Origin of the sequence: Pseudomonas yamanorum, assembly GCF_900105735.1 — a bacterium.
GTDB lineage: Bacteria > Pseudomonadota > Gammaproteobacteria > Pseudomonadales > Pseudomonadaceae > Aquipseudomonas > Aquipseudomonas yamanorum.
In genome coordinates this window covers 2,545,222-2,602,892 of the sequence record NZ_LT629793.1, presented here as the reverse complement: position 1 = coordinate 2,602,892, position 57,671 = coordinate 2,545,222, and the positions used below count along the sequence as shown (strand labels likewise).

Sequence of the window (57,671 nt, the reverse complement as noted above, 5' to 3'; positions counted from 1 at the left end):
GCTGAACGTGGTGTACCCGGAAAGCTCATTCACCTTGATGATGGCGATCTCGATGTTTGGCGCGATCTTCACCTGGTTCATGATCTTCCTTACGCACCTGTTTTTCCGCCGCTACCGCAAGCGTCACGGCGGGCCGAAGCTGTCGTTCCAACTGGCGCTGTTTCCCTACAGCACGTTGCTGGGCCTGGTGCTGATGGGCGCGGTGATGGTCACCACGTTCTTCACCGATGCGTTCAAGATGACGCTGGTGTTCGGGGTGCCATTCCTGCTGATTCTGTCGCTGGTGTACTACGTATTTTTCCGCAAGGGCGCGGCCAAGGCGTCGAACAAGGCTTTGGCATAACCCGGTAATTGCTCGAACTCGCGCGCGCATAACAGCAGTTTGCGACAGGCCCAATCCTCGGTCAGGGGTTGGGCCTTGAAGCGCCGTTCCAACGGCCAGCGCTCCAGCGCGGCCAGGGGCACTATGCCCAGCCCGGCGCCCCGGGCAACCATGCGAATCAGCCCGTCAAACCCATCTGCACGGATACGTGTCTGCAAGCGAAAGCCTGCGTGCAATGCCTGTTCTTCCAGGTACACCGCCAGCGCGCTGTCGGCGGCCAGGCCTACGTAGTCGTGCTGCAAGCTGTCGATAAAACTCACGGTGCGCCCGGCCAGCGGGTGATCCAGCGGCATGATCAGCACCAGCGGGTCGTCACGAAAGGGCAGGGTTTGCAGGCCGTGGGTGTCCACCGCATCGGAAATGATCCCCAGGTCTGCCGCGCCCTGGCGCAAGGCGTGGGTGATGCGCAGGCTCGGCAGTTCCTGCAGGTCGATGTCGAGGTTGGGGTGCTCGTGCAGAAAGTCCGCCAACAGTTCCGGCAGGTATTCGCTCAGGGCGGTGGTGTTGCACAGCAGGCGCACCTGGCCTTTGACGCCGTTGGCGTATTCCGCGAGGTCTTGTTGCAGGTGCTCGGCTTGCTGCAGCAGCAGGCGGGCGTGACGGGCCAGGGCTTTGCCCGCCGCTGTCGGGGTGACGCCACGGCGGCCACGTTCAAGAAACTCGATGCCCAGGGAGGCTTCCATCGCCCGGATCCGTGCACTCGCCGCCGCCAGGGACAAATGGCTGCGGCTGGCGCCGGCGGTGATGTTGCCGGTGTCGAGGATGTGCAGGTACAGGCGCAGGTCGATCAGGTCAAAGTGCATGGGCTGGGATTTCCGAGTGGATGGACCGGCCTCCTCGCAGGCAAGCCAGCTCCCACAGTTGGAATGCGATCAACTGTGGGCGCTGGCTTGCCTGCGATGACGTCATCAGCCTCATGCAAAACAAGAGGCTGCCTCAGTATATGGCGAATTTTCAGACATCACCCAAACCTGCAAAATCGACCCATGAATACCTTACTCGCGTTCTACCAAAACCTCGGTCCAGCCCTGACATTGCTGGTGATCGGCACCTTCCTGCTGGCCGGTACGGTCAAGGGCGTCATCGGTCTGGGCTTGCCCACTGTCGCGATGGGCATGCTCGGCCTGGCTATGCTTCCGGCGCAGGCTGCGGCCTTGCTGATCATCCCGTCGACGGTTACCAACCTCTGGCAACTGGCGTTCGGCGGTCATTTGAGTGCCTTGATCAAACGCCTGTGGCCGATGCTCCTGCTGATTTTTCTCGGCACCGGGCTGGGCTCGTTGTGGCTGGGCATGGACGGCGGGCATTGGGTGGTGCGGGCGTTGGGCGGGGCATTGCTGATGTATGCCCTAAGCGGGTTGTTTCTGCCGACCTTCAAGGTGAGCCCGGCCACCGAGCGTTGGCTGGGACCGTTGTGCGGCGTGCTGACCGGTATTATCACCTCGGCCACCGGCGTGTTCGTGATTCCGGCGGTGCCGTATCTGCAAGCGTTGGGTTTGAATCGCGATCAACTGGTGCAGGCGTTGGGGCTGTCGTTCACCGTGTCGACCCTGGCGCTGGCGGCCGGCCTATTCTGGCGTGGCAGCCTGGGCGGCGGCGAATTGAACGCCTCGTTGCTGGCGCTGCTTCCCGCGCTGCTCGGGATGTGGCTGGGCCAGGCCCTGCGCCAGCGCATCAGTGCCGTGCTGTTCAAGCGGGTGTTCTTTGTCGGCATGGCCGCGCTGGGAGGTCATCTGCTGATCAGTGGTTAAGAATCAACTGTTGATTCGTGCTTTTTAATCAAATGTATTTTGCCTTTCCGACGCTTATTCCAAAGCATCGGCCCCGTTACCCTGCCTTCAGACATTTTTAATCTTTAGGCACACCCCATGAAGAAAGTTCTCTTGCTCAACGGCGGTAAAAAATTTGCCCACTCTGACGGCCGCTACAACAGCACCCTGCATGAAGCGGCGCTGGCGGTGCTCGACCGTGGTGGCATCGATGTCAAGGAAACCCACATCGACGCCGGCTACGACGTGGCCGAAGAAGTCGCCAAATTCCTCTGGGCCGACGTGATCATCTACCAGATGCCCGGCTGGTGGATGGGCGCCCCGTGGATCGTCAAGAAATACATCGATGAAGTCTTCACCGAAGGCCACGGCAGCCTCTACGCCAGCGACGGCCGCACCCGCTCCGATGCATCGCAGAAATACGGCAGCGGCGGCCTGATCCAGGGCAAGCAATACATGCTGTCCCTGACTTGGAACGCACCGCAACAAGCCTTTGACGACCCTACCGACTTCTTCGAAGCCAAGGGCGTGGACGCGGTGTATTTCCCGTTCCACAAAGCCAACGAATTCCTCGGCATGACCGGCCTGCCGACCTTCCTGTGCGTGGACGTGATGAAGCGCCCAGCCATCGAAGCCGACGTGGCGCGGTATGAGCAGCATCTGGCACAGGTGTTTAACCTGAGTCTGTAATGCAGCTAGTATCCGTGCAGCCGCTATAAAGAGGATTCACGTTGAAAGCCCGATCCGATGAGCTACAGATCTTTGTCTGCGTGATTGAATGCGGGTCGATTTCCGCCGCAGCCGAGCAGGTCGGGCAGACGCCGTCAGCGGTCAGCCGCACTTTGTCGCGCCTGGAAGCCAAGCTCGACACCACCCTGATCAACCGCACCACCCGGCGCATGGACCTGACCGAAGAGGGCAAGTATTTCTTCGAGCGGGCCAAAGTGATCCTCGAGCAAATGGACGACCTGGAGGAGCGCCTGTCGTCGCGCCAGCAAACACCGTCGGGGCGCCTGCGGATCAACGCGGCGTCGCCGTTCATGTTGCATGCGATCGTGCCGTACGTCGCCGAGTTTCGTGGCCTGTACCCGGATATCCAGCTGGAACTGAACAGTAACGACCTGATCATCGACCTGCTGGAGCAGAGCACCGACATCGCGATCCGCATCGGTGCCCTGGCCGACTCGACCCTTCACGCCCGCTCACTGGGTTGCAGCCCGCTGCATATCCTCGCCAGCCCGGCTTACCTGAAACAGCACGGTACGCCCGCCACCGTTGCCGAACTGGCCGAACACACTTTGCTCGGTTTCACCCAGACCGAAACCCTGAACCATTGGCCACTGCGCCATGTGCACGGGGATCGCTGGCAGATCCAGCCGGGCGTTGCCGCCTCCAGCGGCGAAACCTTGCGCCAGCTGGCACTGGAAGGGCAGGGCATCACCTGTCTGTCGGACTTCATGACCGCCCAGGACATCAAGACCGGACGCCTGATACCGGTGCTGGCCGAGTTCAACAGCGGCTATCGCCAGCCGATCAACGCCGTGTACTACCGCAACTCGCAATTGGCCTTGCGCATCCAGTGTTTCCTGGACTTTATCCAGGGCAAGCTGGCCAGTTACGCCAGCTGATTCGTGACCCCTGCGCAAGATTGAATTGGGCAATACGGACTTATTCCGCATGGATAGGTCCGCAATACTGACGCCATCAATTACTCACGCAGGGAGACACCTCCATGAACGTATTCATTACCGGCGCTGCCGGTTTTATCGGCGGCTCCATCGCCACTGGCCTGGTCAAGGCCGGCCATAACGTCACCGGCCTGGTGCGCAGCGCCGAACAAGCCGAAGAAATGACTGCACTGGGCATCACGCCGGTGATCGGCACGCTGGATGACAGTGCGCTGTTGACCGAGCAAGCGAAGAGAGCAGACGCCGTCATCAACGCCGCCAGCAGCGACCATCGCGGTGCCGTGGAAACGTTGCTGGCCGCACTGCGCGGCTCCAACAAAACCTTCCTGCACACCAGCGGTTCGAGCATCGTCGGCGATGCGTCGGGCGGTAAGTCCAGCGATGTCATCTACTACGAAGACAACTTGCCGGAGCCGACTGTCGACAAGGCCGCTCGCGTGGCCATCGACAACCTGATTCTCGCTGCCGCCCAAGACGGCGTGAACTCGGCGGTGATCTGCAACACCCTGATCTACGGCCACAGCCTGGGCGTTAAGCGCGACAGCGTGCAGTTGCCGCGCTTGCTCAAACAGGCGCGCAAAAGCGGTGTAGTGCGGCATGTGGGCACCGGGCAGAACATCTGGTCCAACGTGCACATTGAAGACGTGGTCGCGCTGTACCTGCTGGCGCTGGAGAAGAATGTGCCGGGCACGTTCTACTTTGTGGAAAGTGGCGAAGCGGCGTTTGTCGACATGACCACCGCGATTGCCGAAGCGTTGAAGCTGGGTAAACCGCAGGATTGGCCATTGGCCGACGCCGAGGCCGAGTGGGGTTATGAAATGGCCAACTATGGCCTGGGCTCCAACAGCCGTGTGCGCGGCAAGCATGCGCGGGAATTGCTGGGGTGGGCGCCGAAGCGGACTTCTGTAGTCGAGTGGATTCGCAACGAGATGGTTTGATGTTCGCTTGAGACCGAGGCGAGCCCTTCGCGAGCAAGCCCGCTCCCACATTTGACCGAGTTCCAAAGTTGGAACTCGATTAAGTGTGGGAGCGGGCTTGCTCGCGAAAGGGGCGACTCGGTCCAACGGTCTTACCCAACACTAGCCCCACCCCGCCCAATTCCGTACCATCCCCCGCCTTATCCCCGCAACTCCCCGGTACTTCAATGAACCTCACCCGTCTGCGCGCCGATGCCCTGGCCGGACTCACCACGTCTTTCGCCTTGCTGCCCGAATGCATCGCCTTTGCCCTGGTGGCTCACCTCAACCCGCTGATGGGCCTCTATGGCGCGTTCATCATCTGCACCCTCACCGCGCTGTTCGGCGGCCGGCCCGGTATGGTCTCCGGTGCCGCCGGTTCGATGGCCGTGGTGATCGTTGCACTGGTGGTGCAGCACGGCGTGCAGTACCTGGTGGCCACGGTGTTGCTGGGCGGCTTGATCATGGTCGCTTTCGGCCTGTTGCGCCTGGGCAAGCTGGTGCGCATGGTGCCGCACCCGGTGATGCTCGGGTTCGTCAACGGACTGGCGATCATCATTGCCCTGGCGCAGTTGGAGCATTTCAAGAGCGGTGACACCTGGCTCAGCGGCACGCCGTTGTACGTGATGACCGGGCTGGTCGCGGCAACCATGACCATTGTCTACCTGCTGCCGCGCCTGACCCGCGCGGTGCCACCGGCCCTGGTGGCGATCCTCGGTGTGGGCCTGGCGGTGTACCTGCTCGGCCTGCCGACCCGCACCCTGGGCGACATGGCCCACATTGCCGGTGGCCTGCCGACCTTCGCGTTGCCACAGATTCCCTGGACCCTCGAAACCCTGCACATCATCGCGCCCTACGCGATCCTGATGGCCATGGTCGGGCTGCTGGAAACCCTGCTGACCCTCAACCTCACCGACGAAATCACCGAAACCCGTGGTTACCCCGACCGCGAAAGCGTGGCCCTGGGCGCGGCCAATATGGTCTCTGGCCTGTTCGGCGGCATGGGCGGCTGTGCGATGATCGGGCAAACCGTGATCAACCTCAGTTCCGGCGGGCGTGGGCGCTTCTCCGGGGTGTTTGCCGGGGTGATGATCCTGTTGTTCATTCTGTTTCTGTCACCGCTGATCGAGCGCATTCCGCTGGCGGCGCTGGTAGGGGTGATGTTCGTGGTGTCCCAGCAGACGTTTGCCTGGGCGTCCCTGCGGGTGATCAACAAGGTGCCACTCAACGACGTGCTGGTGATCATGGCGGTGACGGTGATTACCGTGTTCACCGACCTGGCGACGGCGGTGCTGTGCGGGATTGTGATTGCGGCGCTGAACTTTGCCTGGCTGCAAGCGCGTGAGCTGTACGCGGATGAGCATATGGAAGCGGATGGCAGCAAGCTCTATCGGGTGCACGGCACGCTGTTTTTTGCCTCGACCACGCCGTTCCTGAACCGGTTCGATCCGGCCAACGACCCGGCCCAGGTAACGCTGGATTGCCGTCACTTGAGCTTCGTCGACTATTCAGCGATTGCCGCGTTGATGACCCTGCGCGAGCGCTACACCAAGGCCGGCAAGCATTTGCGGGTGCTGCACCTGTCCGAGCGCTGCCGCAAACTGCTCAAGCGCGCCCGGGTGCAGCACGACTGACAGTTGTTGAAGCGCAATGATCGTTCCCATGCTCTGCGTGGGAACGCCGCTTTGGACGCTCCGCGTCCGCTCTTAAAGTCGTGACGCGGGGCGTCACAGGATGCATTCCCACGCAGAGCGTGGGAGTGATCATGGGCCGACCAGGTTTTCCAGTTCCTGGGCGCGGGTCTGGGTCATGTCCAGCACGCAGCCGGAGCCGTTGACCTGATCAATGGTGCCGCCGGTTGCCGAGCCGATGAAGCCGCAGTTCGCATCGCGAAACTTGAGCCACTGGCGCTGTACGTCTTGCAGCTGCTGCTTGCGGTTGCCTTCCATCGCCGTCATGGCGGCTTTGTAGGCGGTGTTCAGGCGTGCGTCCTGCACCTTGGTTTCCTTGGCGTTGCAATCGACCATGTCGGCGGTGGTGTTGGCGCCGTCCATGCATTTTTTCAGCGCCGCGTTCTCATCGGCCGAAGCCGTGCCGCCCAAGGCCAGCAGCAGCGCGCCGGCGGCGAAAGGAACAAGCAGGTGTTTACGATTCATTCTGGGTTTTCCTGGTCATGAGTCGGTGTGCAGTCTAAGACTAGGCCTGCGCAGTTGAGTTTCCAGCCCCGCCAATCTTCATGTAAGAACGCCCCCCGGATTTTCATCCGCTGACCCCGGGCATATCCCTGTGCGACATGGCTTGTCTGTGGGCGAAAATTACTTTCATAAAAATTGAAAATCCACCTCGGTAATGATTTATGACTTTCACAACCTATTCGACGTGACCCTTTCCGAGGAGTACCGCATGGCCGCATCACCGGGGTATTGGCTGTTGATCTACGCCGCCATCGCCATCATTGCATTGATCGTATTGATCGCGCGTTACCGGCTCAACCCGTTTATCGTCATCACCCTGGTGTCTATCGGCCTGGCGCTGTTGGCCGGGATGCCGGCGGATACGATCATGGGCTCCTACGAGGCGGGTGTCGGCAAGACGCTGGGGCATATTGCGCTGGTGGTCGCGCTGGGCACCATGCTCGGCAAGATGATGGCCGAGTCCGGCGGCGCCGAGCAGGTGGCGCGCACGCTGATCAACCGGTTTGGCGAGCGGAATGCGCACTGGGCAATGGTGTGTATTGCGTTCCTGGTGGGGCTTCCGCTGTTTTTCGAGGTCGGTTTTGTGTTGCTGGTGCCGATCGCGTTTACGGTGGCGCGGCGGGTAGGCGTATCGATCCTGATGGTCGGACTGCCGATGGTGGCCGGCTTGTCGGTGGTGCATGCGCTGGTGCCGCCGCATCCGGCAGCGATGATGGCGGTGTTGGCCTATAACGCGTCTGTCGGGCAAACGGTGTTGTACGCGATTTTGATCGGTATTCCGACCGCGATCATTGCCGGTCCGCTGTACGCCAAGTTCATCGTGCCGCACATTCACCTGCCAGCGGAAAACCCGCTGGAACGCCAGTTCATCGACCGCGAACCGCGTACCCGTTTGCCGAGTTTCGCCCTGACCATGGGCACCATCCTGTTGCCGGTGGTGCTGATGATGATCGGCGGTTGGGCTAACCTGATTTCCACACCGGGCACCGCGTTCAACCAGTTCCTGTTGTTTATCGGCAACTCGGTCATCGCGCTGCTGGTGGCGACCCTGGTGAGTTTCTGGACGCTGGGCCTGGCCCAGGGTTTCAACCGCGAATCGATCCTCAAGTTCACCAACGAATGCCTGGCACCAACGGCCAGCATCACCTTGCTGGTGGGCGCGGGCGGTGGTTTGAACCGGATTCTGGTAGACGCTGGTGTCACCAATGAAATCCTCGGCCTGGCCCATGCCTTCAACCTGTCGCCCTTGGTAATGGGTTGGCTGTTCGCCGCGTTGATGCGTATCGCCACGGGCTCGGCCACGGTAGCCATGACCACTGCCTCGGGCGTGGTAGCGCCGGTTGCCATGGGCCTGGGTTATCCCCACCCGGAATTGCTGGTGTTGGCCACCGGTGCGGGTTCGGTGATCTTTTCCCACGTGAACGACGGCGGCTTCTGGCTGATCAAGGAATACTTCAATATGACGGTGATCCAGACCTTCAAGACCTGGACCGTGCTGGAGACCCTGATTTCGGTGGTCGCCTTCGGTCTGACTTATGGTTTGTCCTGCATCTTGTAACCCGGAGCCCAACCGATGGACATCCTCTACCAGATCCGCGCCCGCCAGGATTCCTTCAGCGCCGGCGAAGGGCGTATCGCCAAGCTGATGCTCGATGATGTCGGCTTTGCAGCGTCCGCCAGCCTGGAAGCGTTGTCCCAACGGGCCGAGGTCAGCACCGCCACCTTGTCGCGTTTTGCCCGCAGCGTCGGTTGCCGCGACCTGCGTGACCTGCGCCTGCAACTGGCCCAGGCCAGCGGTGTCGGCAGCCGCTTTCTCGACCCGGCGGGCCTGCCTGAGCAGTCGGCCTTTCACCGGCAGATTCTCAGCGATATCGAATCGACGTTGCGCCGGCATTTGTCCGGTTTCAACCAGCGCAGTTTTATCGACGCCGTGAGCCTGCTGGGCAAAGCGCGGATGATCCACGCGTTCGGCATGGGCGGGCCATCGAGCCTGTGCAGCGATGAGTTGCAAGTGCGCCTGGTGCGCCTGGGCTACTCGATTGCCGCCTGCCACGACCCGGTGATGATGCGCGTGACCGCCGCCACCCTGGGCCAGGAGCATGCGCTGATCGTCTGCTCGCTGACCGGTATCACCCCGGAAGTGTTGGGAGTGGTGGCGCTGGCGCGTAACTACGGCGCAAAAATCATCGCGATCACCTTGCCGGATTCTCCGCTGGCGCAGTTGGCCGATGTGCTGCTGCCGCTGCAACCGGCGGAAACCAGTTTTATCTACAAGCCAACGGCGGCGCGCTACGGAATGCTGTTGGCCATCGACGTGCTCGCTACCGAGCTGGCCTTGGCCATGCCCGACGACAATCAGGAACGCCTGCGACGGATCAAGCTGGCCCTGGACGATTATCGCGGCGGCCCCGACAGCCTGCCGCTTGGAGATTGAAATGAAGTACCACACGTTGATCCGCCAGGCGCTGATCATTGATGGCAGCAACACCCCCGGCTATATCGCCGATGTGGCAGTGCACGAGGGGCGTATCGAGAAGATCGGCGACCTGTCCCGGGACAGCGCCGAGCATGAAATCGACGCTACCGGGCGCGTATTGGCGCCGGGGTTTATCGACGTGCACACCCACGATGACACGGTAGTGATCCGTCACCCGCAGATGCTGCCCAAGCTCAGCCAGGGCGTGACTACGGTGATCGTCGGCAACTGCGGCATCAGCGCTTCGCCGGTCAGCCTGCGGGCCGATCCGCCGGACCCGATGAACCTGTTGGGCAAGCGCGACGCCTTCGCCTATCCGCGTTTTGCCGATTACCGCGCGGCGGTGGAAAGTGCCCACCCGGCAGTCAACGTGGCGGCGCTGATCGGTCACACGGCACTGCGCAGCAACCATATGGACGATCTGCACCGTACTGCCACGCCCGGTGAAATTGCCGCCATGCGCGTGCAGTTGCAGGAGAGTCTGGCGCACGGTGCCCTTGGGTTATCCACCGGGCTTGCGTACGCCAGCGCCTTCAACGCCGAGACTGATGAAGTGCTGCAGTTGAGCGAAGAACTGACGGCTTATGGCGCGGTGTACACCACCCATTTGCGCAGCGAATTCGAACCGGTGCTGGAAGCCATGGACGAGGCGTTTATGATCGGCCGTCATGCCAAGGCGCCGGTGATCATTTCCCACCTCAAATGCGCGGGCGCCGGTAACTGGGGGCGCAGCCCGCAACTGTTGGCTTCTCTGGAACACGCGGCGAAGACTCACCCGGTGGGCTGCGATTGCTATCCCTATGCGGCCAGCTCTTCGACCCTGGACCTCAAGCAAGTCACCGATGCGTTTCGCATCACCATCACCTGGTCCACGCCGCACCCTGAAATGGGCGGGCGGGATTTGCAGGACATCGCTACCGAGTGGGCGATGCCGTTGATAGACGCGGCCCGTCGCCTGCAACCCGCCGGGGCGGTGTATTACGGGATGGATGAGACCGACGTGCAGCGCATCCTGGCGCATCCACTGTCGATGATTGGTTCGGATGGTTTGCCGGAAGATCCGTTTCCTCATCCGCGTTTGTGGGGCGCGTTTCCCCGGGTACTGGGGCACTTCAGCCGGGACCTTGGCTTGTTCCCGCTGCACACCGCCGTGCACAAGATGACTGGCTTGTCGGCAGCGCGCTTTGGCTTGGCTGAACGCGGTGAAATCCGTGAAGGGCATTGGGCCGACCTGGTCCTGTTCGATCCGTTGCGGGTGCGGGATGTGGCGGACTTCAAGGCGCCGCAGCGCGCGGCGGAAGGGATTGACGGTGTGTGGGTCAATGGCGTGCTGAGCTACAGCGACGGGCAGGCCAATGGGCAGCGGTCCGGACGATTCCTGGCGCGCAGCGGGGATTTGCGAAAGGGGTTTGCGGCCGTATAGTGGCCGCTCTCAAACACGGAGCAATCGCCATGCACTTAGGAAAAGTCACTCCCATTTTGCGCAGTTTTGACGAGGCCAAAACGTTGGAGTTCTACGTCGATTTCCTGGGGTTCAAGGTCGATTGGCAGCACCGGTTTGAAGACAACTTTCCGCTGTACTTGCAGGTGTCGCTTGGGGAATGTGTGCTGCACCTGTCCGAGCACCATGGCGATTGCACGCCGGGTGCAGCGGTGCGGATTCAGGCTCAAGGGCTGGAAGCGTACCAGCAACAGTTGCTGGCCAAGCATTACCGCAACGCCAAGCCGGGGATTGAAGACACGCCATGGGGCAGCCGCGAAATGAGCATCAGCGACCCGTCGGGAAACCGGTTGGTGTTTGTTGAAGAAGTCAGCGGCTGAGGCTGCGCGCATAAATCGCAGGCAATAAAAAACCGCCTTAGTAGGGCGGTTTTTTTGCAAACCCAGTTTAGTGGCTGGGGTTGCGCCTCACCGGAAGCATTGACCTGCTGACCGGATACTACTGTCGGTTCAGGCATCACGCAAGGCGAAGCATTGACCTGCGTCCGAAGGCTCACGTGTTCCGGTAAGTGCGCTGGAGGTAGGCCCAACTGATGGAGGGCCGAGTATGTCCAAGTTTGCACGACGTACGTGGGACCTCGTAGTGAACTCCCTGCGTGTTTATCACGTGTGGAAATTCCTGCGGGATAGCTTCGATGACCGTTAAGGTCTGAGAAGTGGGCCGCCCTGGTTTCGACCGGGGCGGCTTTTTTATGCCTGGGATTTACACCCGGAAATGGCTGACCATCTGCTGCAACTGCCCGCCCAAGCGCGCCAGTTCCACACTCGACTTGGCCGTCTCGTCACTGGCCGCTGCGGTCTGCTCCGACACGTCCCGCACATTCACGATGCTGCGGCTGATCTCTTCAGCCACGGCACTTTGCTGCTCGGCGGCCGCGGCGATCTGCTGGTTCATCGACTGGATATTCGACACCGTACGGGTGATGTTTTCCAGTGATACACCGGCCTTGCGCGTCAGTTCGACGCTGCTGTCGGTGAGGCTGCGGCTGTTGTTCATCACGGCAGCCACTTGCTGGGTGCCGTTCTGCAAACCGGCCACCAGGCCTTCGATTTCTTCGGTGGATTTCTGGGTGCGCTGGGCCAGGCCACGGACTTCGTCGGCGACCACCGCAAAACCCCGACCGGCTTCACCGGCACGGGCCGCTTCGATGGCGGCGTTGAGTGCCAGCAGGTTGGTCTGTTCGGCCACGGCCTTGATCACGTCCATCACGCTGCCGATCTTGTTGCTCTCTTGTTGCAGGTGCGTCATGGCGTCGGTGGAGCGCGCCACTTCGGCTGCCAAACGCTCGATCTGGGCGATGGCTTCGGCCACCACCTTGTCACCGGCACGGGCTTCACCGTCGGCGGCCGAGGCAGCCTGAGACGCTTGTTCGGCGTTGCGTGCGACTTCCTGCACTGTGGCGGTCATTTCGTGCATGGCGGTGGCCACTTGATCGGTCTCGATCTTCTGGCTGTTAACCCCGGCGCTGGTCTGTTCGGTCACGGCCGACAGCTCTTCGGCGGCAGCGGCGATCTGGGTCACGCCGTCGCGGATGCCGCTGATCAGTTCACGCAGGGTGGTGCCCATGCGCTGGATGCCTTGTTGCAATACGCCGAGTTCGTCGCGGCGCGTCACCTGGATGTTGTGGCTAAGGTCGCCGGAAGCGATGCGCTCTACCACGGCGAGGGTCTCGCGCAATGGGCGGGTGATCTGGCGAGTGATGATCACGGCTGCCACGATGCCCACCAGCAACGCCAGCAGCGTGCTGATCAGTTGCAGGCTGCGGGCCTGGGCGCTTTCCGCGTCACGACGTTGCAGCTGAATGTCGTACAGCTTGTCGCTGATGGTGACGATGTCGGTACCCTGGGTGGTCATTTCTGCCCGGGCCGAGACGATGTTGGCGTTGGCCGCCTTGTAGTTCTGCACCGCGCTGCGATAAGCACCGAGGGCGGTTTCCAGGGCAGTCAGTGCGGACTGTTGGCTGGCGCCAAACGCGACATGCAGGCCTTTCAAACCGTCGATGGCTTTCTCGATTTGCGCGGCGGCACGGGCTTCAGTCTCGGCGTTGACGTTGCCGGTGTAGCCGCGCACTTCGTAGCGGGCCAACTGGAACTGTTCCTTGGCGGTGGTCACGGCCTCGAACTGGGCAAAGCGCTCGGCGCTATCGGGCATCTGGCGCACGCTGGAATCCAGGGCGTCGATCTGTGTGTTGGCGATGTCTGCCTTGTCGCCCATGACCTGGCGCGCGGCGTTACCGTTGCGGTAGGCCTCGCGCATTTTGTTCAAGGACTGCTGGTAAGCGGTGATGATCGCTTTTTGATCGTTGAGCAGCTTGAGGTTGTCCGGGCTCTTGAAGCTGTCCAGCAGCTTCTGTTGTTGGGCGACAAAACCGTCGAGGTTGGTCTGTACGTTTTGCGCCACGGCTTCGTCGCCGTTGGCCAACATGTATTGCAGGCGCACGATCCGCAGTTTGGTCAGCGAAGCGTTGAGCTGGGTGATGTCGCTCATCCAGTTACTGCGGTCGATCAGGCCGCCCAGGCTGGTCCAGCCGGTGAGCGCGAGGATCGAGGTGAGGACCAGTACCAGGCCGAAGCCCAGGCCCAGTTTCATATTGACGCTGATGTTGCCGAACCAACTATTCATCGCATTCCTCCAGGAACAGATTTGCGGGTACATCCGGTTGCTGGAAGTAGCGACCAGCCGATGGGTAGTCAGGAGGTATCGGCAGCCCTGGCGAGAGCTGAAACGGTTTTTTCGTGAGGGGAAGATTTATGGACCGTGAGCGACGAGCGGTCGCACCGCCCTCATGCAGAGGGCGGTGCGAGGGTCAATGGACTTGGCGCATTCTTTTGCTGGTGGTGATGATGTCGATCAACGCTTCCCTGCTGCTGAAACGGCGGTCATCCAGGTTCCAGCGATTGACGAAGTGACCCCTGGCATCCTGCTGCAACGAGGTGTGGACCAGTACACCTTCGCGGTTTTTATGGACCATCTCCAACCCGTCGTCCAAGGTGCGCTGAAGCAGGTAATCGCCTTTGCGCCGCAGGCGTTGTTCGAGGCTGAGGGATGGCGCGGGCGCGACCGGTGGCGGCAATGGCGCACCGGCGACTTTGACGTTTTTCTTGAAGTCGTAGCGCACCAATGGCCATTGCTGCTCGCGCGGTAGCGCCTGGACGCTGGCGGGCTCACGCACAAAGCCGCTGGCCGACCCCGGAGGCACATCGTCCAACAGTAAACTGATGCCGTTGTTGAGCTCGGCAATGCCCGGCACGCCGCGATGGGTATTGGCGTGCGTTTCGCCCACCAGCGCGACCCACTTGTGTGGCCCCTGTTGAAGCTGATCGGCGCGGATCACCTGGGTCGCAAAGTAGTTGAACATTGATGTCCTGGAGGCGGTCATGCCGTCCACCCGCAAGCTGGCGACACAGTCGAGTGCGCGGATCCGCACGTTATGCTTCATCGCCACCTGCACCAGGCTGACAAAGCTGTAGGGGCTGTCGGCCGGTACGCCGTGGCCTTTGTCCAATGCGTTGAGGTAACTCCACAGCTCATCGGGCATAAAGCCCAGGCTGTGGACGATATCCAGGTCGGCCTGATGCAGCTCGGTGGTGAGTTGCTCCATGTACAGGGTTTTTACTTCGCGCTGGCCCTTCAGGTATTCCATGTGCCGGCTGAGGAAGCCTTTGCTCGACGTACCGGCGTGGGATTCGCCGACTACCAGGCCATCGGCGGTGTCCAGCAGTTGATCGATAAACTTCACCTCATCCACGGCCGGGTCGACCGCAAGCAGTGCTCCCCGCGCAGGCGGCGTGTGTTCGGTAAAAAATGCCTGGGCCTGGGTCTGAAGTTTTTTGCGGGTCTGGTCGAACGTGGTTTGTGCCGCGCGACGGCTACTGGCGGTCTCCCTGTAGGCGGTGGCGAAGAGCGCTTCACGCGTGCCTATCGGCAGGGTGATTTCATCGCTGATCAGGTTCAGGTGTTCATGCGGCAGGTCAAAGGTGCTGAAGTGATGCGGCGCTTCCGCAGGCAGGGGGCGCGTTGGCCGTAGCGAGTATGAGCGCTCCACCGAGGAGCCCGGACGCGGTGCCGGTTGGCTTGCCGTGTACAACGACAGCTTCAGGTCGCCCTTGGCCAGGGCATCGCCGGGAATGCCGCCGGCCACATCGGCGATGACTCGGGTGGGTTGGTCGAAGGCGTCGTCGACCCGCAGGGCAATGCTCTTTTGCAGGTCGGCCAGGCCCGGCGTGCCGCGATAGGTACTCATGCGTTTTTGATCAACCAACGCTATCCAGCGTTCGCCCGGTTTTTTGGCCTGGTCGTCGTTGATGAGGGTGTGGGAGTAAAAGTTGGTCAGCCGGTTGGAGCGAATCGGTGCCGGGCGTGAATCAAGCAGGCACAGGGTGTTTTCCAGATCGTAGGAGCTTGAGGCGTTCAACGGCCGAACCTCTATCCCGTGCTGTTGTGCGGTTTTTACCAGCATCCAGTGGCCATGCAACCCTTCGGGGTCGCGGTAATTTTCCTTGTCGAGGGATTTGAGCTGGCCCTCGGCCCGTTTGGAGAAACCACTGGAAAACCGTGAATGGGTTTTCAGGTGATGAATGTCGCGCCACAGCGGCTCGATATAGAGAACCGTCACGTTCAGTTCGCGCAGGTACTGCATGTTTTCGATCAGCACCTGTTTAGCCACGGTGGAAAACGGAGCCTCGCCCACCACCAGGTTGTGCGCGTCATCGATCAGCAGCTTGAGCAAGTCACGCACGGCAATGTCTGGCGCTGGGTTCAGGGTTTCGGCCCGGGGAACCACGGCGGGCAACCGTGCAAAAAATGCGTCGGCGTCATCCGTCAGTGCCCTGACGTTGTCCAGGTGTTGCCTGAGTGCCGGGTCGAGTTGCCGGCGCGAGATCCAGATGGTGTGAGTATTGAGATCTCGATCCAGATAGGCGATCTGCTGGAAAAGCGCCGACCTGTCCTCGGGGGCGATGATGGCCGCTACGTCCCTGCGATATTTTTTCGACAACTCATAGGGCTGCCCGAGCCTTTCAGGGTCTGGCATGCCACCGATGACACCGGAGCGCTGCCACTGGCCGTCCACCGTCTGGTTCACCAGCTTGCCGGTGGAGCGCAATTGCCCGCTGGTGTTGTCATAGCGAAATAACAGGAATCGTCCCAGGCTGTCCGGGGTATGCGAGGCCCACAGGTTGTCGCCAGCAAACAGCACGGGCTGCATGCCCTGAGGCAATGGGGGTTGCGGTTGCAGTTGCTTGATCAAGGTCATGGCCTGCTGATCCTTGGCCACCCGCGCAACATGGCGCAATGGCGGACGGGCGAGCTTGACGGGGGCGAAGAGCAGGGGCCGCAGGTCGGTCAACAACGCCCCGCCGGCATTGAGCAGCGCGCCCAGATAGTGTCCCAGCGCGGCGGCGGTGTCGTTGCGGCTGTAGGCATGCAGGGCGAGCATCGAATCCTTGAACACCAGCAAGCCGCCCAAGGCCAGGCTCAGTGTCGGGAAGGGCGCGGTCAGCACGGCAATGGTGATTTCGCCGATCACGCTGACCAGCTCCATGATCATCTGCAAGCGCCCGGTGGTGGTGCTTTTGACTTCGTCGATACGGTGACGCAGCTTTTTGTCGTAGGTGTGGTAATGCAGGTTCTTGAGCGACAGTGCGGTGCGAGGCACTTCGTCGAACACCGGCTTGGAATACACCCCCTTGAGCTGTGCCGGCAGGCCGGCCACCAAAGCATGCAACCTCGGCTCGAACGCCGTGCGCTCAACGCTGGCGACCCGGCTGATGTAGTAGGTGTCCATGCCTTCAAGGTTTTTCAGGCGTTCGTTGAATTCCTGTTGCGGCCTGAAGGCGATGCCATCCGGTGCGTGCGGGGTGTAGAGCAGGGGCAGGTCGTCGGCATGGTGGAACAGGTAGCAGCCATCGATCACTTGCCCGCTGATTTGCAGGGGATAGAGCCGATGCCGATTGCGCACGGCATCGCTGTTATCGGCCAGGCTGTCGATGCTTTTTTCCAGCCAGGCCAGGTCGCTTGTTGCCAGACAGCCTTGCAGGCAGCACTCAAGCGCGGCGACGTGCATGTGCAGTTGGGTAACCTCCAGGGCCATATTGCGGCGCCATGCATAGTGGGGGGCTTGTGGGTCCAGCAGGGTTTTCTCGACCTCGGCGACATAGCGATCACCGATCCAGGTGCCTCTGACCGAGTTGCTCACCGTTTGCGCGGTGAGTCGATTCAGGTCGACGCCGGGCGGTCCCTTGAACTGCGCGGTGGTGCTGGCGTCGGGGTTGATAAAGCCCAGGCTGGCGTCGTAGCCGTTGCGGTACAGCGTGGTGTAGCTGACGCGTTCGCGCGGGGTGATCACGCCCACGAGGTTTGGGTCTACCGTCGGGATCGGGTTGCCGAGCAGTTGGTTGAGGGCAGTTTTTGCCGCCTTGTGCAAGTAACTGTCGAAGTCGGGAAACTGTTGTGGGCTACCCGGGCTTGCGGCGTAGGCCTGTGCAGCGCCCTGTGCCTGTTCCTTGAGGTCGGCGAGTTTCTGTCGGTCGGCTGCCGATGCCTGGCTCAGCCACTTGGGCATCTGATGCAGGTATTCATCGGCCTGCATGGCCAGCGTCGTGGTGCTCATTTCCACCAGGCAGGCCTCATAGGTGGAGGGCGCGCCGAAACTGATCATCAAATACTCAAGGCTGGCCGGGGTAAAACCCAGGGCGGAAAGCATCGCGCTGTATTTGGGCCGGATCCGGCTGACCAGTTGTTCAAGCAGGTAGTCTTTCATGCTGCGCGAACCGGGGACGGACGCTACCTCCTGGCTCCAGCCGAGGATGTGCGCCTGCAATTCCCGCTCGCTGCCAAAGGCCTGGAACTGTTCGGCGCGCGGCGCGTGAGGCGTGCACAGCAGCAAGCGTTTGACCGCACCCATTGCATCGGTCTGGCGCAGCACCCACAGGTCTTTGAGCGGAGCCTTGTGCAGGAACAGGCAGCAGGCGGTGAGTGTGGGCGATGGCCCTTCACTCAGGGTCTGGATCAGTGCGTAGTCATCTGCACTGATATGGTTTTGCAACGACGCACTGTAGGCCAGCGCGTGCAGGCGGCTGTCGAGCATCTGCTGCATGGCTTCCTGTACGGCGGGCAAACTGTGGGCACGTTTTTGTTCTTCGGCGAAGGTCAGGCTTGGTTGAACCTTGGCCAGCAGCTCGGCGAGGTAGGCCGGGGTGACGTCCTGGAACTCGGGCGGCAATGGCTGCTGGGCGTAGGTCAGTTGGGTGTGCTCGAGAAACTCGGAACCGGCTTGTTCATCGCCACGGTGCAAGCCACGTACCGCCAGTTGCACCAGGTTGTTGTGCTGGTTGTACGAGTTGCCTGACTTAAGGGTGCGCTCGGTGCCGATCTGCAGTTGCTCGGGGATCAGGCCCTGGATATCCAGGTCGTCATCCAGGTGCTCAAGCAATTGCAGGCGTGCCATGGTCTCGGGCGAGGCCGCCGGGCCGAGCAGCGCCAGCACTTGCAGGCTGAGGTGTTCGTAAGTACGCAGGTGTTCGGCGAGGGTTTTGCGCTGAGCTTCATTGGCGCTACGGTACCAGTCGGGGGCTGATTCGTGGAGCAGTTTTTCCAGTAATTGTTGCGCGCGCAGTTCCAGGCGCGAGGCCAGGTCCCAAGGCGAGCAGCGCAGCGCCTGGTCCAGTTCGAGGGTCATTCTGGCGACGTCTGCCGGCGCTGGGTGGCCGTCCAGGCCAAGGGCAAACGCGATGTCCTGATGTTGTTTGTCCTGCAGGGCGTTGTAGGTGTGTTCGTTCAGCGGGAGGCTGTCGATAGGCTCTGGCACCAGCGGCCAGATACTCGCCGCGCGCAAGTGCTGGTAACGGCGCGGCAAGTGTTGCAGCAGTTCCTGGCGCCAGGCCGCCTGCTTCATACGCTCTTGCAGCGTGCGATCCAGGTGTTTGAGCGAGGTGAAAGCCTCCAGTCCTCTGGACGGGGTGAACAGCAATACATCGCCGTCCTCGATCTCCAGGTGGGTGGCCGGTGTTTGGCTGCGCGTGAGGACGAACACCCCGGCGAACTCGATGGTCTGCTGACGGTAGCGAAACGTCAGGCGATGGATGCCCGGGCGCAGCTCGGGGCCGCTGACGATATTCGTCACCAGCAACTGGTCGGCAGGGCTGAGCAGGCGATCCTTGACCTTCAGCCTGGCCTCGGCCTCCAGCATCGGCTGATGGCTGTCGAGTATCCAGTTCTTGCGTAAATGGCCGTTGGGCCGCCGTTCGATTTCCAGGGCGGCCAACTTCTTGTGCAATGCCTGGCTGATGCGCGTGCGGTTCAATCGGCCGGGTTCGCCCTGGATCACCCAATTGCCGGGGACGGTGTAATGCACTTGTGCGTTCTGCAGGCTCCAGCGGCTCTCTTCTGCCAGGGCTGCGTGCAGCGCCTGCATCTCCAGCAACTCGGCAGAGGACTGCGCAGCGGGCGCCTGGCCATTGGGGAAAACCTGCAAGCGATGACCGATTTGCAGCAGGTAGTTGTTCAGTTGTTCGGGGGTGAGTGGTGATGTGTTCGGGGGCAGGGCGGGCATGGCCGGTCCTCAGGGTGGATTGATCCCTGAGGGTGCGCAGTCTTGCAGTGTCGATGGCGGTAGTTAGTTACTCGTGGCAGGCGCCTCTTTCATCACTGCTCGATGAAATAGTACGGCTGACGGTTAATCGCCATCTCCTTGACCACTGTCACCGGTACGTTCAGCCGGTCAGTATTGTCCACCAATGCCACGTTGCCGGGCTTGGCCGCGAGGTAGCTCTTGAGTTCTTCCGGCGTTTGCAGAATCGTCAAATAACCCTGCATGTAAAACACCCCGGCCCCGGCGATTCGCTCGTTGGCCTGATACAGCACCACCTCTTTGCCCTGCGCCTGCATCGCCTGGATCTGGCTGATCACCGGCACAAACGACTGACGCACATCGGCCTTGGGTGCGAACCAGAAGGCGGCAATCAGGTAGCAGGCCACCACCATGGTGAAGAAGCCACCCACCAGGCCGCGGCGGTGGCCATAAACGTGCTCGGCAACGTTGGAAACCTGCCCGCGGCTTTTCAGCCAGCCCAGCAAGACGCCACCATACTCGGCGGCCAGCACTGCGCCGGCGGGCGTTAGTGCCATCAGGTAAACCGTGCGCTTGCTGGAGGCGAGCGTCAGCAGGGTGAACTGCGCCACCAGCCACACGCTGAAAAACAGCCGGTAGCGGTTGCGCACCAGGCTTTTACGGAAGTGCCACAGCCCCAGGTACACCAGGATATTCCAGGGCAAAAAAGCTTCAGGCAGTTTGACGATGTAGTAATAGAACGGCTCGTAGTGACCGGCTTCGACAAACGAACCGCTGAAGCGCCCGACACTGTTGGTCAGCAGCACTTCACGTACTGCTTGCAGCCCGTCGCGCTGGTACAGGAACCCCAGCCAGATCATCAGCGGCACCAGCGCCAGCAGCGTGAACAGCCCGGGTTTGATCCAATCGCCGAGCTTGAACCGTTTATCCATCAGGCTGGTGCTGGCCAGATAGACGAAGATCACGACGCCCGGCATGGCCAGGCCCAGTACACCTTTGCTCAAGGTGGCGATGACCATCCCCAAGGTGAACAGCAACCAGGTGCCCAGGTTGGAACGGTCGCGCTCCGACTCGGGGCGGTTGGCCTGATAGAACGCCAGCAGGGCCATGGTGACCCCGAGGGTGAGCAGCGAATCTTCACCCACACCGCGTACGTTGCTCCAGTAACTGGCCATGGTCGCCAGCATCAGTGCCGCGACAAACGCCAGGGTCTTGGGCCGGCCAAACTTGCGCAGCATCCCGTACAGCAGCATCACACTGAACAGCCCGGCAAAGGCTGACGCCAGGCGCACTGCCCATGTGGTACCGCCAAACAGCCGGATCGCCCCGGCGTCGAGCCACAGGCTCAGTGGCGGTTTCTCCAGGAAGGGTTCACGGAACAGTCGCGGCACCACCCAGTCGTTATCCAGGTGCATGGCCATGGCGATCCCGGCCACACGGGCCTCGGTCGAGCCTTGCAACTCGTGATTGCCAAGGGCGAAGAAGAACAACAGCGCAGTAAGCAGGAGCAGCAGAGGGGCGGAACGCGTCATGGATTCTGGCTACCGGGGCAGGGGACCGTTCGGGGGAACAGTCCGGGCAATCGGTGAGTATACGAGGGGGATTCTTAATAATTCGTGAATGAGTGTGAGGTTTTTGTGGGGTCAGGGTTGTTTCAGCAGTGGCCAATGGGTTAGCCAGCGTTTGGAGGTGATGCGTTGTTGGTAAATGGCGTGTTTCTCTTCGACAAAGCGGTGGGTGGGCCTGAGTTGCAGATTGAACAAGTCCTCCAGGCCAAGTGGCGCTGAAACTTCGCATACGTCCGCTGCGGTTCTTCTGACGGCGACTGCGGTGGCGGTCTCCGGCCAGAAGCGCATGGCATCGCTGGCGTCGCGATAGGGCGCATCGCCGTTTCGCAGGTGCATGCGGGCCTGGTTTTTAACGGACCAGTCGATGGAAGGTTCTGCTGCATGTAACAGGGCTTCGAGGCGGCGGTCTTCGCTGGGGTTGGTGCAGGTGGGGTCGAACCACAGTACGTCGACGTCACTCGTCAGTGGCGATAGCGCGCGACCGTGCAGGTGATCCCACACGGCGTTACGTACAAAGCCGGCGCCGATCCAGCAATCGGGGAGCGCGAGGGCGCGGACGACGTCCAGCAAGTGCCAGCGCAAAGGATCGCCCCCGATCAGCATCTGCACCATCGCGTGATGGTTATGCACTCAAGGCATCTTCAAGCTGGCAAGTGCGGCTTTACCCTTGGCCGACAAAACAGGCGCCAACTGCTCCCAGGTGAAGCTCAGGTCATTGTCGCAACCGTCGCCATTGGCCGGTGTCGACAGCTTCATGCCTTGAGTGTCGAAGCTCAGGTCGAAGCTCGAGTAACTGGTGATCGCCGGGCAACCTTCATCGGTGGTGGTTTGCTTCTCCAGCCAGGCGCTGAATGTAGCGGGCAGTTTCAGATGGCCGGAGTAAGCGTCATACCATTCCTGGTGCCCGCCGAGCCAAGTCCATGGATCGACGCTCTCGCCGGTTTGCAGGTTCCAGGAATGCAGCCCCCAACTGATACCCCTGGCGCCCGTACCGGCGGCCCATCGGTAAAACCTGACGGTGATCCACTGGGATGACCAGTACGTGGGTTCGACGCTGATTTCGCTGGTATAGGCTGCGCCGTTGCGCCCCAGGTATTCACGTCGTTCGCTGAAGTAGTCGGCTTGACCATCGGCGCTGATCGCCAGGCTCGCCAACTGCCGGTTGATCTTCTGAATTGCCGGGCTGTCGCCCTCAAGCTTGAGCGTCACCTGGGCGCCTTGGGTCTTTAGCTGGTAGCTGTGCCCGGCGAAGGATTGCTTCTGCGTCTTGACCGGTAGGGGCGCGGCTTCCATGGGAGCGTTATACGCATCGCTGGCACAACCTTCGGGCGGCGTTGCCACGCGCTGCAATGCCAGGGACAGTGGATTGCCGCCCTTGGTTTTGCTCCAGACGCCCTTGAGCGAGTCGCCCTGTGGCACCTCCAATTGCCAGACACCGCTGTTGCCTTCTTCGACCCAGGGAGCATCGGGTGTTTCCTGGGTGAGCTGGATCGGTGTCAGGAAGCGCTGATAGTAGTAGCTCCCGCCGGTGTTGGGCGCGGCGTTGAAACAGGCGGTGATCGTCGTCTTGCCGAGCGAGCCTTGCCAGACCCCAGCGAGGTCGGCGTTGGCGAGCGTGGAGAGCGTGGCGAGGGCCAGGAATAAACAGGGCTTGAGCATGAGGTATCGGACTTCCGGTTGTCTGATAGAGGCGAATTGAGGTGGAGCTGTGCTGGGCACGGGATGGAGAAGTATCACAACCATCCTCAATAGAAAAAGGTGACGGATTTATTTTCGAAGAAAATAACCCGCTCACCCTTTGGTTACTTTTTGGCGCTTTCCTGCTGAGTCGCTATTTTTAATACTCGGAAGCTGTCCTTCCCTGCGTTTTCGAGTCTGCTGTTGGCACAAGAATGTCCAGTGCGCGAGTTACCAGCAACTCACCCAGGACGCTCAATTGCTGGGTGGCCAGAAGTTTATGGCGAAAGGCTCCGTCAAGTTCGAAAGCGAGGTCAGTAGTAAGCGCGTTTAGTGAGACGAGGGTTTCGCAGGCCTGTACGAGCAGGGTTTCTGGGTCGATGCCTTGAGCGATGCAGAAGATATCCGTGCAGGATTGGCTCGGGCTCGGAGGATTGGGACTGTTCTTTTTCATGAGTGCAACTCCTTGATTGGTGGAGTCGCCAGACATCGCTGCTAAACGAAAAGGGTGGCGACCGTACGCGGGTTAGCAGACCAGGAATCAAGGAACCCAGCGCACTCGAAAGTGCCCCACGCACAGCCGCCATAACGTGGACAAGCGGACGCACGATGCTTCGCTTGGACAGATGGTGGCATTGCATGCCTTGATATTAACCGAGCTGCTAAACCCGGTCGCTGATTTTGCAGCGACGTTTCAAGGCTAGTCGTGTCGATTGATGAGCACCAGTTCACCAAGGGCGCGATGTCTTGCGGGAAAAATCCGAAGGTTCATTCGGCGGTGTGTTTTCAGGAGCCCAGAAACAACAAAACCCGTACAAGGCGGGTTTTGGTGGTGCTTCGTATATGGTGGGCCGGGGTAATCTGAATCAACTTAGTATGTTGTTGATTTAAAATAGATTGATCAGATATGAATTCTTGTTGGAATACCGATAGGAATACCGCTCTAAATCTTTTCACCATCGCTGGATTCATATTTAAGGATCCCGTCATTCTGTGTGATTCTATGTTTTTTCTGTTAAGAGCTCATTGAAAACAGAGGTGGCTGCGCAAAGCAGATGGACTTTTAAAGCATTCCTAAGCGGCAAACGATGCCGAGATGGGGTAACAGGTTGCTTTTTATCTGCTGAACTCAAATGTACCGAAGCGTTGTGGGGCATTTATTTTCTTTCATTAGGGCGGAGCGACGATGTCTCATAGAAATGGAGCGGAGGTCAGCAGGGAGTTTCAGTTTCCCGCTGAGAGACTTGCCCAACGCTCCGAGTGCATAGATGTGCTGTCCGCCTGAATTCCTTCCCCCTCAGCCTAGGACAGCCAAAACGAAGCGCGATGTGCTGACCTGAAAATCAGTTTCGATCGGGGCATCAGCTGCCATCCCGCATCACGGTTTGAATAAATAGAGTCCCTAGATGCGGAAATGCTACTCAACGTCCCTACGGATCATCTGAAAAAGCCCTGAATTTGCAAAGCAGTCGCTCTGTAACCCGCAGGATTGCTGGGGTGAATATTTCAAGGGCTGGCTTTTTCAGGCCATACCTAGAGAGAGTATCGATAGGTTGCGAGGTGAAGGTCAGGGGGCCACGGTGATCACCAATGTCCACCGACTTATCTTCGGGAGCCTTGATGGAATCCTGTCTGGATCAGGTAGGCCTTCCGTCGAATATGGTACGATGGGAGAATTTTTGTGCTATAGCGATTAGGCTATAAAAAACGAGTTATTGAATGTTTAGATATTTCGGGTCTAAGGCCTCAACGGCGCCGGTTGTTGCTGATATAGCTTTAGATGGCTATAAAAATGCCACCGTTGCGGATGCATTCGGGGGGCTCGGTAATATCGGCGCTGAATTCAAAAAAAGAGGGTGTTTAGTCACAGCCTGCGATTTGCTGCATTTCCCCAATGCATTTCAGCACGTAAGATTAGTTTGTGATGCTCTGCCGAACTTCAGCAGAGTTAGGAAGTTTCTAAGCGTGAGTTCGCAAGAGGGTTTGTTAATTCATCTGAATTCTCTTTGTTCTGATGAGAGTTGGTTTGTAAAAGAGTACGCAGAAGTACGTGGTTTTTTTACGACCGAGAATGCAGCAAAAATAAGCGCTGTTTGGTTAGAGATTAAGTCTTGGAAAACTCTTGAGCTTATTGATGTTGATGAAGAAAAGTTTCTGATCGCTTCCTTGTTGAATAGTATGGATGCTGTTGCGAATACGGCGGGCACCTATTATGCCTACTTGAAAAATTGGGACAGGAAGGCATTGAAAACATTCAGTTTTGAATGGTATCTGGGATTTGTCGAAGGGCCTAGAGGGGTAGCGGTAAGAGGTGATGCCCTTAATTATCTAAGTGATAAGGCGTTCGAGGTCCTTTATCTTGATCCTCCCTATAATGGACGAGATTATTCTAGATATTATCATCTTCCTGAAACTCTGGCTAAGTTCGAAGAGGTTTCAGTTGATTCAAATAGCAAATGTGGACAGCCTGTTGTACGTTCGACAATGGGCAGCCAAATAAGAAATGCAATGAGGTTGCCTTATCTCTTGGATCTTATTAACTCCGTTAGTTGGGAACGCTTGGTGGTGCAATACGCAGATGGAGCTCATATTTGCCTAAATGAGTTAGAGCGAGCTCTGGTCACGCAGGGTACTCTCAAGGTACATGAAATTCCTGCTTTAGGATATCAGTCGACTAATGGCACAAGGCAGCAAATGCATCATGTCTTCATCATTAACAAGTGATCCTCGCTGCCTACCCGACGCTCTTTGTAACCCTCAGGAGCTACTTCCGTTTGCTCGGGTAAAACTCATAGCCTTTGATCTGGATGGAACGCTTATATCTAGCCCGCGCGAAGTCTTGGGCGAACGCCTCATCCATTTGTTTGGGTTGCTGAGCGGTCCGAGTAGAAATGTTCGATTGACTCTCGCTACAGGCAGAACTCTTACCGGCGTGTCTCCAACAGTTAAGCAGCTAGGAGGGTTTAATCGAGTTCCGTTAGTTTTATATAATGGTAGCGTTGTTATTGAGCCGGAAAGCGAAAGTTTGGTCACTCATACAAAGATATCAGAGTGTTCTATTGTTCAAATATTGAAAATAGTACAAGGCCTGTCTAGCGTTTCGTTATTTATATATACGGTAGACCCTGAGGCAAAGCTGATAAATGATCTTTCATCTATTGAAAGTGTTTTTTATGTAGGGGCGCCTCAGAGCAAGCCAGAAAGGGACTTCAATGGCATGCCAGTAAAGCTTTTTTCGGATATGAATCTTGCTAGTGACAAAGTGGTTGCGGCATTGATGAGCGCCACGTTGAGCGAGCAGAAAATAGCGCTAGTCAACGCGTTGTCCAGCGTGTCAGGGATTTCGGTCACTGCAAGTGGATCTACATATGTAGAAATTCGGCCGGAAAAATCTTCCAAGGCAATTGGATTAAAAGTTCTCTGCGATAGATATCGCATTCTGCCCGAAAATGTACTCGCGGTTGGCGATAACGACAATGATGTTGAGCTATTATCATGGGCAGGAATAAGTGTAAGTGTGAAAAACTCATCTGATGCAGCAAGGGCATCAAGTAAGTTTTACTCTAATCAAGGTGCAGGTAACGCCGCAATTGAGGTGCTCGAAATTGTTCGGCGCGCCCAACGATTATTCGGAAGGACACGGAAGGCATGATTAGTAAAATGCGCGCAGCAAAGGATCCGATACTCAAATTGAGAAGTGATGCTCAGTCTTTTTTTATATCGCCTTATGATTTAGAGAAACGGCTGGAAGCGTTAGGAAGTCATTTGGGAATAGATAAAATCGGTTTGCAGGTTAAAGTCCTAGATGTCGAATATGAGTGGGGACTATGCACTGGTAGTCCTGCCATCAGACATAGCCTAGATGGAGTCGGAACGGATCTCGCCCTTTACGTCGGTGATTCTGCACAGGCTACCGAACTCAGTGTTCAACAACAGCTTCATCACCTCATAACGGCGCTTGTTGATGTATGGGGGCGGGAATATCGGAAGCATGGTGCACTCAACATGCAAGCATCCGATGCAGAAGAAATGCTATTGGAATCACTCTTGCCAATGTCTATTCTTCATGGAGTTGTTGAGTTTTCCGTAATTTACATAGATTTAGATAATTTTAAAAATGTGAATGACCAATCAAGCCATAGCGAAGGCAATAAAGCGATCAGGCTCGTTTATGGAGAGATGCATAAGCTGTGTAAAGACTTAGGTGGGCTAGCATTAATTGATGGGGGTGATGAGTTTTTGTTGGTTTTACCTTGCGATCAGGCAATGGATGTAAGTTCCCGGCTTTGGGAGCTTAAGAATCGTGTTGCAGAGTTTAGCTTCGGAGCTAAGGATTTTCGCATAGGTATGACCGCAGGGGTTGTTACTAGAAGCTTGGATGAAATAACTCGTGACCTTTCTTCAATAAAAGACATCTGCGAAGAACTTACTAAAGATGGAACTGTTCAAAAGAAAAAGCGACGCGGTACAATAAATTTTGAAAGAAGACAGCCGGCCATTGATGATGAATACAGTTATCAAGCAAAGTTGAGTAACTATCTGAAGTTAGGGTTGTGTCTTTCGAAAAGTCGAAATAAGATTGAAAACTGCTTCGCAGACGAGCGCCTAAATCTAATAGTAAAAGAGGTTAGCCTTCTCTCGGATAATCCACCTGATCCGGCTAAAGTTAATGATGCTGTTTCTGCGGTTTTGACATGGTTTGGTGCAAATCTTACTAAAGAATGTGACGAGCTTTCGCTGCTCACACGATCCGGTCCTGCGTCAGAAATTTCGCAAGGCGCAGTTACAGTCGCTATTTTGCATGCCTTATCTCAAGCCGCTGTTAAATATTCTTGGTCTGACGTCTCAGATGACACACTGGCGCTCAACTGGAGTGATAGTTCTGGGTTGTGCGAGGTCATATTCAATGGGGCACCGATTTGGGGAGGAGTTGAAGCAGAGGTAGACGGTTCTTTGAATTTTGGTAATTTAGTTTCTAACGGTGAATTAAATAAATTCGAAGGTATAGCCGTAGGGGTTCAAATAGGCTTCGATCAGATTCCGAGAACTCCCGGCGGCAGAAAACTACCGGAAGATTTTCTGATCGATCATGTTCGTGTAGACGTTAGGCCTAAAACGGGTGGCGGGCTTCCCGATTTTTGGCAGGCGGCGCTGGCACAGGTCGTTTCTGCACTGGATAAAGCTAATAAACCTTCAAAAATTATTATATGGGGCGAAGATGTCGAAACTACCGAGATTTATAAACGGTTGACGGATCCCGAGTCATGGACAAATGACGAAATCGCTAGCCTTACTGGCCTTACTACTAATGTGGTTCAGGATCTAGCCACGCGTCTCCACGAAAATGTTTTAGTGGTAAAGAACGATGAGGAGTTTCTTGAAAGTCTTTATACTTCCTATCAGGCTTTTTATGGAAGTACAGTAACTATCGCTAGTGATGCCCGGGGCGAAGAACCTTCGTTACAGCGCCCTATGGTAAAAGCAGTGCCTTTAGAACAGAGTGAGGGAATCGTTTGCACCACTGCGAGAGTCGCGTATCCGCTTATTGTAGATACCCTGCGTAAGACTAATGATGTCCGGTTGGCGACAGATGATTCTGGGCAGGAGCAAAGAGAGCTAATAGCATTTAAGTTAAAGTTGACTAATCCTTCAGAAGATAAGGTCCCAGACTACCTTGTTCGTCAAAAGCAAAATTTGAACGAGTACGCTAGTTCTGTCCTTTTGTTAGAAGGCGGAGTGATAAGAAAAGAGTTGGATAAGGATTCTCAGGTTTTAGCTTATTGTAAGTACTTGGCTAAGTATGTGCGGCAAGTTCACGCGCCACGCTCAACTCGTAGAGCATGTTTGGTCGTTCCTCATGTTCCAGACGATAAGGGAGAACCTCGCCCTCTTGGTTTGATATCAATTTGGTCAACTCCCAGATTCTTGTCTAACTCCGTTGTGCTCGATTTTGTATTCGTTTGGCGTACAGTCGAAGCGTTTATTGGGCTGCCTTACAGTTTGTATGGTTCAATACAGTTGGCTGAACAGTTAACTCAAAAAGTTGCAGAGACTGCAGGTTTAGGGGTAGACACAGTCAAGCTTGGAGAGTTGAATTACGTTGCTCTGAGCTTGCACATCGGGAGCGACGAGTTTCATACGCGGGTTGCTAAACAAATTGTAGATATGGCTAGCGACTGATGGCGACGTTTATTGTTGGTTATAAGCATGATGATCCCCCAAATGCTTCCTTACTCACAATGGACTTTAAAGTCGTTAATCATAGCGCCAATTTTTCGCTATGGAAATGCATTGGCGATATTACACGTGAGCAATTTTTGGAGTTGGAGGTAAGAGGGTATAATAGGATTTTTGAATCCTGTTTTGTAGTTCAACGCTTACAAAGTGCGCATCGCCAAGAAGTGATCCATTTATTGTTTTTTGAAATTGCTGGTGATACATATAATGCGACCATTGATAAGGGAATAAATGTCGGCTGTTACGAATCTCTTTATGAAGGGGCTCGTAAACTATGCGCATTTCCTATTAAGAACGTACTTGATTTTGGCTGCGGACCGGGGACAGTACTCGCTAGTGCTGTATACCGGAATCTTGATAATCTTCTTGGGTTTGATTTTGTTCAAGAAAATCGCGACTATGCAAGTGCGATAGGTCTGGAGGTATTAAATGAACAGCAATTGGATGCGCTTCAACTTGAGTGCTTTGATTTAGTGGTGTGTTGCTATGTGCTGCATTACAGATCAGTGAGTGCAGAGATAATAGCTAAGGTTTTCGACCGTATACGAGTGGGCGGTATATGGGCGGCCAACTTCCATAAATCCCAGGGGGTTATATGGTTTTCGGAGTTGCTATCAGTCTATCCGAATGCTGAGATTATAACTTCTCCTTCGGTGTTTGGAGATATGATGTACGTACGAAAGGTTGGTGAGGAATGAGCAAGCGAGATACCTCCGAGCGACGGCCACTTGTCAAAGTGATTGATGAGCATACTGGAAAATCTGGTACATGGTTTTCCAGGTCGGTATTGGCGAAAATAGAAGCTAGAGATAATTTTATTTGCTCTTCTGCTCAGTTTGATCGTGTAGAGGCGCTAGCGCTACAGGCTGAGCTTAATCCTTATATTAATCCTCACCCAAGTTCCTTATTTCCTAGCGCGGAGGAGCTCTTGTTAGGAGAAGGGACTGTAATTAGTGACGGTCTTGCGCAGACTGATGGAGATACAGAGGGAGAAGAAATATTACTCCAACTTCTACCTTACTGGATTCAATCGGAACAAAAATCCTATACTGGAAATAAGGATGTTGAGGTTTGGGGGCAAGTGTTGCTCGGGGCTTATGATATAAATAGTCGATTTCCTTCTTTGCTGGAGCGAGTGCGTAGCGCTAAGAAAAGAACATCATCTTTGCTTAACTCTAGAACGACCCAATTTTCTCGTTCTGCACATTACATGGGATCCAAAGCTTTTTTTGCTCCATATCTTTCCGAAATTATGCACACCCTTCTTGCTTCAGACACGGTAGTCATTGATCTAATGTGTGGGTCAGGGGCAGCGTCGGGATATTTTAGTCGTGAGTGGGTTACTCTCGCGTCCGATGCGCAGGAGTTTTCGAGATTACTTGCAAAAGTGCAAGGGGGAGGCTTCGATGCTCAGCGAGCACTGAAGGTAGCCGATGAAGTTTTAGTATTGGCTCGCTCTCATTATGAGAGCCTTCCTGATTACGTCAAGGCTAATATAGATATTGAGAATGACTTTTTAGCTTCCGAATTGTCTCCTTCAGTTAAAAGTCAGTTGTATAAATGGATTTCTGAATACGCTAGGATCAATAATTCTAAAATAGAAACGGCGCAGACCATTTCTGATTTGGTGGCTGAACGGCAGATTGATAATCACACTGCTCCATACCTTTTGTTCAGCACGTATTATGCGAATCTCTTCTTTGGAGTCAGGCAGTCAGCTGAAATTGATAGTTTACGTTACGCTATTGATCAGCTCGAGGATGAGGAGGAGCGTTCATGGGCTTTAGGTGCACTATTGTGTGCCACTAGTTCGTGTGCATATTCATATGGCGGTCATTTTGCGCAACCTAAATTTGATGGTGTTGACGAGGCGCGCTTGAGCTTGCTTGCGTCTGATTTAGTCGTATGTAGAGGGTTATCGATTTCGCACGAGTTTTTTGTGCGGCTTACAAGTTTGGGGGAGGAAAGCTCTAAAACTCGTTACGGAGTAAAGTCGGTCCCTGGTCCTTGGGAGAATGCCGTTAAAGAAGCTGAAAATGATCTTGCCGGTAAATCAGTCTGTGTCTACCTAGATCCACCTTATACGCGTGATGAATATAGTCGTTATTATCACATCTTAGAAACGCTAGTAAGATATGACTATCCTGTTGTTCAGGACAAGGCATCAATGCCTAAGAGAGGTGATGCTGGTAGGTTTGCATCATCATTTGCGACTAGAAACACTAGGCTGATCGAGGATTTAATTGTTGATATTATCGAGACGTCCTTGAGTAAAGGTTGGTCTTGCCTATGGAGCTACTCAAGTGTTGGAGTCGCGTCAGTTGAAAATATTCTTGATCGTATATCTACTGGGGGAAGGAAGATAGATGTGTTTGGCATGGGGCACTCATATAAGGGACAAGGAAAGCATAAGTCGAAAGCTGTAAGAGAGTATGCGATTTTGATTAAAAATTAACTTGCTCCATTGTGTATGTGTAGCTCCCGTAATGCTTATTGCGGGAGCTTTTACTTTTAATTGGTTTATTTTTTTGCAACTGTTTCTATGTAAATGTCACGATTTGAAATGCTAATTAATTTCACATAACAAAAAAACTCTGCTGCGCGAATTTTCAAACCGTTGCTTACAAGCTTTTTTAGAGAGTGTATTTTAGGTGGTGATGTCAACTGCATCGCTTGATCATCCTGTTTTTTTATCTCGCTTTTGATTTTTCCCCTAGAAGAGCTATTTTGGGCAAGTGACTTGATCGAGTCTTTCTTGGAGGTAGGACACGATTCGCCCTCTTTGTTTATGCTCAGGTATTCGGTTAGTATAGTTTGAAACTCGCTTTTTATAATGTCTGCGTCTTCTCCTTCATGAAGCCGATTTATTAGGCGTCTTGCTTTTCGAGACACTTCAATGTACATGTTTCCCACCAGCCTGTGCTGTGATACTTGTTTTTCAAGACCTAAAAAACCAAGTATTGCCGTGGATACGCCTACTAATAATGAAATGGTTGAAATAAATAAGGCTTCATAGCCAGAAATTGGTGTGATAGCTTGAAATACGTCTTTTATGGCTTTGGATGCAATAATGGCTGTCCCTATTACTGAAAAAAGACCAAGTGCTATTCTTCTGATGTTTTTACGATCTGCAGCGATAAAGTGTCTATCTTTTCCGATTTTTGAGTCTACTTCAAGATTGGCCAATTCTAGGAGGAGGTATTTGTTTCTGTCCATGATTCTCGACTCGTTCCAAAGTGTTAATTAGACTGTTTATGGTTTTTCTTCTGTTTTCGAAATCGGGTGAAAATTTATAGCGGTAAATTTCTCGGCGATATCGAACAACTCAGTATGGGGATTTCTAGCGTCAGCTTATTATGTTTTTAGGCTTAAAGCGAGTTTCAGCATTGAGAGGGTAAGTTTTCAACGCTGGCGTGAAGTAAGCTATCATATATTTTTTGGCTAAAGAGTTTTCAATTTGGTGTGTGTGAAGGCGGGCCAGTATGATAGGTTTGTGGCTGATGATGTGAGCGAGCTAGTCGCTTTTGTGACTCGCGATAGCTGAACTCGGTTTAATGTCTAGTGAAAGTGTCCTCTTACATTGATTTGATCGATACCACTTGCACGAATCTGAATTTTTTTCTGGCCGCCTTAGTAGCATCTTGCTCTGCTACTAGGGAGCTCAGTGTGTCGGCCTCATGTATCATCTCGTGCATGTTGCCTTCAAATTCATTTCCCACCCGCAGCGTGACTCTCAACCTAGGCGTGAAGCCTTTTGAGACTTTCTTTTTCTTCGCTGCGTTTACCGGTTGTACCATCACGACATCCGGGACGTTGTCTTGCACGTGTGTGTTAATTGCTGGCGCAGGGGACTGAGAGTCACCGAATAGCGCCCGGCGCATTTCTTCTTCCGTCAATTCTGTATTCATAACATTTCTCAGAAGGGCGTTATATACAACCATGCCGATTCTATCAGCGTAGTCGGACTCTGCAGTAGTCGTCGCTAGGTCAGACCTGAAGCGGTGGATTGCCACCAGTTACCGTCGGGCGTCATCGTCTGGCCGGCAGCTTCATTCGGATGTATAGCTTATTGATACTGCATGCTTGTTTTATCACTGCTTCACATTTACGCTTTGTCCCGCCACGGTCAATCCCGTGGCCGGGTGTCAGAACCTGAATTGTTCGAGGCGCATAGCGCCATAGCCAGCTATTAGGTGCTTACAGAGGCTTAGCTGCTGCTTTTCTATGGCGGTCCGTGCGGGGCAGGCTTCGGCCTGGCCGGTTCCCTCGGACGCCGGTTTCTGACCCCCGTACGGTCCGCCACCCATTTCGTGTCAGAACGGCTGGGTGGACGGCTCCTTAACTGTCCGAGGAGATAAGGAAAATGACCTGTCCCCCTTTTAAGCTCGTGCGCCACCCCGGTCAAATGATTCAAGCTGCAAACCATCTCGGAGGATTCCGCGATGTTTGATCTTTCGCTTCTCATTGGCCTCCCCAAACCTAACAGCATCGATACTTCATCGCTTACCCCTGAAGATGCAGCGATTAAACTACGGCAGGCTGCAATACTTCGGCTTAATGGAGCACAGAGCGTCCTGCTTCATTTTCCACAGGATGTTGAGCTGGCGGTAGAGCTATTGGACGACGCGGCTGTGTTGTTCGACAAGGCGTTTCGATGTTTGTCCGGTATCCCAGCGCAGCGCGTTCATCAACAGGTTGGTGAGTACGTCTCTGTCCCTTCAGCTGAAGGCTGTCCTGGTCTTCGAACACCATGGGGAAATGAATTCCGCCCGATGATTGAAGACGGCGTCCGGTGCGCTGAGACCTGGCTCGATGGCTCATCATTGCCGCTGTGGTGGGCACTGGCGCAAAACCGAAAGCATCATCGTCCAGGTGATCCCCAAGAAGCATTTGAAGCAGGTTTTTTGCTTCGGTTGCAGCAGACGCTGATCATGCGACGTGAGGCCGTCACTTCTCAATCAACCCGCTTTGATGCCTGAGTCTGTAATTGACGTTTGAGATTTGCTTTTCCCGCCAAACCCTCCGATCAAGCGATCTTTGATCGCGCCGATCGGAGGGTTCATTCGCTTTTCTCGAAGCCGCGGCGTTCCACCCTCCCATTTTCAATTTGACGAGCGCCACGCTTGCTTTCCCCCGTCAGTAATTCCCTGCAACCTTTATCAAGCGCAGCGCCATTTCAGTGTATGTGCGAATCTTTTCGTTGGGCATGGATATAGGTTTGGCGACAGCGGCGACGCCGGCGACAACCCACGTAGAACGTGGCTTGGAGCATGGCGACAATACTGGCGACAGTCGCCACTTTCTGAGCACTTCGGCAGTGACGCTTGACCGCCTTTTCGAGTGAGTATAAAAATTGGCGCACGGATCGCTGTCGTTGACAGCACCTGCCCAGGTAGCCAGAACCTTTAAGGCTACGCCACTTGTGTGGTGGTTCTCCCGAAGTGCGATTAGCGTCCGGCGGCTCGCACGGTCACTCCCCAAGAGTGAAGGATGCCTACTCGACTTATCTGTCCACTGCGGCAGACGATGGACCCTCCTCGCTGCGCTGCAGCAACCTCACCTCTCGACGCACTTCGCTGCGCCAGACTGTGCCCGTCTCTTTCTTCTGGAAAGAGACGGGCACTCGTACCACTGCTGCAAGCCCCGTCGCAAAAGGCATTGCCGCATCTCTCCTCGTGACAATCGGCCTGACAAATCCGATTCGTCGTAATCCGCAACGACACAGGCGCCGGTGCCGCAGCCTATGGAAAGACTGCACCTGACTGACAGTCAGGCATGCCCCAGGTGTCGATGTTGTTGCCTTCTCCCGCTCAGGATCTCCAGGTGTCGAACTCGTCAGTCGGTACAGCCTCCACCCGCCCGCATCTTCGGATGCGTCTAAGGAGGTCAGATTCATGCGGTCATGCCCTTGCTCCCGGTCATAAGGAGCCGTTCGTTCCACGTCAGTGAACACCTCACAGGCTGCAGGGGCCTTGATCCCTGATAACACTCAACGTCCGTGGCGGGACTACGTGAGGACAACCAGCAATGAACGAGGAGAGGGCCCATGCAGCAGTTAGATCCGAAGCTTGAACTACCGCAACCACCTCGACCGCTGATTGAGTCGAATCCCGTGGCCCAGCCTTATCCGGTGCAGGCACTGGGTGGGATTCTTGGGCCTGCGGTAGAGCGAATGGCCGAGGTCATCGGCGTGGCCCAGGCACTGGCCGCGCAATCAGTGTTGGGTGCCTCGGCGCTGGCCACTCAAGGTCATGCGGGCTTACAGCTCGACGGGAGAAATTATCCCCTGTCGCTGTACCTGATCACGGTGGCCGCGTCAGGTGATCGCAAGACCGCCGCAGACCGATGTGCATTGCTGCCGGCACGGCAATGGGAGCGTGAACAGTGGCAGCGCTATCGCGAACAACTTGCCCGGTACCGTGCCGCACAGCGACACGCGCAGCGTATCAAGCCTGGCGATCCTGAGCCCGCAAACGGAATGTCGCTCGAAGCGGAGCCCTCAGCCCCTAGACTGATCACCACGGACCCGACTATCGAGGCCCTGATCAAGGGGCTCTGTCATGACCTGCCTAGCATGGGTCTGTTCTGTGATGAAGGTGGACAATTCCTCGGCAGCAGCACCATGAGTCGGGATAACCGTTTGAAAGCGGTCACGACCTTGTCGTCACTCTGGGATGGCAGCCCGATAGATCGCGCGCGTTCCATGGTTGGTGAAAGCTTGCGAGCCTATGACCGACGCTTGAGCCTGCACCTGATGCTGCAACCGTATTTGGCCATGCAGTTACTCAGTGACCCGTTGCTGCAGGGGCAGGGCGTTCTAGGGCGCTGCTTGATGACCTGGCCCACCAGTCTAGCCGGGCAACGTAGCTACCAGGCTGTCGACTTGTCCAAAGACGCTGTCCTCAAGCGCTATCATCACCGCCTTTCGGCTCTGTTTTATCAGCCTTGGTCACTTTCCGCTGACGGAGCCTTGCAACTGTCAAAGCTGAGCCTCAGTCCGCTCGCGCGTCGTCGCTGGATTGATTTGCATGATGCTATCGAAGCTCAACTGGGTGAGTTTGGCGAGCTGGCCAGCGTGCGGCCCAGCGGTTCGAAGGCCGCCGACAACCTTTTGCGCGTCGCCGGCATTTTGGCCGTTGTGGAGGAGAGCAGTGTCGTGGAGGTCGACCATATCCAGCGGGCCTCGGCCTTAGTTGGCTACTACCTCTCCGAGATCCAGCGCCTGACCGAGCAGGAGCCGGTGTGCAGGGTAAAAGAAGAGGCGGACCGGCTGTTGCGCTGGCTGCAGGTCAAGGATTGGAAGCGCTTCAGTATTCGAGATCTGAATCGCAACGGTCCCCGCTTTGCCCGCAAGAGCAGTAGTCATGCCGCAAAGCTGCTGGTCGAGTTGATTGATCATCAGTGGTTGATCTCCGACGGCCACACCTTCGAGGTGCGCCATGTTCAATCTTGATGAAGCGCTGCGCAACCATCTGGCTCAACGCCAAAAGGAGCCGAAAGTGCGATTTGTCGCAGGTACTGTCGCCACTTTGTCGCCACGCTCAAAGGCAGGCAAGGCAAGGGTTGTCGCCGGTGTCGCCGGTGTCGCCACCCTCCATAGAACTATCACATCGACGACCTCCATTATCCAATGGTTGGAAGAGCAGGGCGCGCATCTTTACGTCACCGCCAACACGCTGTGTTTTCGCCCGACTGATTGGGCTCAGTTCGCGATTGTAAGTGCGCACTGGCGAGCCCTTTTGCATGATCTCGCAGCAGCCGATCAGGAACAGAAAAATGGCTCGGGTCGGTAAGCGAGCAGGGCGTAACTTCGGCTTCGGTCGCCAGCTCAGCTATGCCGGACCGCAAGCACTGAAAGACCTGTTTGGCGATGGCCATTTTGCTACCGTCAAAGCCCATAGTGATCGCTGGAAGGCCTTTGTGCGTTGGTGTCTATCCGAGGAGGGACCGAGGCTCAATGATGCGCGACAGATCGACCGCGAAGTCCTAATGCGGTACGCCGTACACGTGCGGGAGCAGGTTGATCAGGGCAACGTCGGCATAGCTGCCGCGCAGAACCGACTGTCCAGCGTGAACCGAACGATGGCTGCGCTGCGCGGTGATCAATACGTCAAAATCCCGAGTCCGAGTAAGGCGCTTGGCTTGCAGCGCTCAAGCGTGCGTAGTGGGGTGCCACAAGGCCAAGACCGTGTGCAGGTCAGTCTGATTGCGCAAGCGCTGTCAGAGCGACAGCAACTGAGGGTGAGTGCCATCGTGCTCCTCGCTCGGGAGACCGGCATGCGCCTGCGTGAAGCGATCTTGGCGGACTTGCCCCGGCTGCAACGTGAGGCTCGGCAACTGGGCAAGATCAATATCCAGGACGGCACCAAAGGCGGTCGATCAGGCGCATCGGCACCGCGTTGGATTGCGGTCACGGATCAAGTTCGTGGCGCCCTCGACAGGGCCAGCGAGGCCTCACCCAAGGGCAGTCAGAATCTGTTAACACCTGATGAAAGCTACAAAGATTTCTTACAGACAATCGTACGACCGGCGCGGGACATCATGCATGAGCATGGATTGAAAGGCTTTCATGAACTGCGGGCCGCTTACGCCTGTGAGCGCTATGAACAACTGACCGGCTTCTCCGCGCCCATCAATGGCGGTCGTGGTCAACGAGAGGATGGAGCACTCGATCAGCGTGCACGTCAGCAGATCAGCCACGAGTTGGGGCATAACCGCATCGACGTGGTGAGTGCCTACATCGGAGGTCGTCGATGAAGTCCGAGTTCGATATGGCGTTGTTTCTGAGCCCCGTGCTCAAAGGTGCGCATGCCACGCGGCAGCGGCATATCAGGCAGGCAGAAAGGATGCACGAGGCGATTCGTGAACGCTGGAGTTGTGCGACTCCTTGGTCCTGGAAGGAAAAGCACACCAGATGGTTTTTAGAGCACTACCTGCGTTGCTCAGCACCAGCGACCATCTATTACTATGAGTTAACAGCAGGGCTGATCCGCCGCAGAAAGGCGCAACTCGTGGTTGTCTGATAGATCTTTAAGCGTGAGCCCCTAAGTATGGGAATGCGGAGCCTTCCCATACTTAGGGGCTTGGCCGAAGAAGCGCAGGCATGCGGCTGATTTAGCGACAGTCGCCACTTCAGTCGCCCTGCTGCACGGCACGAATTGTCGCTTGCTCAGCGTATCGGCACGACGTTACGGTCCCTGTTTTGATTGATGGCGGATGCCGACAGGCTGCCGGTGGCTGCCTTCTGGATATGTTCACTCCACCAGGCCATCATCGGACGCCGGCGTTCGATGTAATCCGCCCGGTTGTAGGCGCTTCGAACTTCGTCTTTATCGACATGCGCCAGCGCGACTTCGATTAGCTCCGGATCCCATCCATGCTCATTCAGAATTGTGCTGGCCATGGAGCGCATGCCGTGGCTGACTAAGCGGTCCTGAAAGCCCATTCGTTTCAATGCCATGTTGGCTGTCTGGCTATTCGCGTGGGTGCGCGGATTTCTATCTGACGGGAACACATATTCCCTGTGGCCGCTATGGGGCTTAAGCGTCTTCAATAACGAGAGTGCATGTTCGGTCAGCGGGATTGTGTGCGGACGACGCTTTTTCATTCGCTCCGGAGGGATGGCCCAGATGCGTTTTTCGAAGTCGATGTCTGCCCATCGGGTAGTCGCCGCTTCGGCAGGGCGGGTCATAGTGTGTAGCTGCCATTCGATCAGGCAGCGGGTCGTCCGCTTAATGCTGGCGTTCGCGATTTCCATCATGAGCTCCGGAAGCTCATCTGGTGGTAGAGCTGCCATGTTCTCTTTCTTAGGTTTCTTGAACACCGCTCGAATACCGCTGAGAGGGTTGGCAAAGATCATTCCGGAATTGACCCCGTAGGTCATTATCTCGTTAAGGCGCTGGCTCACTCGCTTAACTGTCTCGAGGCTGCCTTTGGCCTCAATCGGACGAAGGAGCTTGATGACCATTGGGGCGCTGACTTCGGAGAGAGGCGTTGATTTCATGCTCGGAAAAACATGCAGTGTGAGGGAGCGCCAAATGTCTTCGGCATACGCCGGCGTGACGGAATCCTTCTTCAGCTCGAACCAGGCAGTGGCCACGTTCTCGAAGGTGTGTTCCGTTTCCGCTCGTTTGGCTTCCTGTAGCTCATTACGCTGAGCTTTTGGGTCGATGCCCTGTGCAAGCAGCTCTCTTGCCTCAACGGTTTTCTTCCTCGCTTGCGCAAGAGAAACCTCGGGATAAGAGCCGAGTGCCATGTTGATTCGATTTTTGGTGACGGGATGCCGGTAGTTGAAATTCCACTGCATCGAGCGATTGACCCTGACTCGCAGTTGGAGCCCGTCGCCATCCGTGAGGACGTAATCCTTGTCTTTCGGTTTGACCGCCTTGAGCTGGCGGTCGGAGAGGCGGGTGGTTTGAGCGCACATGAGAAGTACTCCATGACACCTTTTGGTATTCCCAAGATTAGCGCCGTGTAGCCGGGAATACCATTGGGAATACCAAACTGCCTGGAATTCACAAAGCCTGGAAAGCCTCCTGTGGCCCTGAAACCCCCGTATTTACTGGATTTCAGGCACAAAAAAAGACGTCCGTGGACGTCTTTAGATGATAATTTGGTGGAGCCGGGGGGATTTGAACCCCCGTCCGCCAGTACTCCGCTGTCGGTACTACATGCTTAGCCGTATCTATTAAGTTAACCCTCAGCGACCCGAAGGGCAGGGTGCTTTGGGCGAGTTGTGTAAGTTTTAGCCGATTCGTCCACAACGTACTGCACGGCGATTCTGTTCTATATGACAATCACTTTGGGTTTACAGACATCCCCTGGTGATTGCTGGACCCGAAGGTACCAGAAGCTCAGGATCTAAAGCTGCTTACGCAGCGAGAGAGAATTCCTGGCCGTAGGTTTCGTCATTGGCAACTATAAGAAGTTGCAACAGTGGATTTACGAGTTCTGTTACCAACTCGGCATGCACCTAAAGTTTCGCAACCGGCGTCGAATCCTAAACGGCCCCGTGCTTGTAACTCGTTGTTTCTTAGTGAGTGACAAGCCTGTGCAGTGTACGCCAATCACTTACAGAAGGCCAACCCGAAGGTTGGCCTTGAGCGGTGACAGGTTACTGATTACCGCCTTTGTCCGTGTCTTGCAGGCTTTGCAGCGCCTTGGAGGTGATCTCGATGCACTTCTTGTCATCGCCTGCCGCATGGGCTGCCTTGGCTTGGGAGACGGCGGTGTCAATTTCGCCGGCTTTGCCGCTGGTGTCGGTGGCGAGCAAGGCTTTCCCGTTGTTGATTTTGTCCAGGTTGATTTGGCACAGATCGTCTTTTGTTCCGGCGGCAAACGCGGGGGACGCCAGCATCGCAGCGGTAATGAACAAACCAGCAAGAGCGGAACGCTTCATGGGTATCTCCTTGTGCAAATAGGGCTCGATGCTGCCGGTTTTCCGTGCAGCCAGCGAGGTCACTGATGAGCCTCGTTTGTCGAGGCCTATGCAGATGACTACGCCGGCGCGCAGGGGTTCTGTTTTGTCGCTGGATTAGTCGAAAAACCCCGAAGTCATTAGGTTTGGCACCAAAAAGGGGCGGCTCTAATGGGCCCGCGCCTGGGTCACTCGGTCCACCAGGTACACCAGGCCGTGGTAATCAATTCCACCATGTTGCGTCAGACCAATCTCACACGTACGGCTGGTGGAAATGCCCTCGCTGCAAGACTGCACGGCGTCCTTCAGGCTGCGCAGTGAGTGCGCGTTCAGCTCCGGCGTGGTGAAGCCTTTGTCGCCGGCAAACCCACAGCAATGAATGCCTTCGGGGATCACCACGTTTTTGCTGCACTGCCTGGCCAGGTCGATCAGCGCCTGGCTTTCTCCCAGGTGCTGGGTGCTGCAGGTGACGTGCACGGCGATCGGGGCTTCCTGGGGGGTGAAGTCGAGGCGGTCCATCAGGTGCGTGCGGATAAAGCGTACCGGGTCGTAGAGGTCGAGGCGGGTTTCGGCCAGGTCCTGGACCAGGCGCAGGGTGCACGGGCTGGTGTCGCAGTAGATCGGGTCGAGGCCGCCACGGCTGGCGTGGAGCAGGGCGCCGATCAGTTCCTGGCGTTTGTGTTCGGCTTGTTCGGCGTAGCCCTTGGATGCGAAAGGCTGGCCGCAGCAGAGGTTGTCCTGATTGTCGGGGAAGACTACCTGGTAACCGGCTTTTTCCAGCAGGCCGCGGGTTTTGTCGTACAGCGACATCTGCTCGTGGTCGCCGGCTGCCGGGCCCATGGCGCGTGATACGCAGGCAGCGAGGTACACCACCCGTGGTCGCTCGTCGCTCACGGCGGGGCTGAAACGAATGGCCTTTTCCGGTTGCGGCATGGCGTTGGTCCACTGGGGGATTTGCCCCTTGGACAGGCGGGTTACCGTGGCGGAGAGCTTCGCCAGTCGCGGCGCGCCCAGCAGCATGCGCGCACCGTTGGCCACGTGCAGGGTGAAGCGCGCACCTTGCAGTGCCGTGGCGAAGTGCGTCGACAGCCATTCGGCGGTTTTGGTGCGGTCGGCGTCGCGGCTGCGTAGCTTTTTCACCAGGTCGCCGGTATTGATGCCTACCGGGCAGCGTTGGGCGCAAAGCCCGGTGGCCGCGCAGGTGTCGATGCCTTGGTATTGATAGGCCGCTTCCAGTTCGGTGGTATCGATGCCGGCGCGTTTTCGGGCCTGGATATCGCGCCAGATCACAATGCGCTGGCGCGGGCTCAGGGTCAGTCCTTTCGACGGGCATACAGGTTCGCAGAAACCGCACTCGATGCACTTATCCACAAGCTCGTCCGCGGCGGGCAGTGGCTTGAGGTGCTTGAGGTGGATTTGCGGGTCTTCGCTGAGCACCACGTCCGGGTTGAGAATGCCGTTGGGGTCGAGCAGGCGCTTGAGTTGCCACATCAACTGGTAGGCATCGCTGCCCCATTCCAGTTCGACGAAGGGTGCCATGTTGCGACCGGTACCGTGCTCGGCCTTCAGCGAGCCGCCAAACTCCACGGCCACCAACTGGGCGACGTCGTCCATGAACGCCTGGTAACGTGCGACTTCTTCCGCGCTGTTGAAGCCTTGAGTGAACACAAAGTGCAGATTGCCTTCCAGGGCGTGTCCGAAAAGGATCGCTTCGTCGTAGTGATGTTTGTCGAACAACTCGATCAGGCGGTTAACGCCAATAGCCAGTTGTTCCACCGGGAAGGTCACGTCTTCGATGATCACGGTGGTGCCGGTTTTACGCACGGCGCCCACGGCGGGGAAGGTGTCTTTGCGGATCGCCCACAGGCGGGCGTTTTCAATCGGGTCTTCGGTGAAGTCGACTTGTTTCTCCACCGGGAAGCTGGCCAGGGAGGCCATGATCAGCGCCAGTTGCTCCTGCAGCAGCGAGGGCGAGGCGGCGCGGGATTCGATCAGCAGGGCGCAGGCATTTTCCGATAGCTGCTGTACGAAAGCCGGCATGCCGGGTTTGTCCTGCACCGAACGCATGCTGCGGCGGTCCAGCAGTTCAACCGCTGAAACAGGTTGGGATTTGAGTACCGTCACCGCGTTGCAGCAGGTTTCCACATCCGGGAACACGATCAGGGCCGAGGCTTTGTTCGGGTGGTCGATCACCGTGTCGTAGGTCACTGCGCTGATAAAACCCAGGGTACCTTCGGAGCCCACCAGCAGATGGCTGAGGATATCCAGTGGCTCGTCGAAATCCACCAGGGCGTTGAGTGACAAGCCGGTGGTGTTTTTCAGGCGGTATTTGTGGCGGATTTTCGCAGCCAATTCGGCATTGGCCCGCGTTTCGCGGCCCAGGGTCGCCAGGCGTTCAAGCAGGTCGCCGTGACGTTGGCGAAAGGCTGAAACACTGGCCGGATCTTCCGTGTCCAGGCGGCTGCCGTCGGCCAGCACCAGGCGGATGCCCGCCAGGGTGTGGTAGGTATTCTGCGCCGTGCCACAGCACATGCCGCTGGCATTGTTGGCGACGATGCCGCCAATCTTGCAGGCATTGATCGACGCCGGGTCCGGGCCGATCTTGCGTCCGAACGGCGCCAGCCAGGCGTTGGCTTGCGCGCCGATCACGCCGGGCTGCAAGCGGATTTGTGTGCCCTGGCCGCGAATCTCGCGCCCGTTCCAATTGTCCCCCAGCACGATCAGTACCGAGTCGCTGATGGCCTGTCCCGAAAGGCTGGTGCCCGCCGCACGAAAGGTCACCGGCACGCGGTCGCGCTGGGCCAGTTGCAGCAGGGCCACGACTTCATCTTCCGATTCAACACGGATCACCAGTTGTGGGATCAGTCGGTAAAAACTGGCGTCGGTGCCGAAGGCGAGGGTGGAAAGTGGATCGTCGAAGCGACGATCTTGCGGGATCAGTTGTGCGGCGTCGCTCAGAAAAGCAGCAGGCAGGCTCATCGGTCCTCCAGAAATAGCTGACGCCGGAATCGCTGTCCGGCGTCGGTTCTTACCCTATTACGTGCAGGTCTTAGTGCACCAGCATACCGGTGAACCAGTAGGCCTGGGCCAAAGTGATCAGCCCGACAATCGTCGCGAAGAACAGGCTGTGCTTGAGGGTGAAGCGGAACAGGTCAGATTCCTTGCCCACCAGGCCAGTCGCGGCGCATGCCACGGCGATCGACTGCGGCGAGATCATCTTGCCGGTCACGCCGCCGCTGGTGTTCGCCGCCACCAGCAAGACGTCGTTGACGCCGATCTGGTGGGCGGTGGTGGCTTGCAGCGAGCTGAACAGCGCGTTGGACGAGGTGTCGGAACCCGTCAGAAACACACCGAGCCAGCCGAGGAATGGCGAGAAGAACGGGAATGCCGCGCCGGTAGCCGCCAGTACCAGGGCCATGGTCGATGACATACCCGAGTAGTTGGTGACGAACGCAAAGGCCAGCACCATGCCGATGGACAGGATCGGCCAGCGCAGCTCATAAAAGGTTTCTTTCAAGGTGGTCAGACCAGTTTTGAAATCGATCTTCAGCACCAGCATCGATACCAGGGCGGAGAAGAAAATCGCCGTGCCGGTCGCGGAAATCGGATCCAGCTTGAATACCGCAGGGATGGCTGTTGGCGTAGCAACGATGGGCGCAACCTTGATCACCAGTTGATCCAGGTACGGAATCGCAAAGTTGAACACCGAGCTGTACATCGCGCCGCCAGCGGCGAACATCGCCTTGAACGGCTTCAGGGTCCAGATGGTGACCAGCACGGTCAGGATCAGGAACGGCGACCAGGCCTTGAAAATTTCCCCCAGGCTGTAAGGCGAAGCCAGGGTGTTGCGAGGCAGTCCGAAGCCACCGGCGCTGGCAGTGACGGCAGTGCCGGACGTTGCGCCAGCGATTTGCGCGCCGGCACTGCGCTTGGGCTGCCAGACTTTCAGGAACAGGGTCAGGGAAATCAGGCTGGCCAGGGCCGAGGTGATGTCCGGCAGTTCCGGGCCGATGAAGTTCGAGGTGAAGAACTGGGTCACGGCAAAGCTCAAACCCGCAACCAGTGCGGCTGGCCAGGTTTCTTTGACACCGCGCAGGCCGTCCATCATGAACACCAGCCAGAACGGCACGAACAGCGACAGCAGCGGCAACTGGCGGCCAGCCATGGCGCCGATCTTGAACGCGTCGATGCCCGTCACTTGGCCGGCCACGATGATCGGAATCCCCAGCGCGCCGAACGCGACGGGTGCGGTGTTGGCAATCAGGCACAGGCCGGCGGCGTACAGCGGGTTGAAGCCCAGTCCTACCAGCAATGCGGCAGTAATCGCCACCGGTGCGCCGAAGCCGGCCGCACCTTCCAGGAACGCGCCGAAGCAGAAGCCGATCAGCAGCACTTGTAGGCGCTGGTCGTCGGTAATCGACAGCACGGAGCTGCGGATGATCTCGAACTGGCCGCTCTTGACCGTCAGTTTATAGAGGAATACGGCGGCGACGATGATCCAGGCGATGGGCCACAGGCCGTAGGCAAAGCCGTAACCGGCGGCGGCGAGCGCCATGTCGACCGGCATCTGGAAGGCAAAGATCGCCACCAGGATCGACAGTGCCAAGGTGATGCTGCCCGCAACGTGGCCTTTGAGGCGAAACACCGCCAGGGCCAGGAAGAAAAATACGATGGGAATAACGGCGGCCAGTGCGGACAGGCCAAGGCTGCCGAGCGGGCTGTAGAGCTGTTGCCAGGTTTGCATATGGGGTGGCCCCTAATTGTTGTTGGTCAGGCACTGCTTTGGTGATTTGGATAATTGGTATTACCAATTTACAATCACCGTTGGCTAGGTTAAAAGCCTTCAGGGGGATGTGTCAATTTGCCGCTTGCGAATCTTTGGTCGTAGGTTGGCTTGAACGGATGCTGATCGGCTGAAACGAGGACGTTCTGATAGGTGCCGGATACACGGCAATAGGCCAGAATAGGGGCCCCGGCGAGTGGTCGGGATGGTGGAGAGTGAGTTATGGGGTTTGATCAGGTGCGTCAGCGCCGTTTGTCTGACGATATCGTCGAGCAGCTTGAGGGCATGATCCTTGAGGGCACGCTGAAGTCGGGCGAGCGCTTGCCGGCCGAGCGCGCACTGGCCGAGCAGTTCGGGGTGTCGCGTCCGTCGTTGCGTGAGGCGATCCAGAAGCTGGCGGCCAAAGGTTTGCTGATCAGCCGTCAGGGTGGGGGCAATTATGTGGTGGAGTCGCTGGGTTCAACCTTCAGCGATCCGCTGCTGCATCTGCTGGAAAATAATCCCGAGGCACAGCGCGACCTTTTGGAGTTTCGTCAGACCCTGGAAGCCTCGTGCGCGTATTACGCAGCGTTGCGTGCCACTGAGGTGGACCGCGAGCGACTGACGGCAGCCTTCGAAGAGCTGCAGGATTGCTATACGCGGTCAGACGAAGTGAGCCGGGCGGAAGAGGGCGCGGCGGATGCGAGGTTTCACCTGGCCATCGCCGAGGCCAGCCATAACGCGGTATTGCTGCATACCATTCGCGGCCTGTTCGATCTGCTCAAGCGTAACGTGGTGACCAACATTGGTGGCATGTATCAGCAGCGTACCGAAACACGGGACATGCTGATCAATCAGCACCGTGATCTGTACCTGGCGATTATCGAAGGGCGTGCCGAGCAGGCGCGGGAGGTTTCAACACGTCACCTGCTGTATGTGCAGGAAGTGCTGGAAGAAGTGCGTCAGGAGGTTCAGCGCATGGCGCGGGCGGAGCGGCGCAAAGGGATCTAGCAATTGTTGTGGCTGAGGGAGCGGGCTCCCTCAGCCACATCAAGTCACAAGAAATTCAATCTTCCTTGCCCTTGTTACGCACGGCGCGCTGCAATTCCCGGTTGGAATCGCGTTCGCGCTCGGTGTCACGCTTGTCGTATTCCTTCTTGCCCTTGCCCAGTGCGATCTCGCACTTGACCAGGTGCTTGCTCCAGTACCACGACAGGCAAACGCAGGCGTAGCCTTTTTGCTGCACGGCAGCTTGGAGTTTTTCCAGCTCGCGAGCATTGAGCAGCAGCTTGCGCGTGCGCACCGGGTCGGCAATGACGTGGGTGCTGGCAGTCATCAGCGGCGTGATATGACTGCCGAGCAGCCATGCCTCACCGTCTTTGAGCAGCACGTAACTGTCGACCAGTTGCAGCTTGCTGGCACGCAGACTTTTTACTTCCCAGCCGGCCAGGACCAGACCAGCCTCGAACCGATGTTCGATGAAGTAATCGTGTCGCGCCTTTTTATTTTGCGCGATGGTCCCTGTTGGGTGTTTCTTTTGTTTAGCCATAGGGGCGGCATTATAGGGAGTTGCGAGCGCGTCGGCTACGGTCAACCTGCGTGCTTGAGCGTGTTGAATGAATCCCGGACAATGCAGGCTGGTTTTTGATTTTTTCTTTCGCGAATCCTGTTGTCCTTTCGCGATGTTTGCCGCTCAGCTGTGGAAATAACGCTCACATGACGACGCATATTCAACGTTCGGCCCTGTTGCCCTACCCGGCGCAGGCGCTCTATGACCTGGTCAACGACGTGGCGCGTTACCCGGAGTTCCTGCCTTGGTGTTCGACTGCCGAGGTGTTGGAGAGCAGTGATGAGCATATGGTTGCCAGCGTGGGTGTGGCAAAGGGCGGCTTGAGCCAGCACTTTGTCACGCGCAACACGCTGGTGCCCGGGCAGTCCATTGAGATGAATCTCGAAGAAGGCCCGTTCACTCAGTTGCATGGTGTGTGGGTGTTCAAGGCGTTGAACGAGAAGGCCTGCAAGATCAGCCTGGACCTGTCGTTCGATTATGCCGGCCCTATCGTGCGTGCCACCTTGGGCCCGTTGTTCAATCAAGCTGCCAATACCCTGGTGGACGCGTTCTGCCAACGCGCCAAGCAAATGCATGGCTGAGCCATTGGTTGAAATCGAGGTGGTGTACGCCGCGGTGGATCGCCAGGCGTTGATGAGCCTGGCAGTAGCGCCGGGCTGCAGCCTCAGGGCGGCGGTGTTGGGCTCGGGAATGGCTGCGCAATTCCCGGAGCTGAATCTGGAGAGTTGCCCTTTGGGAATTTTCGGCAAGGTGGTAGCGGACGCTGATGTGCGTGTTGTGCAGGCTGGAGATCGAATCGAGATCTACCGGCCGTTGTTGGCAGATCCGATGGAGATACGTCGCTTGCGTGCGGCGAAGGCTGCCAAGGCAAAACAGCAAAACCCATAGTTTGCTAAACAGCAGGCAACAAAAAGCCCGGCATGCCGGGCTTTTTATCGTGCGTTACAAACTTACTGCGGGCTCGAGTCCAGAGGTTCTGGAGTCGGCACTGGAACGGTTTGTACGCCGTCGACGCCTTTCTGGATCTCGTCCAGTAAGGAGCCAGGCTTGGCCGGTACTTCGGACTTCGGCTTCTCCTCGTTCTGCGCGGGCGCAGGAGCAGTGGTGCCGTTGTCCTTGCCCAGCAAGGCTTCATCGCGGCTTACGCCCGGTTTGAAGTCCCCCGACAGGCTGACGAGCTGGTCATTGCCATTGAAGATGACACTGACCCGCTCCTGCTGGCGTTCACCGCCACCAGGTTGGATGCTATAGAGATAATCCCAGCGATCGGCATGGAATGTGTCGGTCAGCAGGGGATTGCCCATGATAAACCGTACTTGCCGTCGGGTCATTCCCGGGCGTAACTGGTCTATCATGTCCTGCGTGACGACATTGCCCTGCTGGATGTCGATTTTGTAAACCCCGGGGAATGAACAACCGGCGAGTGCGAGCAGTCCCACAAAGGTGAAACTGGTTAGCAAGAGCTTGGTGTTTTGCATCGGTGGGCGACTTCCACTATCTTGGCTGGGACAACGTAAACGCCGATCATACCCGTATTAAGAGAAGCTGCGAAGCAGCATCCGCGAGAAAGCTAACCATGGTTGAAAATAGCGAACTACGCAAAGCCGGTCTTAAAGTGACTCTGCCACGAGTCAAGATTCTACAAATGCTCGATTCTGCTGAGCAGCGCCACATGAGTGCCGAGGATGTATACAAGGCGCTGATGGAGTCTAACGAGGACGTCGGCCTGGCCACGGTTTACCGTGTTCTGACCCAGTTTGAAGCAGCAGGACTGGTGGTTCGTCATAATTTCGACGGCGGTCATGCAGTGTTCGAATTGGCTGACGGCGGTCATCACGACCACATGGTTGACCTGGATACCAATGAGGTTATCGAGTTCACCAGTCCGGAAATCGAGAAGCTCCAGCACATGATCGCTGAGCAACATGGATTCGATTTGGTGGACCACAATCTGGTTCTCTACATACGTAAGAAAAAGTAAGAAAGCTACGCAGATTCGCTCTGCGAAACGATCGAAGGCGACCCTAGGGTCGCCTTCGTGCTTTCTATAGAAAGAAAATACTCAGTAAGCCAGGCTTCAGACCTTCGCGGTTACCACCATTTTCTTCGCGTGAGCCAAGGACTCCTTGGTCAGGTCAATGCCGCCGAGCATCCGTGCCACTTCTTCTACCCGTTCGGTCTTGTTCAGCTTGGACACGGCGGTATGGGTCGCATCGCTGCCACGTACCTTGTGCACGAACAAGTGTTGATGTCCTTGGGCGGCTACTTGTGGCAAGTGAGTGACGGTCAGCACCTGGCCACGATCGCCCAGTCGGCGCAGCAGTTGGCCAACGATCTCGGCAGTCGGGCCACCGATCCCTACGTCCACTTCATCGAATACCAGCGTTGGCACGCGTGAGGTCTGGGCGGTGATCACCTGGATCGCCAGGCTGATCCGTGACAGCTCGCCGCCGGACGCTACTTTTGCCAGTGCCTTCAATGGCTGGCCCGGGTTTGCGCTGACCAGCAGTTCTACCTGTTCGAGACCATTAGGCAGCAGCTCATTGCTGGTGTTGGTGTGCAGCTCGATGGTGAAGCGCCCGCCGGGCATTCCCAGGCGCTGGATCTCTTGTTCCACCGCGCTGGCCAGGCCCGTCGCCGCCTGATGGCGCAGGTCGCTGAGTTCTCGGGCTTTCTCTTGATAATGGCGAGCAAACGACGCTAGTTCTTCACCCAGTCGCTCGATGGACTCATCGTTGGCGTTCAGGGTTTCGATTTCATCCAGCAGCTTTTGCTGCATGGTTGCTACTTCGGTCGGCTGGATCCGGTGTTTGCGCGCCAAGGTATAGATGGTGTCCAGGCGCTCTTCTATATCTTGCAAGCGTGCCGGGTCGGCATCGAAGTGATCGAGGAAGCGGTTCAACTCGCCCACGGCTTCTTCTACCTGGATTTGTGCGCTGGTGAGCAGTGTGGTGGCTTCATTCAGTGAGCCGGAGGCATTGTTCACACTGGACAGGCGATTGAGGCTGGCCGTCAGGGCGTTGAGCACATTGCCGGAATCACTTTCGCTGCACTGCTCCACCACTTGCCGGCAGATGCCCAGCAGGGTTTCGGCGTTGGTGAGGTTCTTGTGTTCCTGTTCCAGTTGCTCCAGTTCTGTCTCACCGAGCCCCAGGCTTTCCAGCTCTTCCAGTTGGTAGCTGAGCAATTGGTGACGGGCCCGCTGCTCATCGCCGGAGTTGGAGAGACGCTCCAGTTCCTGGCGCGTCTGGCGCCAGCGCTGCGCAGCCAGTTGCACTTGGCGCGCAAGGTCCGTGGCGCCGGCGTACTCGTCGAGGAGTCGGCGATGGGTGTCGGTTTTCAGCAGGGACTGGTGTTCATGCTGGCTGTGGATGTCGATCAGCAGCTCGCCCAGGGCTTTCAAGTCGCCGAGGGGGCAGGGGGTGCCATTTATATAGCCGCGGGAGCGCCCTTCGACAGTGATCACCCGGCGCAGGATGCACGGGCCTTCATTATTAAGGTCGCGCTCGGCAAGCCAAGCCTCGGCTTCCGGGATGTCGGCCAGGTCAAAGGTGGCGAGGATGTCGGCTTTGTCGGCGCCAGGGCGTACCACGCCGCTGTCGGCACGATCGCCCAGGGTCAGGCCCAGGGCGTCGAGCATGATCGACTTGCCGGCGCCGGTTTCGCCTGTGATTACGCTCATCCCGCGATCCAGTTCAAGATCCAGATGTTCAACGATGGCGTAGTTATGTACGGACAGGTGCACCAGCATGACGGCCGCTCCCAGGCTTTAGGTCTGGTTATTTATACAGTGTTTTGTTTGAGGGTGACAATCCTGATGCTTAGTCCGATTTGCTTGAATAACTGTCTTTTTAAGTGCGACAGGGAATGATCGGGGGAAATTGATCCAGGACAAGTGAAAGACTTTTGGTAACGCCCCAGCCCTTGAACCTGAAAATTGTGGCCCCATATACCGGAACAGAAGCGCGAGTCGAGTTCGCGCATGATTTTGAAAGGAGAAATCTATGGCTGACGAACAGACGCAGGATACGCAAAATCCAGACGCCAACCAGGCCGCAGGTGAAGATCTGGCAGCTCGTGTGCAAGTGCTCGAAGAGCAATTGGCCGGCGCACAGGATCAATCGTTGCGTGTTGCCGCTGATCTGCAGAACGTCCGCCGCCGCGCCGAGCAGGATGTAGAAAAGGCTCACAAGTTCGCCCTGGAAAAATTTGCCGGTGATCTGCTGCCGATTATCGACAGCCTGGAACGTGGCCTTGAGTTGTCCAACCCGGACGACGAAAACATCCGCCCAATGCGCGAAGGGATCGAACTGACCCTGAAAATGTTCCAGGACACCCTGAAGCGTTATCAGTTGGAAGCCATCGATCCACAAGGCGGCGAGCCGTTCAATGCCGAGCATCATCAGGCGATGGCGATGCAGGAAAACGCTGATCTTGAGCCGAACAGCGTGTTGAAGGTGTTCCAGAAGGGTTACCAGCTCAACGGTCGCTTGCTGCGCCCGGCAATGGTTGTGGTGAGCAAGGCTCCTGCACCGGTTGCACCTTCTATTGATGAGCAGGCTTGAAATAAGTCGTAACGGCCCCATCTATAAGTCAAGCGTTTAAGTACTGCCGCAGTTAGCCACCACTGCTGTGGCAACAAAATCTAAGTTTCGGGAGAGTAAATCATGGGCAAAATTATCGGTATCGACCTGGGGACTACCAACTCCTGCGTCTCCGTGCTGGAAAACGGCGTATCCAAAGTTATTGAAAACGCCGAAGGCGCACGTACCACCCCGTCCATCGTGGCTTATGCCAACGACGGCGAAATCCTGGTTGGCCAGTCCGCCAAGCGTCAAGCTGTGACCAATCCGCATAACACCCTGTACGCGGTGAAGCGTCTGATCGGTCGTAAGTTCGACGAAGAAGTTGTACAGAAAGACATCAAGATGGTCCCGTACAAAATCGCCAAGGCTGACAACGGTGACGCCTGGGTTGAAGTGAACGGCCAGAAAATGTCGCCGCCACAAATCTCGGCTGAAATCTTGAAAAAGATGAAGAAAACCGCCGAAGACTACCTCGGTGAGGCCGTGACTGAAGCGGTGATCACCGTTCCGGCCTACTTCAACGACAGCCAGCGCCAGGCGACCAAAGACGCCGGCCGTATTGCTGGCCTGGACGTAAAACGTATCATCAACGAACCAACCGCAGCCGCTCTGGCCTACGGTATGGACAAGGCCAAGGGCGACCACACCGTGATCGTTTACGACCTGGGTGGCGGTACCTTCGACGTTTCCGTGATCGAAATCGCTGAAGTCGATGGCGAGCACCAGTTCGAAGTGTTGGCCACCAACGGTGACACGTTCCTGGGCGGTGAAGACTTTGACATTCGTCTGATCGACTACCTCGTTGACGAATTCAAGAAAGAAAGCGGCATGAACCTCAAAGGCGACCCGCTGGCCATGCAGCGCCTGAAAGAAGCCGCTGAGAAAGCCAAGATCGAACTGTCTTCGAGCAATTCGACCGACGTGAACCTGCCGTACATCACTGCAGATGCCACCGGTCCTAAGCACTTGAACGTGAAAATCTCCCGCGCCAAGCTGGAGTCGCTGGTAGAAGACCTGGTTCAACGCACCATCGAGCCTTGCCGCATTGCGCTGAAAGACTCGGGTATCGACGTTGGCGCGATCAACGACGTGATCCTGGTCGGCGGTCAGACCCGTATGCCACTGGTTCAGAAGCTGGTGACCGAGTTCTTCGGTAAAGAAGCACGTAAAGACGTGAACCCGGACGAAGCTGTTGCCATGGGTGCTGCCATCCAGGGCGCGGTATTGGCCGGCGACGTGAAAGACGTTCTGCTGCTGGACGTCAGCCCGCTGACCCTGGGTATCGAAACCATGGGTGGCGTGATGACTGCGCTGATCGAGAAAAACACCACGATTCCTACCAAGAAATCGCAAGTGTTCTCGACTGCCGACGACAACCAGGGCGCCGTGACCATTCACGTGCTGCAAGGTGAGCGTAAGCAAGCTGGTCAGAACAAGTCCCTGGGCAAGTTCGACCTGGCCGAGATTCCACCAGCACCACGTGGCGTGCCACAAATTGAAGTGACCTTCGACATTGACGCCAACGGCATCCTGCACGTAGGCGCCAAAGACAAGGCCACCGGCAAGACTCAGTCGATCGTGATCAAGGCAAACTCGGGTCTGTCCGAGGAAGAAATTCAGCAGATGATCCGTGATGCTGAAGCCAACGCTGACGAAGACCGCAAGTTCGAAGAACTGGCTGCTGCCCGCAATCAGGGTGATGCACTGGTCCACTCGACTCGCAAAATGATCGCTGACGCTGGCGACAAAGTGACTGCCGAAGAGAAAACTGCGATCGAAGCTGCAGTAGTCGCCCTGGAAGCCGCCGTTAAAGGCGACGACAAGGCTGCCATCGAAGCCAAGGTTGAAGAGCTGTCGAAAGTCTCTGCGCCAGTCGCTCAGAAAATGTACGCCGAACAAGGCCAGCCGGCTGACGGTGCTGCACACCAGGCAGAACCTGAAGCCAAGCACGACGACGTTGTCGATGCGGAGTTCGAAGAAGTCAAAGACCAGAAGTAACTTGGTCGCCCGGTTGACCGCTCACAAGCGGTGACTGGTAGGATGTCGCCGCGCGGGAGCTTGCTCCCGCGTTGGCGTGTCTGGGGTACGCGAATTTTTACAGCATGCGACGACGCTCGGATGCTGGCGGTGTGATCGGGAATGCTCCTGCTTTCCGGACGACAGTCACCGCGTTTTTGGCCGGTTGTCGGCTGAAAGCAGTAACGACCAGGATCGTTGAATTGACGTGAGTTGGGTCCGGGCCTGTATTGGGGCTCAACGAGTTTGGCAAGACTCAGGAGGGTTTTGCCGAACGTCCTTAAGAGTGCAAAGACTTATGGCAAAGCGTGACTATTACGAAGTGTTGGGTGTGGAGCGCGGCTCCAGCGAGGCGGACCTGAAAAAGGCTTACCGTCGCCTGGCGATGAAGCACCACCCGGACCGTAATCCGGACAACAAAGAATCCGAAGAGCTGTTCAAAGAGGCCAACGAGGCCTACGAATGCCTGTGTGATCCAAACAAGCGTGCGGCGTACGATCAGTACGGTCATGCCGGTGTCGACCCAAGCATGGGCGGTGGCGGTGCGGGTTTTGGTGGCCAGAACTTCTCCGATATTTTCGGCGACGTGTTCAGCGATTTCTTTGGTGGGGGCCGCGGTGGCCAGCGTGGCGGTGCCCAGCGCGGTAGCGACCTACGTTACACCTTGGAGCTGAACCTGGAAGAAGCGGTGCGTGGCACTAGTGTCAATATCCGTGTTCCGACGCTGGTCAATTGCAAACCGTGTGACGGTTCGGGGGCAAAGAAAGGCTCTTCGCCGATCACTTGCCCGACCTGCGGCGGTATCGGCCAGGTGCGCATGCAGCAAGGCTTCTTCTCGGTGCAGCAAACCTGCCCGCGCTGCCATGGCCAGGGCAAGATCATTTCCGATCCGTGCGACTCGTGCCACGGCGAAGGGCGTGTCGAAGAGTACAAGACCCTCTCGGTGAAAGTGCCAGCGGGTGTTGATACCGGTGACCGCATTCGTCTGTCGGGTGAAGGCGAGGCGGGCACGCAGGGCGGCCCGACGGGCGACCTGTACGTGGTGATCAATGTGCGCGAGCACTCGATCTTCCAGCGCGACGGCAAGCATCTGTTCTGTGAAGTGCCGATCAGCTTTGTCGACGCGGCCCTGGGTGGCGAGCTTGAGATTCCGACGCTGGACGGTCGGGTCAAGCTGAAGATTCCGGAGGGCACGCAGACCGGCAAGCAGTTCCGTATCCGTGGCAAAGGCGTTGCGCCGGTGCGCGGTGGTGGTGCTGGTGACTTGATGTGCCGTGTGGCGGTAGAGACTCCGGTGAATCTGGGGCGTCGTCAGCGCGAACTGTTGGAAGAGTTCCGCAGCTCCCTGGCCGGCGATGATACCCATTCGCCAAAAACCACTGGCTGGTTCGAAGGCGTAAAGCGTTTCTTCGGCGACCTGTAAGGAAGTGAGTATGCGACGTATCGCGGTGATGGGCGCTGCCGGGCGTATGGGCAAGACCCTGGTCGAGGCTGTGCAGGCCCGCTCGCCGGCCTCCGGGTTGACGGCGGCGATTGTTCGTCCCGGCAGCACCTTGATTGGTGCGGACGCGGGTGAGTTGGCGTCCTTGGGGCGGATCGGCGTTTCGTTGTCCGGCAATCTGGAGCAGGTTGCCGACGAGTTCGACGTGCTGATCGACTTCACCCTGCCGGGCGTGATGCTGAAAAACCTGGCGTTCTGCCGCAAGGCGGGCAAGGCCATGGTGATCGGCACGACCGGTCTGAGCGCTGAGCAAAAACAGCTGCTGGTGGAGGCGGGCAAGGATATTCCTATCGTGTTCGCGGCCAATTTCAGCGTCGGCGTCAATCTTTCGCTGAGGCTGCTCGACATGGCGGCGCGCGTGATGGGTGATGAGGCTGACATCGAGATCATCGAGACTCATCACCGGCACAAGATCGATGCGCCGTCGGGTACGGCGTTGCGCATGGGTGAGGCGATTGCCGATGCCCTTGGGCGGGATCTGTCGAAGGTGGCGGTGTATGGTCGTGAAGGTCATACCGGGGCTCGCGCCCATGACACCATCGGTTTTGCCACCGTTCGCGGCGGTGACGTGGTGGGCGATCACACCGTGCTGTTCGCGACCGAGGGTGAGCGTCTTGAGATTACCCACAAGGCGTCGAGCCGCATGACGTTCGCCAAGGGTGCCGTACGTGCGGCGCTGTGGCTGGACGGTCGTACGCCGGCCTTGTACGACATGCGTGACGTGCTGGATCTGCATTAAGAAGTAGCTAAAACGGGGGCTCAGGAATATCCTAAGCCCCCGTTTTTACCCGCTAAGCGACGTCCTGTCGCATTCCCCTGCCTTTAAGGCTCATTAGCGGTGGACCAAAAATGCCTTTTTCTGTAAGCTACAGCTTTAGTGTGTCCACTAAAAGCGCGCAGAATAATTCAGTGAAGAAGCGGGGTGACGTGTCCATACGTCACTCCGCTTTTTTACAACCTGCGATCGCCCTTTCAGGCTTTATTTACGGGAGGTCTTCTTGACTAAGCCAGCCATACTCGCCCTTGCTGATGGCAGCATTTTTCGCGGCGAAGCCATTGGAGCCGACGGTCAGACCGTTGGAGAGGTGGTGTTCAACACCGCCATGACCGGCTATCAGGAAATCCTTACTGATCCTTCCTACGCCCAACAGATCGTTACCCTGACCTATCCGCACATCGGCAACACCGGTACTACGCCGGAAGACGCCGAGTCTGATCGTGTCTGGTCGGCTGGCCTGGTCATCCGTGACCTGCCACTGGTAGCGAGCAACTGGCGTAACACGATGTCCCTGTCCGATTACCTGAAAGCCAACAACGTTGTGGCGATCGCCGGTATCGATACGCGTCGCCTGACACGCATCCTGCGTGAAAAAGGTTCGCAGAACGGCTGCATCATGGCCGGTGACAACATCTCCGAAGAAGCAGCGATTGCAGCGGCCCAAGGTTTCCCTGGCCTGAAAGGCATGGACCTGGCGAAAGTCGTCAGCACCAAGGAAAAGTACGAGTGGCGCTCCACTGTCTGGGACTTGAAGACCGACAGCCACGCGACCATCGAAGCTTCCGAGTTGCCGTACCACGTTGTGGCCTACGACTACGGTATCAAGCACAACATCCTGCGCATGCTGGTCGAGCGCGGTTGCCGCGTGACCGTGGTGCCGGCGCAAACCCCGGCCAGTGATGTACTGGCCTTGCAGCCGGACGGTGTGTTCCTGTCCAACGGCCCCGGTGACCCGGAGCCTTGCGATTACGCCATCAAGGCGATCAAGGAAGTGCTGGAAACCGAGATTCCGGTATTCGGTATCTGCCTCGGCCACCAGTTGCTGGCCCTGGCCTCCGGCGCCAAGACCCTGAAAATGGGCCACGGCCACCACGGTGCCAACCACCCGGTACAGGATCTGGACACTGGCATCGTGATGATCACCAGCCAGAACCACGGTTTTGCAGTGGATGAAGCGACCTTGCCGGGCAACGTCCGGGCGATTCACAAGTCGCTGTTCGACGGTTCCCTGCAAGGCATCGAGCGCACCGACAAGAGCGCGTTCAGCTTCCAGGGCCACCCTGAAGCAAGCCCGGGCCCGAACGACGTAGCGCCGCTGTTCGACCGTTTCATCAATGAGATGGCCAAGCGACGCTAAGTGAGCGGCCCGAGGGTGGCCCGGGAAACCGGCGGCCCCCTCGGGCTCTTCAAAGATTGTTCAAGACGGCTTGCCGACTGACCTGCGGATTTGAGTGACAAACCCATGCCAAAACGTACAGACATAAAAAGCATCCTGATTCTCGGCGCTGGCCCGATCGTGATCGGCCAGGCCTGCGAATTCGACTACTCCGGCGCCCAGGCCTGTAAAGCCCTGCGCGAAGAGGGTTACCGCGTCATCCTGGTGAACTCCAACCCGGCCACCATCATGACCGACCCGGACATGGCCGACGCCACCTACATCGAGCCGATCAAGTGGCAGACCGTTGCCAAGATCATCGAGAAAGAACGTCCGGACGCGTTGCTGCCAACCATGGGTGGCCAGACTGCCCTGAACTGCGCACTGGACCTGGAGCGCGAAGGCGTCCTGGAGAAGTTCGGCGTAGAGATGATCGGCGCCAATGCCGACACCATCGACAAGGCTGAAGACCGTTCGCGTTTCGACAAGGCCATGAAGTCCATCGGCCTTGACTGCCCGCGTTCCGGTATCGCCCACAGCATGGAAGAGGCCAACGCGGTCCTCGAACGCCTGGGCTTCCCGTGCATCATCCGCCCGTCCTTCACCATGGGCGGCACCGGCGGCGGTATCGCTTACAACCGTGAAGAGT

At 57.1% G+C, this 57,671-nt stretch carries 46 protein-coding genes, 1 other RNA gene and 2 pseudogenes (2 of these 49 only partly in view); 30 read left to right on the top strand and 19 right to left on the bottom strand.

The genetic code is table 11. The features are described 5' to 3' along the window. Positions 1–343: the end of an amino acid permease gene (locus tag BLU46_RS12500; protein WP_093202099.1), read on the top strand. 1,064 nt of this gene lie to the left of the window's left edge; the window shows 343 of its 1,407 coding nt (coding positions 1,065–1,407); its start codon lies beyond the left edge, outside the window; it ends in the stop codon at positions 341–343. Here BLU46_RS12500 and BLU46_RS12495 read toward each other — a convergent pair. Beyond that, positions 289–1,185 carry a LysR substrate-binding domain-containing protein gene (locus tag BLU46_RS12495; RefSeq protein WP_093202094.1) on the bottom strand — a complete coding sequence of 299 codons (897 nt, stop codon included), beginning with the start codon at positions 1,183–1,185 and terminating at the stop codon, positions 289–291. The two genes, BLU46_RS12500 and BLU46_RS12495, sit on opposite strands and share 55 nt — an antisense overlap. A 183-nt stretch (positions 1,186–1,368) precedes the next feature. Here BLU46_RS12495 and BLU46_RS12490 point away from each other — a divergent pair, with 183 nt between their 5' ends. The 5 genes from BLU46_RS12490 to BLU46_RS12470 all read left to right on the top strand — a co-directional run bounded on the left by BLU46_RS12490 (position 1,369) and on the right by BLU46_RS12470 (position 6,429). Then, positions 1,369–2,133, top strand: a complete 765-nt coding sequence (locus BLU46_RS12490; RefSeq protein ID WP_093202090.1) for a sulfite exporter TauE/SafE family protein — start codon at positions 1,369–1,371, stop codon at positions 2,131–2,133. Between the two features lie 117 nt (positions 2,134–2,250). Continuing rightward, positions 2,251–2,841: an NAD(P)H-dependent oxidoreductase gene (locus BLU46_RS12485; protein ID WP_063033256.1), complete on the top strand. Its 591-nt coding sequence runs from the start codon at positions 2,251–2,253 to the stop codon at positions 2,839–2,841. Between the two features lie 41 nt (positions 2,842–2,882). Beyond that, on the top strand, positions 2,883–3,779 hold the full coding sequence (locus BLU46_RS12480) for a LysR family transcriptional regulator (RefSeq protein ID WP_063033255.1): 897 nt from the start codon (positions 2,883–2,885) through the stop codon (positions 3,777–3,779). A gap of 104 nt (positions 3,780–3,883) precedes the next feature. After that, positions 3,884–4,777 (top strand): NAD-dependent epimerase/dehydratase family protein, encoded by an 894-nt coding sequence (locus BLU46_RS12475; protein ID WP_063033254.1) that lies wholly within the window; start codon positions 3,884–3,886, stop codon positions 4,775–4,777. 206 nt (positions 4,778–4,983) lie between these two features. Next, a complete protein-coding gene (locus BLU46_RS12470; protein ID WP_093202085.1) occupies positions 4,984–6,429 on the top strand; it encodes a SulP family inorganic anion transporter in 1,446 nt (481 codons plus the stop codon). Between the two features lie 129 nt (positions 6,430–6,558). On the opposite strand, the gene BLU46_RS12465 is transcribed toward BLU46_RS12470, so the two are convergent. Next, on the bottom strand, positions 6,559–6,951 hold the full coding sequence (locus tag BLU46_RS12465) for a lysozyme inhibitor LprI family protein (protein WP_093202081.1): 393 nt from the start codon (positions 6,949–6,951) through the stop codon (positions 6,559–6,561). A 193-nt stretch (positions 6,952–7,144) separates the two neighbouring features. Here BLU46_RS12465 and BLU46_RS12460 point away from each other — a divergent pair, with 193 nt between their 5' ends. Genes BLU46_RS12460 through BLU46_RS12445 form a run of 4 tightly spaced genes read left to right on the top strand, consistent with a single transcriptional unit; the run spans position 7,145 to position 11,287 of the window. After that, positions 7,145–8,548, top strand: a complete 1,404-nt coding sequence (locus BLU46_RS12460) for a GntT/GntP/DsdX family permease (RefSeq protein ID WP_017478510.1) — start codon at positions 7,145–7,147, stop codon at positions 8,546–8,548. A gap of 15 nt (positions 8,549–8,563) precedes the next feature. Then, positions 8,564–9,424, top strand: a complete 861-nt coding sequence (locus tag BLU46_RS12455) for a MurR/RpiR family transcriptional regulator (RefSeq protein ID WP_063033252.1) — start codon at positions 8,564–8,566, stop codon at positions 9,422–9,424. A 1-nt stretch (position 9,425) separates the two neighbouring features. Further along, entirely contained in the window at positions 9,426–10,889 is a 1,464-nt protein-coding gene (locus BLU46_RS12450; RefSeq protein WP_093202076.1) for an N-acyl-D-amino-acid deacylase family protein, read from the top strand. A gap of 29 nt (positions 10,890–10,918) precedes the next feature. After that, on the top strand, positions 10,919–11,287 hold the full coding sequence (locus BLU46_RS12445; RefSeq protein ID WP_063033250.1) for a glyoxalase superfamily protein: 369 nt from the start codon (positions 10,919–10,921) through the stop codon (positions 11,285–11,287). 382 nt (positions 11,288–11,669) lie between these two features. Here the strand turns inward: BLU46_RS12445 and BLU46_RS33520 are convergent. The 7 genes and pseudogenes from BLU46_RS33520 to BLU46_RS12415 form a co-directional block, all read right to left on the bottom strand. Beyond that, positions 11,670–12,266 (bottom strand): annotated as a pseudogene (locus BLU46_RS33520) (methyl-accepting chemotaxis protein); the annotation flags it as partial. A 258-nt stretch (positions 12,267–12,524) separates the two neighbouring features. Beyond that, a pseudogene (locus tag BLU46_RS33515) lies at positions 12,525–13,556 on the bottom strand (methyl-accepting chemotaxis protein); the annotation flags it as partial. A gap of 217 nt (positions 13,557–13,773) precedes the next feature. Next, positions 13,774–19,518 carry a membrane-targeted effector domain-containing toxin gene (locus tag BLU46_RS12435; RefSeq protein WP_093202067.1) on the bottom strand — a complete coding sequence of 1,915 codons (5,745 nt, stop codon included), beginning with the start codon at positions 19,516–19,518 and terminating at the stop codon, positions 13,774–13,776. A 92-nt stretch (positions 19,519–19,610) separates the two neighbouring features. Further along, entirely contained in the window at positions 19,611–21,068 is a 1,458-nt protein-coding gene (locus BLU46_RS12430; protein WP_093202063.1) for an ArnT family glycosyltransferase, read from the bottom strand. Between the two features lie 111 nt (positions 21,069–21,179). Further along, a complete protein-coding gene (locus tag BLU46_RS12425) occupies positions 21,180–21,716 on the bottom strand; it encodes a nucleotidyltransferase family protein (protein WP_093202060.1) in 537 nt (178 codons plus the stop codon). A gap of 18 nt (positions 21,717–21,734) precedes the next feature. After that, entirely contained in the window at positions 21,735–22,763 is a 1,029-nt protein-coding gene (locus tag BLU46_RS12420) for a hypothetical protein (protein WP_093202056.1), read from the bottom strand. 178 nt (positions 22,764–22,941) lie between these two features. Next, positions 22,942–23,235 carry a DUF6124 family protein gene (locus BLU46_RS12415; RefSeq protein ID WP_093202051.1) on the bottom strand — a complete coding sequence of 98 codons (294 nt, stop codon included), beginning with the start codon at positions 23,233–23,235 and terminating at the stop codon, positions 22,942–22,944. Positions 23,236–24,500: 1,265 nt separating this feature from the next. Between BLU46_RS12415 and BLU46_RS12410 the strand changes: the two genes are divergently transcribed. The 5 genes from BLU46_RS12410 to BLU46_RS12390 are packed head-to-tail and all read left to right on the top strand — an operon-like array spanning position 24,501 to position 31,473. Beyond that, the gene (locus BLU46_RS12410) at positions 24,501–25,505 is read left to right on the top strand and encodes a DNA adenine methylase (protein ID WP_093202047.1); all 1,005 of its coding nucleotides are present in this window, start codon (positions 24,501–24,503) and stop codon (positions 25,503–25,505) included. After that, positions 25,483–26,433 (top strand): HAD-IIB family hydrolase, encoded by a 951-nt coding sequence (locus BLU46_RS12405; RefSeq protein ID WP_157721296.1) that lies wholly within the window; start codon positions 25,483–25,485, stop codon positions 26,431–26,433. Before BLU46_RS12410 ends, BLU46_RS12405 begins: the two co-directional genes overlap by 23 nt. Further along, the gene (locus BLU46_RS12400) at positions 26,430–28,961 is read left to right on the top strand and encodes a diguanylate cyclase (RefSeq protein WP_093202043.1); all 2,532 of its coding nucleotides are present in this window, start codon (positions 26,430–26,432) and stop codon (positions 28,959–28,961) included. Before BLU46_RS12405 ends, BLU46_RS12400 begins: the two co-directional genes overlap by 4 nt. After that, positions 28,961–29,716 (top strand): methyltransferase domain-containing protein, encoded by a 756-nt coding sequence (locus BLU46_RS12395; RefSeq protein WP_093202038.1) that lies wholly within the window; start codon positions 28,961–28,963, stop codon positions 29,714–29,716. Before BLU46_RS12400 ends, BLU46_RS12395 begins: the two co-directional genes overlap by 1 nt. Further along, positions 29,713–31,473: a DNA adenine methylase gene (locus BLU46_RS12390; RefSeq protein ID WP_172834532.1), complete on the top strand. Its 1,761-nt coding sequence runs from the start codon at positions 29,713–29,715 to the stop codon at positions 31,471–31,473. The genes BLU46_RS12395 and BLU46_RS12390 overlap by 4 nt, the downstream gene beginning before the upstream one ends. A 65-nt stretch (positions 31,474–31,538) precedes the next feature. Here BLU46_RS12390 and BLU46_RS12385 read toward each other — a convergent pair whose 3' ends face one another. Together BLU46_RS12385 and BLU46_RS12380 are read right to left on the bottom strand one after the other, a co-directional pair. After that, on the bottom strand, positions 31,539–32,234 hold the full coding sequence (locus tag BLU46_RS12385; protein WP_093202033.1) for an SLATT domain-containing protein: 696 nt from the start codon (positions 32,232–32,234) through the stop codon (positions 31,539–31,541). Positions 32,235–32,593: 359 nt separating this feature from the next. Beyond that, positions 32,594–32,926, bottom strand: coding sequence for a hypothetical protein (locus tag BLU46_RS12380; protein WP_093210149.1), 333 nt, complete (start codon positions 32,924–32,926; stop codon positions 32,594–32,596). 534 nt (positions 32,927–33,460) lie between these two features. Here BLU46_RS12380 and BLU46_RS12375 point away from each other — a divergent pair. From BLU46_RS12375 to BLU46_RS12355, 5 genes are all read left to right on the top strand, one after another. Then, the gene (locus BLU46_RS12375) at positions 33,461–33,997 is read left to right on the top strand and encodes a LasR-specific antiactivator QslA (RefSeq protein ID WP_057711090.1); all 537 of its coding nucleotides are present in this window, start codon (positions 33,461–33,463) and stop codon (positions 33,995–33,997) included. Between the two features lie 1,067 nt (positions 33,998–35,064). Beyond that, positions 35,065–36,471, top strand: coding sequence for a YfjI family protein (locus BLU46_RS12370; protein WP_093202026.1), 1,407 nt, complete (start codon positions 35,065–35,067; stop codon positions 36,469–36,471). Then, positions 36,458–36,811 (top strand): hypothetical protein, encoded by a 354-nt coding sequence (locus tag BLU46_RS12365; RefSeq protein ID WP_093202022.1) that lies wholly within the window; start codon positions 36,458–36,460, stop codon positions 36,809–36,811. The genes BLU46_RS12370 and BLU46_RS12365 overlap by 14 nt, the downstream gene beginning before the upstream one ends. Beyond that, positions 36,795–37,775 carry an integrase domain-containing protein gene (locus BLU46_RS12360; RefSeq protein WP_093202017.1) on the top strand — a complete coding sequence of 327 codons (981 nt, stop codon included), beginning with the start codon at positions 36,795–36,797 and terminating at the stop codon, positions 37,773–37,775. The genes BLU46_RS12365 and BLU46_RS12360 overlap by 17 nt, the downstream gene beginning before the upstream one ends. Continuing rightward, the gene (locus BLU46_RS12355; protein WP_093202012.1) at positions 37,772–38,041 is read left to right on the top strand and encodes a hypothetical protein; all 270 of its coding nucleotides are present in this window, start codon (positions 37,772–37,774) and stop codon (positions 38,039–38,041) included. The genes BLU46_RS12360 and BLU46_RS12355 overlap by 4 nt, the downstream gene beginning before the upstream one ends. A gap of 146 nt (positions 38,042–38,187) precedes the next feature. Here BLU46_RS12355 and BLU46_RS12350 read toward each other — a convergent pair whose 3' ends face one another. From BLU46_RS12350 to BLU46_RS12330, 5 genes are all read right to left on the bottom strand, one after another. Continuing rightward, complete coding sequence (locus tag BLU46_RS12350; protein ID WP_093202007.1) at positions 38,188–39,444, bottom strand: integrase domain-containing protein; 1,257 nt, start codon at positions 39,442–39,444, stop codon at positions 38,188–38,190. Positions 39,445–39,631: 187 nt separating this feature from the next. Further along, positions 39,632–40,029: a transfer-messenger RNA gene (gene ssrA, locus BLU46_RS12345) on the bottom strand. Between the two features lie 102 nt (positions 40,030–40,131). Next, positions 40,132–40,416, bottom strand: coding sequence for a hypothetical protein (locus tag BLU46_RS12340; RefSeq protein ID WP_063033225.1), 285 nt, complete (start codon positions 40,414–40,416; stop codon positions 40,132–40,134). Between the two features lie 186 nt (positions 40,417–40,602). Then, a complete protein-coding gene (locus BLU46_RS12335) occupies positions 40,603–43,413 on the bottom strand; it encodes an FAD-binding and (Fe-S)-binding domain-containing protein (RefSeq protein WP_063033224.1) in 2,811 nt (936 codons plus the stop codon). 70 nt (positions 43,414–43,483) lie between these two features. Further along, positions 43,484–45,178: a lactate permease LctP family transporter gene (locus tag BLU46_RS12330; protein ID WP_063033223.1), complete on the bottom strand. Its 1,695-nt coding sequence runs from the start codon at positions 45,176–45,178 to the stop codon at positions 43,484–43,486. A 261-nt stretch (positions 45,179–45,439) separates the two neighbouring features. On the opposite strand from BLU46_RS12330, the gene BLU46_RS12325 reads away from it, so the two are divergent. Beyond that, positions 45,440–46,207 (top strand): FCD domain-containing protein, encoded by a 768-nt coding sequence (locus tag BLU46_RS12325; RefSeq protein WP_063033222.1) that lies wholly within the window; start codon positions 45,440–45,442, stop codon positions 46,205–46,207. Between the two features lie 55 nt (positions 46,208–46,262). Here the strand turns inward: BLU46_RS12325 and smpB are convergent, their stop codons facing one another. Next, positions 46,263–46,745, bottom strand: a complete 483-nt coding sequence (gene smpB, locus BLU46_RS12320; protein ID WP_017478553.1) for an SsrA-binding protein SmpB — start codon at positions 46,743–46,745, stop codon at positions 46,263–46,265. Between the two features lie 167 nt (positions 46,746–46,912). Here smpB and BLU46_RS12315 point away from each other — a divergent pair, with 167 nt between their 5' ends. Beyond that, a complete protein-coding gene (locus tag BLU46_RS12315; protein ID WP_003212236.1) occupies positions 46,913–47,347 on the top strand; it encodes a type II toxin-antitoxin system RatA family toxin in 435 nt (144 codons plus the stop codon). Beyond that, a complete protein-coding gene (locus BLU46_RS12310; RefSeq protein WP_063033220.1) occupies positions 47,340–47,654 on the top strand; it encodes an RnfH family protein in 315 nt (104 codons plus the stop codon). Before BLU46_RS12315 ends, BLU46_RS12310 begins: the two co-directional genes overlap by 8 nt. Before the next feature lie 62 nt (positions 47,655–47,716). Here the strand turns inward: BLU46_RS12310 and BLU46_RS12305 are convergent, their stop codons facing one another. Beyond that, a complete protein-coding gene (locus tag BLU46_RS12305) occupies positions 47,717–48,244 on the bottom strand; it encodes an outer membrane protein assembly factor BamE (RefSeq protein ID WP_017478555.1) in 528 nt (175 codons plus the stop codon). A gap of 98 nt (positions 48,245–48,342) precedes the next feature. Here BLU46_RS12305 and fur point away from each other — a divergent pair, with 98 nt between their 5' ends. After that, positions 48,343–48,747 (top strand): ferric iron uptake transcriptional regulator, encoded by a 405-nt coding sequence (gene fur, locus BLU46_RS12300; RefSeq protein ID WP_003212228.1) that lies wholly within the window; start codon positions 48,343–48,345, stop codon positions 48,745–48,747. A 96-nt stretch (positions 48,748–48,843) separates the two neighbouring features. Here the strand turns inward: fur and recN are convergent, their stop codons facing one another. Continuing rightward, positions 48,844–50,517, bottom strand: coding sequence for a DNA repair protein RecN (gene recN, locus BLU46_RS12295; protein WP_093202003.1), 1,674 nt, complete (start codon positions 50,515–50,517; stop codon positions 48,844–48,846). A gap of 253 nt (positions 50,518–50,770) precedes the next feature. Here recN and grpE point away from each other — a divergent pair, with 253 nt between their 5' ends. The 6 genes from grpE to carB form a co-directional block, all read left to right on the top strand. Beyond that, entirely contained in the window at positions 50,771–51,331 is a 561-nt protein-coding gene (gene grpE, locus BLU46_RS12290) for a nucleotide exchange factor GrpE (RefSeq protein ID WP_003212224.1), read from the top strand. A gap of 102 nt (positions 51,332–51,433) precedes the next feature. Further along, positions 51,434–53,350 carry a molecular chaperone DnaK gene (dnaK, locus tag BLU46_RS12285; protein WP_063033219.1) on the top strand — a complete coding sequence of 639 codons (1,917 nt, stop codon included), beginning with the start codon at positions 51,434–51,436 and terminating at the stop codon, positions 53,348–53,350. 316 nt (positions 53,351–53,666) lie between these two features. Next, entirely contained in the window at positions 53,667–54,791 is a 1,125-nt protein-coding gene (dnaJ, locus tag BLU46_RS12280; protein WP_063033218.1) for a molecular chaperone DnaJ, read from the top strand. 10 nt (positions 54,792–54,801) lie between these two features. Next, positions 54,802–55,608, top strand: coding sequence for a 4-hydroxy-tetrahydrodipicolinate reductase (gene dapB, locus BLU46_RS12275; protein ID WP_093201999.1), 807 nt, complete (start codon positions 54,802–54,804; stop codon positions 55,606–55,608). A gap of 259 nt (positions 55,609–55,867) precedes the next feature. After that, positions 55,868–57,004, top strand: a complete 1,137-nt coding sequence (gene carA / locus BLU46_RS12270) for a glutamine-hydrolyzing carbamoyl-phosphate synthase small subunit (RefSeq protein WP_063033216.1) — start codon at positions 55,868–55,870, stop codon at positions 57,002–57,004. A 105-nt stretch (positions 57,005–57,109) separates the two neighbouring features. Next, a protein-coding gene (carB, locus tag BLU46_RS12265; protein ID WP_003212212.1) for a carbamoyl-phosphate synthase large subunit crosses the window boundary here: on the top strand, positions 57,110–57,671 show its beginning. It continues 2,660 nt past the right edge of the window; the window shows 562 of its 3,222 coding nt (coding positions 1–562); its start codon is at positions 57,110–57,112; its stop codon lies off the right edge, out of view.

What these genes read in the sequence shown, in the direction of transcription:
- BLU46_RS12495 (WP_093202094.1), bottom strand. Translation starts at nt 1,185, where the DNA reads ATGCACTTTGACCTGATCGACCTGCGCCTGTACCTGCACATCCTCGAC.
- BLU46_RS12490 (WP_093202090.1), top strand. Translation starts at nt 1,369, where the DNA reads ATGAATACCTTACTCGCGTTCTACCAAAACCTCGGTCCAGCCCTGACA.
- BLU46_RS12485 (WP_063033256.1), top strand. Translation starts at nt 2,251, where the DNA reads ATGAAGAAAGTTCTCTTGCTCAACGGCGGTAAAAAATTTGCCCACTCT.
- BLU46_RS12475 (WP_063033254.1), top strand. Translation starts at nt 3,884, where the DNA reads ATGAACGTATTCATTACCGGCGCTGCCGGTTTTATCGGCGGCTCCATC.
- BLU46_RS12470 (WP_093202085.1), top strand. Translation starts at nt 4,984, where the DNA reads ATGAACCTCACCCGTCTGCGCGCCGATGCCCTGGCCGGACTCACCACG.
- BLU46_RS12465 (WP_093202081.1), bottom strand. Translation starts at nt 6,951, where the DNA reads ATGAATCGTAAACACCTGCTTGTTCCTTTCGCCGCCGGCGCGCTGCTG.
- BLU46_RS12460 (WP_017478510.1), top strand. Translation starts at nt 7,145, where the DNA reads ATGATTTATGACTTTCACAACCTATTCGACGTGACCCTTTCCGAGGAG.
- BLU46_RS12455 (WP_063033252.1), top strand. Translation starts at nt 8,564, where the DNA reads ATGGACATCCTCTACCAGATCCGCGCCCGCCAGGATTCCTTCAGCGCC.
- BLU46_RS12450 (WP_093202076.1), top strand. Translation starts at nt 9,426, where the DNA reads ATGAAGTACCACACGTTGATCCGCCAGGCGCTGATCATTGATGGCAGC.
- BLU46_RS12445 (WP_063033250.1), top strand. Translation starts at nt 10,919, where the DNA reads ATGCACTTAGGAAAAGTCACTCCCATTTTGCGCAGTTTTGACGAGGCC.
- BLU46_RS12435 (WP_093202067.1), bottom strand. Translation starts at nt 19,518, where the DNA reads ATGCCCGCCCTGCCCCCGAACACATCACCACTCACCCCCGAACAACTG.
- BLU46_RS12430 (WP_093202063.1), bottom strand. Translation starts at nt 21,068, where the DNA reads ATGACGCGTTCCGCCCCTCTGCTGCTCCTGCTTACTGCGCTGTTGTTC.
- BLU46_RS12425 (WP_093202060.1), bottom strand. Translation starts at nt 21,716, where the DNA reads ATGGTGCAGATGCTGATCGGGGGCGATCCTTTGCGCTGGCACTTGCTG.
- BLU46_RS12420 (WP_093202056.1), bottom strand. Translation starts at nt 22,763, where the DNA reads ATGCTCAAGCCCTGTTTATTCCTGGCCCTCGCCACGCTCTCCACGCTC.
- BLU46_RS12415 (WP_093202051.1), bottom strand. Translation starts at nt 23,235, where the DNA reads ATGAAAAAGAACAGTCCCAATCCTCCGAGCCCGAGCCAATCCTGCACG.
- BLU46_RS12410 (WP_093202047.1), top strand. Translation starts at nt 24,501, where the DNA reads ATGTTTAGATATTTCGGGTCTAAGGCCTCAACGGCGCCGGTTGTTGCT.
- BLU46_RS12405 (WP_157721296.1), top strand. Translation starts at nt 25,483, where the DNA reads ATGTCTTCATCATTAACAAGTGATCCTCGCTGCCTACCCGACGCTCTT.
- BLU46_RS12400 (WP_093202043.1), top strand. Translation starts at nt 26,430, where the DNA reads ATGATTAGTAAAATGCGCGCAGCAAAGGATCCGATACTCAAATTGAGA.
- BLU46_RS12395 (WP_093202038.1), top strand. Translation starts at nt 28,961, where the DNA reads ATGGCGACGTTTATTGTTGGTTATAAGCATGATGATCCCCCAAATGCT.
- BLU46_RS12390 (WP_172834532.1), top strand. Translation starts at nt 29,713, where the DNA reads ATGAGCAAGCGAGATACCTCCGAGCGACGGCCACTTGTCAAAGTGATT.
- BLU46_RS12385 (WP_093202033.1), bottom strand. Translation starts at nt 32,234, where the DNA reads ATGGACAGAAACAAATACCTCCTCCTAGAATTGGCCAATCTTGAAGTA.
- BLU46_RS12380 (WP_093210149.1), bottom strand. Translation starts at nt 32,926, where the DNA reads ATGAATACAGAATTGACGGAAGAAGAAATGCGCCGGGCGCTATTCGGT.
- BLU46_RS12375 (WP_057711090.1), top strand. Translation starts at nt 33,461, where the DNA reads ATGTTTGATCTTTCGCTTCTCATTGGCCTCCCCAAACCTAACAGCATC.
- BLU46_RS12370 (WP_093202026.1), top strand. Translation starts at nt 35,065, where the DNA reads ATGCAGCAGTTAGATCCGAAGCTTGAACTACCGCAACCACCTCGACCG.
- BLU46_RS12365 (WP_093202022.1), top strand. Translation starts at nt 36,458, where the DNA reads ATGTTCAATCTTGATGAAGCGCTGCGCAACCATCTGGCTCAACGCCAA.
- BLU46_RS12360 (WP_093202017.1), top strand. Translation starts at nt 36,795, where the DNA reads ATGGCTCGGGTCGGTAAGCGAGCAGGGCGTAACTTCGGCTTCGGTCGC.
- BLU46_RS12355 (WP_093202012.1), top strand. Translation starts at nt 37,772, where the DNA reads ATGAAGTCCGAGTTCGATATGGCGTTGTTTCTGAGCCCCGTGCTCAAA.
- BLU46_RS12350 (WP_093202007.1), bottom strand. Translation starts at nt 39,444, where the DNA reads ATGTGCGCTCAAACCACCCGCCTCTCCGACCGCCAGCTCAAGGCGGTC.
- BLU46_RS12340 (WP_063033225.1), bottom strand. Translation starts at nt 40,416, where the DNA reads ATGAAGCGTTCCGCTCTTGCTGGTTTGTTCATTACCGCTGCGATGCTG.
- BLU46_RS12335 (WP_063033224.1), bottom strand. Translation starts at nt 43,413, where the DNA reads ATGAGCCTGCCTGCTGCTTTTCTGAGCGACGCCGCACAACTGATCCCG.
- BLU46_RS12330 (WP_063033223.1), bottom strand. Translation starts at nt 45,178, where the DNA reads ATGCAAACCTGGCAACAGCTCTACAGCCCGCTCGGCAGCCTTGGCCTG.
- BLU46_RS12325 (WP_063033222.1), top strand. Translation starts at nt 45,440, where the DNA reads ATGGGGTTTGATCAGGTGCGTCAGCGCCGTTTGTCTGACGATATCGTC.
- smpB (WP_017478553.1), bottom strand. Translation starts at nt 46,745, where the DNA reads ATGGCTAAACAAAAGAAACACCCAACAGGGACCATCGCGCAAAATAAA.
- BLU46_RS12315 (WP_003212236.1), top strand. Translation starts at nt 46,913, where the DNA reads ATGACGACGCATATTCAACGTTCGGCCCTGTTGCCCTACCCGGCGCAG.
- BLU46_RS12310 (WP_063033220.1), top strand. Translation starts at nt 47,340, where the DNA reads ATGGCTGAGCCATTGGTTGAAATCGAGGTGGTGTACGCCGCGGTGGAT.
- BLU46_RS12305 (WP_017478555.1), bottom strand. Translation starts at nt 48,244, where the DNA reads ATGCAAAACACCAAGCTCTTGCTAACCAGTTTCACCTTTGTGGGACTG.
- fur (WP_003212228.1), top strand. Translation starts at nt 48,343, where the DNA reads ATGGTTGAAAATAGCGAACTACGCAAAGCCGGTCTTAAAGTGACTCTG.
- recN (WP_093202003.1), bottom strand. Translation starts at nt 50,517, where the DNA reads ATGCTGGTGCACCTGTCCGTACATAACTACGCCATCGTTGAACATCTG.
- grpE (WP_003212224.1), top strand. Translation starts at nt 50,771, where the DNA reads ATGGCTGACGAACAGACGCAGGATACGCAAAATCCAGACGCCAACCAG.
- dnaK (WP_063033219.1), top strand. Translation starts at nt 51,434, where the DNA reads ATGGGCAAAATTATCGGTATCGACCTGGGGACTACCAACTCCTGCGTC.
- dnaJ (WP_063033218.1), top strand. Translation starts at nt 53,667, where the DNA reads ATGGCAAAGCGTGACTATTACGAAGTGTTGGGTGTGGAGCGCGGCTCC.
- dapB (WP_093201999.1), top strand. Translation starts at nt 54,802, where the DNA reads ATGCGACGTATCGCGGTGATGGGCGCTGCCGGGCGTATGGGCAAGACC.